Genomic DNA, 57,671 nt, shown 5'->3' with positions numbered 1-57,671 from the left:
TAGTCATCCTTGAGATTGGATCGTCCCGTTTGCACCAAGTGCGTGCCTGAATTCACCGCGACGAGGCACGCCGGAGCCCTGAAATTAGGGGATTTCCCGCGTTTACCCGGTTTTTTTTGATCGATGCTTGTCTCGCCGTTTTTCTTCTTGCATGCTTGTATAGACAAATTCCTGAGGCGGCTTGCTGGCACCGAAGGGATGACGAACTTCAACGCAAGGAGAAATCTCGTGAACGGCAAGCGCATCAACTGGGCAATCAGGACGATCGGCATCATCGCGGCGGCGGCGGCAACGCTTGCCGCACCGGCGCAGGCAAAGGAATGGAAGACGGTGACGGTCGCGCTCGAAGGCGGCTATGCACCGTGGAACCTCACGCTGCCGGGCGGCAAGCTCGGCGGTTTCGAGCCGGAGCTGCTCGCCAACGTGTGCGAACGCATCAAGGTGCAGTGCAACATGGTGGCGCAGGATTGGGACGGCATGATTCCGGGCCTGCAGGCCGGCAAGTTCGATGTCCTGATGGATGCGATCTCGATCACGCCGGAGCGCGAGAAGATCCTGCTGTTCTCGCGCCCGTATGCGGCCACGCCGGCGACCTTCGCCGTCACCGATACGAAGATCCTGCCGAAGGCTGCGCCGGGCGCGCCGATCGTCAAGCTGACCGGCGACGCGAATGCCGACAAGCCGACCGTCGACACGCTGCGCAAGCAGCTGAAGGGCAAGACGATCGGCATCCAGTCGGGCACCGTCTATACGAAGTTCATCAACGACAGCTTCAAGGACATCGCGTCGATCCGCGTGTACAAGACCTCGCCGGAGCGCGATCTCGACCTCGTCGCGGGCCGCATCGACGCGTCGTTCGACGACGTCACGTACTACGCGGCGAACAACGCGAAGAAGGACAACGCATCGATCGTGCTCGCGGGCCCGAAGCTTGGCGGACCGATCTGGGGCCCGGGTGAAGGGCTGGCGTTCCGCAAGCAGGATGCCGACCTGAAGACGAAGTTCGATACGGCGATTGGCGCCGCGCTCGCGGACGGCACCGTGAAGAAACTGGCCGACAAGTGGTTCAAGACCGACGTCACGCCGTAAGCGCGTAACCGGCCGCCGCCGCGCAAGCGGCTCGCACGACGCGCGGCGGCACGCATCCTGCGGATTCATTCAACGCTTGCCGGGAGGCACGCATGGCGATTCTTGAAATGCTCGGCTTCGGAACCGAGGGCTGGGGCGGCGTGCTGTTGCTCGCGGCGCTGATGACGGTCGCGCTGACGCTCGCCGCGCTCGCGGTCGGCGCCGTGATCGGCGCGGCGATCGCGGCGGCGAAGCTGTCGCGCCACCGCGGTGCCCGCCTGCTCGGCGACCTGTACACGACGGTGTTTCGCGGCGTGCCCGAACTGCTCGTCATCTACCTGTTCTATTTCGGCGGCTCGACGCTCGTCACGACCGTCGGCCAGTGGTTCGGCGCGGAAGGCTTCATCGGCGTGCCGCCGTTCGTGATCGGCGCGCTCGCGGTGGGGATGATCTCCGGCGCGTACCAGGCCGAGGTGTATCGCGCGGCCGTGCTCGCGGTATCGAAGGGCGAGCTCGAGGCGGCGCGCTCGATCGGCATGCCGCGCAGCATGGTCCTGCGCCGCATCCTGGTCCCGCAGGTGCTGCGCTTCGCGCTGCCCGGCATCGGCAACGTATGGCAGCTGAGCCTGAAGGATTCGGCGCTGATCTCGGTCACCGGGCTCGCCGAGCTGCTGCGCACGAGCCAGATCGCGGCGAACTCGACGCATCAGTACTTCGTGTTCTTTGTCGCGGGCGGCGCGCTCTACCTGGTCATGACGGGCCTGTCGAACCGCGTGTTCAACCGGGCCGAGGCGATCGTCGGCCGCTCGTTCCGCCGCAATTTCGCGCGCAACTGACGGAGAGCACGCATGTCATTCGATTTCGACTTCCTCCTCGACACGCTGCGCCAGCTGCTCGCGGCCGTGCCGACCACGCTGGGCCTGTTCTTCGCGTCGCTCGCGCTCGGCGGCCTGCTGTCGCTCGTGATCGTCACGATGCGCGTGTCGCCGCACTGGCTGCCGAACCGTTGCGCGCGTGCCTACATCCTCGTGTTTCGCGGCTCGCCGCTGCTGATCCAGATGTTTCTCGTGTACTACGGGCTCGGCCAGTTCGGCGTGATCCGCGAAAGCTTCATGTGGCCGCTGCTGCGCGAGCCGTACGTCTGTGCGGTGCTGTCGCTCGCGCTGTGCACGGCCGGCTACACGGCCGAGATCGTGCGTGGCGGGCTGATGGCCGTGCCGGTCGGGCAGATCGAGGCCGGTTATTCGATCGGCCTGTCGGGCTTCGCGCTGCTGCGCCGCGTGATCGGCCCGATCGCATTGCGCCAGTGCCTGCCCGCGTATTCGACCGAAGCCGTGCTGCTGGTCAAGTCGACCGCGCTCGCCAGCCTCGTGACCGTGTGGGAGGTGACGGGCGTCGCGCAGCAGATCATCCAGCAGACCTACCGCACGACCGAGGTGTTCGTGTGCGCGGCCCTCATTTATCTCGGCCTGAACTTCATCGTCGTGCGCCTGCTCGGCGCGCTCGAATGGCGGCTTTCCGGCCACCTGCGTGCGCCCAAGCCATCCGGTGCACCCGCCGCGGCGACACGCAATTCCCGGCGCGTGGCGTCCTGAGCGTCCCCGTCCTTTCCAGGAGAATCCGATGAACACCGCTGCTCCCGTTGCGCTGTCGGTCAAGAACATCCACAAGTCGTTCGGCGATCACCACGTGCTGAAGGGCATCTCGCTCGACGCGCACGAGGGCGACGTCATTTCGATCCTCGGCGCGAGCGGCTCGGGCAAGAGCACCTTTCTGCGCTGCCTGAACCTGCTCGAAACGCCCGACGACGGCTCCGTCGCGCTGGCCGGCGAGGAACTGAAGATGAAGCGCGCGCGCGACGGCAAGCTGCAGCCGGGCGACCGGCGGCAGGTCGATCGCATCCGCTCGCAGCTCGGGATGGTGTTCCAGAACTTCAACCTGTGGTCGCACATGACCGTGCTGGACAATCTCGTCGAAGGGCCGCTGCGCGTGCTGAAGCGCAGCCGCGCGGAAGCGGTCGAGGAAGCCGAGGCGCTGCTCGCGCGCGTCGGCCTCGCGGACAAGCGCGGCTACTATCCGGCGCACCTGTCGGGCGGCCAGCAGCAGCGCGTCGCGATCGCCCGCGCGCTCGCGATGCATCCGAAGGTGATGCTGTTCGACGAACCGACGTCGGCGCTCGACCCGGAGCTGGTCGGCGAAGTGCTGCGCGTGATGCGCTCGCTCGCGGAGGAAGGGCGCACCATGCTGGTCGTCACGCACGAAATGGGCTTCGCGCGGCACGTGTCGAATCGCGTGATGTTCCTGCATCAGGGCGAGGTCGATTCGGACGGGCCGCCCGACGCGCTGTTCGGCGGCCAGTGTTCCGAGCGCTTCCGCCAGTTCGTGTCGAGCCATCACGGCCGCGCCGCGAACTGAGGACGTCATGACCGTATTCCGTTCTGCACGGCCGCTCGACTGGCGGCAGATTGCGGCCGTCGCGGCCGGCGAACCGCTGGGGTTGACCGACGCCGCGCGCGGTCGGATCGCCGCGGCGCGCGGGCTCGTCGACGAGATCGTCGAGCGCGGGATTCGCGCCTATGGCGTCAATACCGGCGTCGGTGCGCTGTGCGACGTGATCGTGTCGCCGGCGCAGCAGAGCACGCTGTCGCGCAACATCCTGATGAGCCACGCGGTCGGCGTGGGCATGCCGCTCGGCGCGGCGGAAACGCGCGCGATCATCGCGGCCGCGATCAACAACTTTGCGCACGGGCATTCGGGCGTGCATGCCGATGTCGTCGAACAGCTCGTCGCGCTGCTCGAACACGATTGCCTGCCGGAGGTGCCGGCGCACGGTTCGGTCGGCTACCTGACCCACATGGCGCACGTCGCGCTCGTGTGCATCGGGCACGGTCATGCGCGCCATCGCGGCGAGCGCGTGCGCGGCGACGAGGCACTGCGCCGCATTGGCCGCGAACCGCTCGCGCTCGGTGCGAAGGAAGGCTTGAGCCTGGTCAACGGCACGCCGTGCGTCACGGGGCTCGCCGCGCTCGCGCTGGCGCGCGCGGAGCGGCTGCTCGACTGGGCCGACTGGATCGCGGCAGCGAGCTTCGAGAATCTGGGCGGGCAGCTCGCCGCGTTCGACCCGGCGTCGCTCGCGCTGCGGATCTCGCCCGGCATCGCGCATGTCGGCGCGCGCCTGCGGGCGATGCTCGCCGGCAGCCCGATGCTCGCCGCGGCGAGCGGGCGGCATACGCAGGATCCGCTCAGCCTGCGCACGATCCCGCACGTGCACGGCGCGGCGCGCGACGTGTTCGCGGTGACGGCGGAAGTCGTCGACCGCGAACTCGCGTCCGTCACCGACAATCCGATCGTCGCCGGTACGCGCGACGCACCGGTCGTGCATTCGCAGGCGCATGCGGTCGGCGCGGGCATCGCGCTGGCGATGGACAGCCTCGCGGCCGCGATGGCGCAGGTGGCGGCGATCGCCGAGCGGCGTCTGGACCGTCTCGTCAATCCGCTGGTGAGCGGGCTGCCGGCGTTTCTCGCGGCGCCCGGCGGCACGTGTTCGGGGTTCATGATCGCGCAGTACACGGCGGTCGCGCTGGTCGCGCAGAATCAGCGGCTCGCGGCGCCGGCGAGCCTCGACGGCGGCATTACGTCGGGGCTGCAGGAAGATCACCTGTGTCACGCGACGCCTGCCGCGCTGAAGGCGCTCGACATCATCGAGAATACGACGCGCGTGCTCGCGATCGAGCTGCTGGCCGCGGCGCAGGCGTACGATTTGCAGGCGCGCGAAGCGGAGCGGGCGGGGCGGGCCGCGTCGACCGATGCGCTGTGGCGACAGGTGCGCGAACGCGTGCCGCCGTATCACGACGACCGGCCGCTTGCCGACGACATCGCGATCGCGGCCGGGATCGTCGCGGGCGAGCCACCGTCCGTGCTGTAGCGGCGCATCCAACCTTCATTCGGTCGAGGGCGCATGAACGAAACGGAACGATACACACCGGCGCGTCGGGCAGGCACATCGGGCGACGCCGTGCCGGCACGCGCGCTGCCGGCGTACCAGCAGATCAAGCGCTACGTCGTCGAGCGGATCGCGAAGGGCGACTGGAAGCCAGGCGGCGCGATTCCGACCGAGGCCGAGCTGGTCAAGGAATTCGGCGTGGCCCGGATGACGGTGTCGCGTGCGCTGCGCGAGCTGACGGCCGAGCGCGTGCTGACGCGCATCCAGGGCGCCGGCACGTTCGTCGAGCGCCGCCATTACGAATCGACGGTGCTCGAAATCCGCAACATCGCGGACGAGATCGCGGAGCGCGGCCATCGGCACAGTGCACGCGTGCTGCTGATCGAGCGCAGCGTCGACCCGGAAGCGATCGATGCGCTCGGGCTGCGTGCCGGGCCCGTGTTTCATTCACGCATCGTGCATTACGAGGAAGACGAGCCGATCCAGTTCGAGGATCGCTACGTCAACCCGGCCTTGTTTCCCGACTACCTGGAGCAGGATTTCACGATCGAGACGCCGAATCACTACATGGTGCGATTGGCGCCGATCCAGCGCGCGGAGTTTCGCATCTACGCGGAGAAGCCGAATGCGCAGGTGCGTCGGCATCTCGTGATGGAGATCGGCGAACCGTGTCTGGTGTTGAGGCGCCGCACGTGGGTCGGCGAGCACGTCGCCACGTCCGTCAGGCTGTGGCATCCGGCGTCGCGGTTTCATCTGGCCGGGAAGATGTAGGACCTGCGTTGAGCCGCCGGTTCTCGCCGAGGAGGTGCTTCAGTACGCGGACCTGACGCGATGCCAGGCCCGCGTGCTGCTGCTTCCTTCGGTAATGCGTCTGTCCGGATTTCCGCGGTTGCCGAACCGGATCAGCCACCGGCATGCCCGGCTCGCCCGGCGAGCGAGCCCGCTGCGGTTAGTGCAGTTCGCCGAAGCGCGGATCGATATACGCGTCGACGTCCTGCGACTGCTTGTACACGGCGTTACGCACGTTGAACGCATTCGCGTTGCGCGTCGAGCCATAGATCGAGTCGAGCCCGTCGCCCTTGCGGAACGCACGCTGCGCGGCAGCCGCGTCGAGGAGGTGCGTGCCCTTCAGCAGCGGAAGGTACTGCTCCGGCGCGAGCCCGACGCGCGCGGACATGATCCTGACCGCGTCGGCCTGCGTCTTCGGGTCGTTGATGTAAGCGACGCAGCGATACCAGACCTTGACGACCTTCGCCCAGTCGGCCCGGCGCGCGGCGAGGCTCGCCGGCGCGACCGTGATCGCATCGTAGATCAGCCCCGGCGCATCCGCCGACGTGAAGATCGCCCGTGCGCCCGGTGCGCGCTTCAACGCCTCGCCCGCGTTCGGCTGCCAGGCGGCCACCGCGGCGATGTCGGACGACGAACCGAGCACCTGCGGCAGTTCGTTGGTTTTCGCATTCACGAGCGTGACGTCGCTGTTCTTGAGCCCGTGCTTCCGGAGCGCGGTTTCGAGCAGCAGGTGATCGACCAGGCCGAGTTCGACGCCGACCTTCTTGCCCTTCAGCGCCTCGACGGTGCGCAGCGGCGGCTTCGCGACGATCATGTCGTTGCCGGCCGAATAGTCGGTCAGCAGGATCATGACGTTCTTCGCGCCGGCCGCGCCGGTGACGAGCGCATCGCCGTTGGTCGCCGCGACCGCGTCGAGCTTGCCTGCGGAAAACGCGTCGAGCGATGCCGAATAATCGAACCATTCGAAATCGACGTCGACGCCGGCTTCCTTGAACCAGCCCTTGTCGAGCGCGACCTGGAACGCGACCCAGCCCGGCCAGTCGCTGTAACCGATCTTCAGTGGCGCGGCCGCCTGCGCGGCGGGCGCCGCCAACAGCGCGGCCGCCGTGACGGCGGCCCCCAATGCGTGACGGACGGAACGGAGGGACGGCAGGCGGCGGAACGCCAGGGCGGGACGGGTCATCGTTGTTCTCCAGGAGACCGGGATCGGGATCGTCGATTCGGACCGTGCCTGTGCGCGGTCCGGCCGCGTGGCCGGTTCCTGCGGATGCGGAACGTACGAAGCGGCCACGGAGAGGCGCGACGGCCGTTGCCATCGCCAATCTCCCGGGCTTTTGTCCCGCCGTGTAGCACGCGTGCATCCGGTCTCGCGATCGGACGCACCCGCGCCGGGCTGCTCTCGGACCAGACGTTCGATGAACCGGAACCCTAGCACCCCTAAGATGCGACGCCGCCGCACCTCTCGGTGTCATGCCGAGCGAGAAGCGTGCCAATGGCGTGCGGCAATGCGATTCAACGGCGGCGTGCGGCGCGCTGAAGTTCGATGAAGCGGGCAGAGAACAGCGCGCTCAATGCACGCCGGAGCAGGTCGAGCTTGTTCATGAAGGGTGGGGTATCGAGTGACGGTGCATCCGTCCAGCAATGCCCATGCCATCGCGGATCGTGCGGTGCGCGTGCGTGCGATGCGCACTGCGCCGGTGCGCGATCGCGTGCGCATGGTGCGTCGCACGCCCGCTGCGAGGGCAGGCGTCTGCCGCCGATTCGTGGATGCCGCGCCGTCATCGAGCCGCCGTGCCGCGTCGTGCGGTCTTTGCGCGGCGGCTGGCACGCAACTCGCTTAATCGACGCTCGAGAGGTGCGAAGCAATTTGCATCATCTTCAGGATCGCTAGGGTTCCGGTCGTGCGGCGTTCGCGCCGCGCGATGACTGGTCCGAGAGCAATCCGGTCTTGCCTTCGCCTCGATTCGAGGAAACGGCGAGGCTCCACGGAGGGATAAAAGCCCGGGAGGTCGCGATGTCGTTCGGTCGCCCTCTCACGCCTTTTGTCCAACCGACCACGGAGCCGCCATGTCGCCGAGCCCCCAAGCCGTCCCCGTCCTTGTTCCGCCGCCACACGCCGTGTGGGAAACGCTGATTCCCGCAGGAACCCACTGGTCCGGCATCCTGCGCCGCGGTCTCGCGCTGCGCATCGTCGATGTCGACGGCGGCGCGAACCTGTCCGCCGTCTTTCATCGCCAGGAAGATCCGCTCGAACGCTACAACATGGCCGATACGCTGAAGGCGCAGCACACCGCGCATCTCACGCGCGGCCATGCGCTGTACACCGACATGGGGCGCGTGATCGCGTCGATCACGGCCGACACGCTCGGCTGGCACGACCCGCTCGGCGGCGTCGGCGATGCGCGGTTGTTCGCGCACAAGTACGGCACCACGTCGTACCAGGCCGATCGCAACGCGATGATCCGCAACGGCCGCGACAGCCTCGTGCTCGAGCTCGCGAAATACGGCCTGTCGGCGCGCGATCTCGCCGCGAACGTCAACTTCTTCAGCCGGCTCGACGCGCGCGACGACGGCGCGCTCGATTTCGTCGCCGGACATTCGCCGGCCGGCAGCGCGCTCGACCTGCGCTTCGAGATGAACACGCTCGCGGCGTTCTCGACCGCGCCGCATCCGCTCGATCCGCGTGCGGACTACGCACCGAAGCCCGTGAGGCTGATCGCGTACCGCGCGTATCCGGCGGACGGCGCCGCGCCCGAGGACGACCCGTGCCGGCGCGCGTGCGCCGAGAACACGCGCGGCTTCGCCAACACCGACCGTCTGTTCGCGTAAGGAGCCGGACCATGCCGATCATCGAAAGCCGTCTCGACCCGCGCGACGCGATCCACGACACCACGCTGAAAGCGGGCGAACCGTGGCTGCACGACCTGAAGCGCGGACAGGTCTTCCGCATCCTCGACCTAGAGGGCAACCAGGCCGTCGACACGTTGTTCTACCGGTCCGACGACACCGAGGAGCGCTACAGCGCGCAGGACACGATTCGCGCGCAGCGCAACCTGTACCTGAGCGCGGGCAGCGTGCTGCTGTCCAGCCGGGGCAACCCGATGGTGACGATCGTCGCGGACACCTGCGGCCGCCACGACACGCTCGGTGGCGCATGCGCGGCCGAGAGCAATACCGTGCGCTATGCGCTCGACAAGCGCTACATGCACAACTGCCGCGACAGCTTCCTCAACGCGATCGCGCACTGCACGTGCGGCGCGGGTGCGCGGCTCGGCAAGCGCGACCTCGTCGGCAACGTCAACTTCTTCATGAACGTGCCCGTCACGCCGCTCGGCGGGCTCACGTTCGAGGACGGCATTTCCGCGCCCGGCAAGTACGTCGAGATGCGGGCGGAGATGGACGTCACGGTGCTGATCTCGAACTGCCCGCAACTCAACAATCCGTGCAACGGCTACAACCCGACGCCCGTGCGCCTCACGGTTTGGGAGGCTGAATGAACTACCCCCACGCTCACTATCGTTCGCTGCCCCCCAAGGGGGCGGTTGCCTCCCTTGGGGCGGCCCGGCGGGAGGCAACATGAGATTCGCCAAGGTCCTCGTCGCGAACCGCGGCGAAATCGCGTGCCGTGTGATCCGCACGCTGAAGCGGCTCGGCATCGCGTCGGTCGCGATCCATTCGGATGCCGATCGCGACGCGCGTCACGTGGCGCTCGCCGACGAAGCCGTGCGTGTCGGGCCCGCGCCGGCGGCCGACAGCTACCTGAACGTCGCGGCGATCCTCGCCGCCGCGCGCGAGACCGGCGCGCAGGCCGTGCATCCCGGCTACGGTTTCCTGTCCGAGCATGCCGGTTTCGCCGATGCATGCGAAGCGGCGGGACTGCGTTTCATCGGGCCGCGCGGCGATCACATGCGCGCGTTCGGCCTCAAGCACACCGCGCGCGCGCTCGCCGCCGCGCAGGGCGTCGCGCTGCTGCCGGGCACGGGCCTGCTCGACGACGTGGCGATGGCGCTTGCCGAAGCCGGCGCAATCGGTTATCCGGTGATGCTGAAAAGCACCGCCGGCGGCGGCGGGATCGGCATGTCGCTGTGCCGCGATGCCGCGCAGCTCGAGGCGGCCTTCGAATCCGTCGTGCGGCTCGGCAACGCGAACTTCGCGCATGCGGGCGTCTATCTCGAGAAGTTCGTCGAACACGCGCGGCACATCGAAGTGCAGATCTTCGGCGACGGCCGGGGCGGTGCGATCGCGCTCGGCGAACGCGACTGCTCCGTGCAGCGCCGCAACCAGAAGGTGATCGAGGAGACGCCCGCGCCGGACCTGAGCGGCGCCGAGCGCGACGCGCTGCACGCGAGCGCGGTGCGGCTCGCCCGCGCGGTCGGCTACGCGTCGGCCGGCACGGTCGAATTCGTGTTCGACACGCACGCGCGGCGGTTCTATTTCCTCGAGGTGAATACGCGCCTGCAGGTCGAACATTGCGTGACCGAAGCGGTGACGGGTGTCGATCTCGTGGAATGGATGATCCTGCAGGCCGAAGGCGACCTGCCGCCGCTCGACACGCTCGCCGTTGCGCCGCGCGGCGCGAGCATCCAGGTGCGGCTCTATGCGGAGGATCCGCACAAGCAGTTCCTGCCGAGCGCGGGCCTGCTCACGCACGTCGCGTTTCCGGACCACGTGCGTGTCGACGGCTGGATCGACGCGGGCACCGAGATCAGCGCGCATTACGATCCGTTGCTCGCGAAGCTGATCGTGCGCGGCGATACGCGGCGCGACGCGCTGGCCGCATTGCAGGCCGCGCTGGCGCATACCGAACTGTACGGGATCGAGACCAACCTCGACTACCTGCGTGCCGTGGTCGGCTCGGATACGTTCGCGCGCGGCGCGCCGACGACGGCATTCCTGTCGCGCTTCGCGTTCGCGCCGGACACGATCGACGTGCTCGACGGCGGCGTGCAGACCACCGTGCAGCAGGCCCCCGGGCGCGTCGGCTACTGGAGCGTCGGCGTGCCGCCGTCCGGGCCGATGGACGATCGCGCGTTCGACCTCGCGAACGCGCTGCTAGGCAACGCGCGCGACGCGGCCGGGCTGGAATTCACGATGGTCGGCGCGACGCTGCGCTTCAACACGGCGACGCTGTTCGTGCTCGGCGGCGCGCCGCTCGCGGCCACGCTCGACGGCGCGCCCGCGCCGTTCTGGCAGGTGCTGCGCGCACGGCCGGGCACGGTGCTGAAGCTCGGCGGCGTGACGGGCGCGGGTGTGCGCGCATGCCTGGCCGTGAAAGGCGGGCTGCAGGTGCCCGACTATCTCGGCAGCAAGGCGACCTTCACGCTCGGCCAGTTCGGCGGCCACGCGGGGCGCGCGCTGCGCAAGGGCGACGTGCTGCATCTGCACGCCGACGCGGGGCGTGGCGACCCGGGCGCGACGCTGGCCGCGGCCGACATCCCCGCGCTGACGCATGCGTGGACGCTCGGCGTGCTCGACGGTCCGCACGGCGCGCCGGATTTCTTCACGCCCGACGACATCGCGATGCTCTACGGCACGCAGTGGACAGTCCATTACAACTCCAGCCGCACCGGCGTGCGGCTGATCGGCCCGAAGCCGCAATGGGCGCGCGTGGACGGCGGCGAGGCAGGCCTGCATCCGTCGAACATCCACGACAACGCGTATGCGATCGGTGCGGTCGATTTCACCGGCGACATGCCGGTGATCCTGGGCCCCGACGGTCCGAGCCTCGGCGGCTTCGTCTGCCCGGTGACGGTCGTGCGCGACGAGTGGTGGAAGCTCGGGCAACTGCGCCCGGGCGATACCGTGCAGTTCGTGCGCGCCCGCGTGTCGCCCGCGCATGCCGCCGCCGCGGGCGTGCCGGCGGCGCCTGCCGCCGCACCGGACGATTGCGTGCTGCATCGCGACCCGTCGGCCGGCGGCGGCATCGGCGTGGTCTACCGGCGCTCGGGCGATCGCAACGTGCTGGTCGAATACGGGCCGCTCGTGCTCGACCTCAACCTGCGCTTTCGCGTGCACGCGCTGATGTGCTGGCTCGACGCGCACCGGCTGCCCGGCATGCTCGACCTGACGCCGGGGATTCGCTCGCTGCAGGTGCAGTTCGACGCGCGGACGCTGCCGCTTGCCGCGTTGCTCGCGCATCTGCAGGCCGCGGAGCGCGAACTGCCCGACGTGGCCGACATGCGCGTGCCGAACCGCATCGTGCATCTGCCGCTGTCGTGGGACGACCCGTCGACGCGCATCGCGATCGAGCGCTACATGCAGTCGGTGCGGCCCGACGCGCCGTGGTGCCCGAGCAATATCGAGTTCATCCGGCGCATCAACGGCCTGGCGGGCATCGACGACGTCAAGCGCATCGTGTTCGACGCGCGCTATCTGGTGATGGGACTCGGCGACGTCTACCTCGGTGCGCCGGTCGCGACGCCGATCGATCCGCGGCACCGGCTCGTCACGACGAAGTACAACCCCGCGCGCACCTGGACGCCGGAGAACGCGGTCGGCATCGGCGGCGCGTATCTGTGCGTGTACGGGATGGAAGGGCCCGGCGGCTACCAGTTCGTCGGCCGTACCGTGCAGATGTGGAACCGCCACCGCACCACGCGCGAATTCGAGGCCGGCAAGCCCTGGCTGCTGCGCTTCTTCGACGAGATCCGTTTTTACGAAGTCAGCGAGGCCGAGCTGACCGCGCTGCGCGCGGATTTCATCGCGGGCCGTGCTGCGCTGAAGATCGAGGAATCCGTGTTCGATCTGGGTGCCTACAACCGCTTCCTGCGCGACGAGGCGGATTCGATCGCGACGTTCAAGGCCGCGCAGCAAACCGCGTTCGAAGCCGAGCGCGAGCGATGGCGGACGGCCGGGCAGGCGGAATACGTCGGTGAAGCGGAGCAGGGCGACGCGCCGGCGGCACCGGCAGCGGGTGCGCTCGACGACACGCGGCGGGCGATTGCCGCGGACGTGTCGGGCAGCGTGTGGAAGGTGCTGGTCGAAGCCGGCGAGCGCGTGACCGAGGGGCAGGTCGTCGCGATCGTCGAGTCGATGAAGATGGAGGTGGCTGTGACGGCAACGGAAGACGGCACGATCGAGACGATCGATTGCGCGCAGGGCGCGGCGGTGGTGGCCGGCCAGCGGCTGATGGTGATGAAGGCCGGCGCTGCCGAGGAGGTCGCATGAGCACGACGGAACGCTCGATCCTGCCCGGGCTGCGCTCGCTTGCCGCGCTGCGCGCGCGCTATGAAGCGGGCGACCTGACGCCGCATGCGCTCGTCGACGCGATCGCCGCGCATGTCGACGCGGGCGACCCGCATCATGCGTGGATCCGGCCACTGACGCGCACGGAGATGACGCGGTATGCCGACGCGCTCGCCGGGCGCGACATCGCGTCGTTGCCGCTCTACGGCGTGCCGTTCGCGATCAAGGACAACATCGACCTCGCCGGCATCCCGACGACGGCGGCCTGCCCGGCCTATGCGTATACGCCGGGACGCAGCGCGCCCGTCGTCGAGCGGCTGATCGCGGCCGGCGCGATTCCCGTCGGCAAGACCAATCTCGACCAGTTCGCGACCGGGCTCTCGGGACAGCGCTCGCCTTACGGCGCGTGCCGCAATGCGCTCGATCCGCGCTATGCGTCGGGCGGGTCGAGTTCCGGGTCGGCGGTGGCGGTCGCGCTCGGCGTTGCAACGTTCTCGCTCGGCACCGACACGGCCGGTTCCGGGCGCGTGCCGGCCGCGTTCCACGGGCTCGTCGGGCTCAAGCCGACGCGGGGCGTGCTGAGCACGCTCGGCGTGGTGCCGGCCTGCCGGTCGCTCGATTGCGTGTCGGTGTTCGCGCACTCGCCGGCGGATGCACGGGCGGTGTTCGACGTCGCGCATGGCGTGACCGAAGGCGACCCGTACGGGCGCGCATGGCAGCCGCTGCCGGGCGCGGACGGCCTGCGCGCGCATCCGGTGCGGCCGCTCGGGCAGTTGCGGTTCGGCGCGCCGCGTGCCGATCAGCTCGAATTCTTCGGCGACGAATCGTATCGCGCGGCATGGAGCGCGGCGCTCGAACGCCTGCGCGCGACCGGCGCGCGGGTCGTCGAGATCGATTTCAGTCCGCTCCTGGCCGCCGCGCGGCTGCTGTACGAAGGCCCGTGGGTGGCCGAGCGGCTCGCCGCGATCGGCGCATTCGCCGCGCGGGAACCCGATGCGCTGCATCCGGTGATCCGCGAGATCGTCGGCGGTGCGTCGCGCTTCAGCGCGGTCGACGCGTTCGCGGCATTCGACCGGCTCGCGACGCTGCGCGTCGAGGCGGACCGCGCATGGGGCGGGCTCGATGCGCTCGTGATGCCGACCTCGGCGACGACGGCGACCGTCGACGCGCTCGAAGCCGACCCGATCGGCGTCAACTCACGCTTCGGCTACTACACGAATTTCGTCAACCTGCTCGACCTGTCGGCGATCGCGGTGCCTGCCGGCCTATGCGAAACCGGGCGGCATGCGGGCTTGCCGTTCGGGATCACGTTCGTCGGCCGCGCGCACGACGATGCGCGGCTGCTGGATCTCGCACAGGCGTGGGCCGACGGCACCGTCGCCGCGAGCGATGCGGCTGCGGGTGACGCCGGGTCACCTGCACCGGCCGCACCTGCGCCCGATGCGTCGCCCGGCGTGTCGTCCGGCGTCGTGCGCGTGGCCGTCGTCGGCGCGCATCTGCGTGGCGAGCCGTTGAACGGGCAGCTCACGCAGCGGGGCGCGCGTTTCGTCGTCGCGACGACGACGGCGGCCGCCTATCGCCTCTACGCGCTGTCCGCGGCGGCATGCGGCGGCGTCGCCAAGCCGGGCCTCGTGCGCGTGCCGGACGGCGGCGCGCCGATCGCGGTCGAGATCTGGGAGATGCCGGTCGATACCTACGGCAGCTTCGTCGCCGGGATTGCGGCGCCGCTCGGCATCGGCACGCTGACGCTCGCGGACGGCTCGCGGGTGCAGGGTTTCCTGTGTGAAGGCGCGGCGCTCGCCGATGCGCAGGACATCACGCGCTTCGGCGGCTGGCGGGCTTACCGCGCACAGGCCGCCCGCGGCGCATTGCAATGAACGCCCGGTCGCGCGTTGCCCCGGCATCCGCGCGACCGGCACCCGAAACGATACGGAGATTCCCATGTCAATGACCCGCAACACGACCGGATGGCTGGCCGTGCGCCGCGAACTGACGGCGCGCGGCAAGTGGACGCTCGGCCTGGCGTCCTTCCTGCTGCCGTTCGCCGTCTGGTGCCTGATCAGCTATGTGCCGTTCGTCTGGCATCCGCAAATGCGCATCACGAATCCGGGGAGCGTCGACTATTTCCAGACCGGCATGCAGATCGACCGCGACGTGTTCGACGACGAGCTCGCGCAGGCGCGTGCGACGCACGCGGCCGTGCCCGAAGGCGTGCGCGCGAACCCGGTGTACCTGCCCGCGCCGCACCAGGTGCTGCGCGCGTTCCACACGGCGTTCACGACGCCGCCCGCATCGCGCGACGGCGTGTGGCTGCACGAGAGCCTGTGGCACAGCATCCGGATCATCTTCTGGGGCTTCGTGATCTCGTCCGTGATCGGCGTGCCGCTCGGCATCGTCTGCGGCACCTTCAGTGCGCTCGCGCGGCTGCAGGAGCCGTTCCTGGAGTTCTTCCGCTACCTGCCGGCGCCGGCGTTCGGCGCGCTGATGGTCGCGATTCTCGGCATCTACGACGCGCCGAAGATCGCGATCATCGTGATCGGCACGCTGTTCCAGCAGGTGCTGATCATCGCGAACACGACGCGCAAGCTCGAATACGGGCTGTTCGAGGCCGCGATGACGCTCGGCACGAAGAAGCTGAAGCTGCTTACGCACGTCGTGATTCCCGGCGTGCTGCCGGACCTGTATCGCGACCAGCGGATCCTGCTTGGCTGGGCATGGACCTATCTGATCGTCGCCGAACTCGTCGGCACGAGCTCGGGCATCACGTGGTACATCAGCCAGCAGGCACGCTACCAGCATTTCGACAACGTCTACGCGGCGATCCTGATGATCGGGATCATCGGCCTCGGCACCGACATCGCGCTCGGACTGCTCGGCCGCAAGCTGTTTCCGTGGGATCGCACGCTGAAAGCGTGACGCCCGTTGACGCGCGTCCATCGACCGATTTCCGTAGAGGGCATCATGCAGAATCCGCAAGCCGTTCCCGATTACCTGATTCAATCCGACGCGGTGCGCGAGCGCTTCGTGCGACTGAAATCCCGCGACGTGATACTCGACGTGCGCCATGTCGGCAAGCGTTTCGCGACGCCGCAGGGCGAGTGCGTCGCGCTCGATGACATCAGTTTCCGTACCCACCGGCGCGAGTTCGTGTGCGTGATCGGACCGTCCGGCTGCGGCAAGTCGACGCTGATTCGCATCCTGGCGGGGCTCGAGGCGCAGACGAGCGGCGAGGTGCTGCTGGACGGCAAGCCCGTGCAGGGGCCGGGCGCCGATCGCGGGATGGTGTTCCAGGGCTATACGCTGTTTCCGTGGCTCACCGTGAAGAAGAACGTGATGTTCGGTCTGCGGATGAACGGCAGCAGCAGCGGCGAAGCCGAGCGCGAGGCGCTGCAATGGCTCGATCTGGTCGGGCTGACGCGTTTCGCCGACGCGTATCCGCATCAGTTGTCGGGCGGCATGAAGCAGCGCGTGGCGATCGCCCGCGCGCTCGCGAACCGTCCGCGCATCCTGCTGATGGACGAGCCGTTCGGCGCACTCGACGCGCAGACGCGTGCGCGGATGCAGGCACACCTGCTCGACATCTGGCGCAATATCGACGTGACGATCCTGTTCATCACGCACGATCTCGACGAGGCGATTTTCCTGGCGGACCGGATTCTCGTGCTGAAGGCGAACCCGGGGGGCGTGCAGGAACTGATCGAGGTGCCGGTGGCGCGGCCGCGGGATGTCTCGCAGGTCAACACGCCCGAATTCATTGCGACGAAGGCGCGGCTCGAAGCGCTGATCCATCCGAAGGAGGAGGCGGCGGCGGACGACGACGGTGTCAAGCCGCACATGATCCGGATGACGGATGTGTCGGACAACGTCGAGTAGCGGGAGGGCCAGCCGCGCGGATGTGCCCGTGATCTCGTACCGCGGGCCCTCGGTACGGTTGCCGGGAGATCACGCCCCTTTATCGCCCGCCAATTTGAATCCTCGGCTGCGTTGGAGGGGGACAACGTGGCGCGGTCGTGCCGTGCGCCCCGTGGGTCGCGGGTGCGCACCGCGGTTTCCCCGAGTACCGCATCGTTTGCCGTTGAACCAGCGATTCCTTCGCTTGCCGGCCTGATTCCCCGCGGAGAGTGGCGCATAATGTTTCGAGGTCGACCCTTGGCGGGAAGAGGGTTTTATGCGCTGCACACTATGCGGATCCGAGAATCCTCCCGGTGCGAGGTTCTGCCAGGAATGCCAGGCCGTGCTGGCCCGCACATGTCCGCATTGCGGGCATGACGCAGAGCCGGCGGCCCGCTTCTGCAGCAACTGCGGGGCGTTGCTCGCGGCACCTGCCGCTGCGCCGTCAAGTTCCCGACCGTCGGCTCAGGCACCGTCGCCCACCCCGATTCATTACACGCCCGATCATCTCGCCGAGCGGATCCGTGCCGAACATGCGGCCATGGAAGCGCGCGGCGAGCCGGCCGGCGAGCGCAAGACCGTGACCGCGCTGTTTGCCGACATGGCAGGTTCGACCGCGTTGATCCACGATCTCGATCCCGAAGTAGCGCATCGCCTGATCGTGCCCGTGGTCGAGCTGATGATGGAAGCGGTCCATTACTACGAGGGTTACGTCGCAAAATCGCTCGGCGACGGCATCCTCGCGCTGTTCGGCGCACCGATCGCCCACGAAGACCATGCGCAGCGCGCGCTCTTCGCTGCATTGCGCATGCAGCAGGCGATGCGGCAGCACGGCGACCGCATTCGTCTGCAGGAAGGCATTCCGCTGCAGATTCGCGTCGGCGTTCATACCGGCGAGGTCGTCGTCCGTTCGATCCGCACCGACGACTTGCACACCGAATACGATCCGCTCGGGCATACGATCCACATCGCGTCGCGGATCGAGGGCATCGCCGCGCCGACGTCGATTCTCGTCAGCGAGTCCACCCACAAGCTGGCCGAAGGCTATTTCGAGTTCAAGGCGCTGGGGGCGACCCAACTCAAGGGAATTCCCGCGCCGCTGTGCGTATACGAGGTGCTTGGCCTGGGTGCGTTGCGCACGCGCCTGCAGCTGGCGGCGCACCGCGGTCTCGCGCGGTTCGTCGGCCGCGAAACGGAAATGGAACACCTGAACCGGGCCCTGGAGACCATGAGGTCCGGGCACGGGCGCGTGGTCGGTGTCGTGGGGGAGGCCGGCGTCGGAAAGTCTCGCCTGTTCCACGAGTTCAAGGAGCGTTCGCGGCGTGGCGCACTGGTGCTGGAGACGTTTTCGGTATCGCACGGCAAGGCGTTTCCCAATTTGCCGCTCATCGAACTCCTGAAGAACTATTTCCAGATCACGGCGCAGGACGACGAGCGGCGCTGCCGGGAAAAGGTCATCGGCAAGGCGCTCGCGCTCGAGCGCAGTTTCGAGGATCTCGTGCCGTACGTCCTCTATCTGCTTGGAATCGGCGAAGGCGGGGCGGTACTCGTCGAGATGGATCCGCAGATCCGGCGCGACCGCACCTTCGACGCGATCAGGCAGCTTCTCGTGCGAGAGAGCCGGAATCAGCCGGTCCATTTGCTGTTCGAGGATCTGCAATGGCTGGACCGTGAGACGGAAGCCTTTCTCGCCTACTTGATCGACCACGTGCCGGACGCACGCATCCTGCTTCTGGTGAACTACCGGCCGGAGTATCAGCCTGCGTGGGCCGGCGCGGCGCATTGCAGCAGAATCCGGCTCGAACCGCTTGGGCCCTCCGATGCGCAAGGACTGCTCACCGCGCTGCTCGGCGAGGATCGCACGCTCGCGCCCCTCAAGCAGCTGATTCTGGAGAAGACGGAGGGCAACCCGTTCTTCATGGAGGAAGTGGTCCAGACGCTCGTCGAGGAGAAGTCGCTGCTCGGCGATGCCGGGCGCTACCGGATCGTGGAGACCCCGGCCACGCTGCACATTCCGACGACCGTGCAGGGCGTGCTGGCGGCTCGAATCGACCGGCTTCCGATCGACGAAAAGGAACTGCTGCAGGCGCTCGCGGTGATCGGCCACGAGTTCCCGTTCAGCCTGATCCGGCGAATTTGCAGCGAGGCGCCGGCGCGGGACGACGAGTTGCGTCGCCTGCTCGCCCATCTGGAGGCCGCGGAGTTCATCTACGAGCGACCTGCCTTTCCCGAGGTCAATTATTCGTTCAAACACGCGCTGACCCAGGAAGTGGCCGGGCGTTCGTTGCTCATGGAGCGGCGCACCACGCTGCACGAGCGCACTGCGCAGGCGATCGAGATGCTGTTCCCGACGCGCATCGCCGATTACTGCAGCGAACTGGCGCACCACTACAGTCAGAGCGGCAACATTCCCAAGGCGGTCGAATACCTGCATCGCGCGGCGCAGCAGGCCTTGCGCCATGCCGCCCATCCCGATGCGATGAATCACCTCGGCGCGGCGCTTGCGCTGCTGAAGCGCTTGCCGGATACACCCATGAAAGCGCATTGGGAACTGACGCTGCTGCTTTCCCTCGGGCCGGTCCTGATGGATGTCCGCGGGTATGGCTCGACCGAGGTGGGCGCGACCTATCGGCGCGCGCTCGAATTGTGCGAGCGGACGGGTGAGGCATCGCAACGCTTTGCGACGCAGCTGGGATTGCGGATACACCATGTGGTGCGCGGCGAGATTGCAATCGCGACCGATCTGAGCAAGCAGATGCTCGATACGGCCCGGGATGCGAATGACCCGGGTTTGCTCGTGGAGGCATATGGCGCACTGGGCGCGTGCCTGTTTCTGGGGGGCGATTTCGGCGCCGCTCGCGCAAACCTGGAAGAGGCGCTTGCGATCTACGATCCGAAGCAGCATCAGGCGCACGTCTTCGCGCACGGGGTGGATCCTGGCATTCGGGCGCTCAATTACCTCGTATTGACCTTGTGGTTTCAGGGATATCCGGAACAAGCGCTCAAACGCAGCGCGGAAGCGCTCGCGCTTGCCCAGGACTTGGCGTATGGGCCATCTCTCGCGTTCAGTCTTACCTACGCGGCCCACCTGCATCAACTGCGCAGGGAGCCGATGCGGGCCGGCGAACGCGCGGATGCGGTCATTGCCGTATCGACCGAGCACGGACTGCCTTACTGGCTCGCGTGGGGGACGCTTCTGCGCGGCTGGGCGACGAGCGAGCAAGGCAACATCCAGGACGGCATCGCGCAGATGCGGCAGGGCCTCGACGCCCAGCGGGCAGCGGGCGGCGAGGATTTGCGACCGTATTCGCTCGCGCTGCTCGCCGGCAGTTACCGGCGCGCGGGTGACACGCGGGCGGCGCGAGACAGGCTGGCAGAGGCCACGGCGATCGTCGAGCAATCCGGTGAGCATTGCTACGAGGCCGAGCTGTGCCGGCTCGCGGGCATCTGCTCGGCCGCAGGGGCGAGCCGGGACGGCACGGCGCCTGCAGGCGATGACGAAGCCGCGGCCTGTTTTCACCGGGCGATCGCGTGCGCGCGCCGGCAGGGTGCCAGGGCACTGGAGTTGCGGGCAGCGTCGGATCTTGCGCGGCTATTGCAACGGCAGGGGAAGACCGCGGAGGCAAGGCAAGCGCTGTCCGAGGTGGTCGCCTGCTTCACGGAAGGCTTCGACACGCGCGACCTGCGAGAGGCGAAAGCGCTGCTGGATGCATTGGACGCGCGCACCGGATGAATGGAACGACGGCGCACGGCGACGGTTCGCGCGACGACGTGCGTTCGATGACCTGCCGCTGCTCCGCATCAGCGGAGCGCCGAGGAGACGGGCATGGCAACCACGCACACACGACGCCGCAACGATGGCCCGCGCAAACCGATCGCGCTCGCGTTGCAGGGCGGCGGAATGCACGGCGCCTTCACCTGGGGCGTGCTCGACCGGATGCTCGAAGACGGCAGGCTCGAAATCGAAGGCGTCAGTGCCACCAGTGCCGGCGCGATGAACGCCACCGTGCTCGCCTACGGGCTGCAAAAGGGCGGCGAAGACGGTGCGCGTCAGGCACTGCACGACTTCTGGCACGCGGTCGCGCAATCGGCGGAGCGCTACAACCCGCTGCGCTGGATGCCCTGGCTGAAGGGCACGCACAGCTTCGGGCTCGATCATTCGCCGCTTTATGCCTTCGCCGACATGATGCTGCGCGTTTTCTCGCCCTATCAGTTCAATCCGAACAACCTGAATCCGCTGCGCGAGGTGCTCGAGAGCCAGGTCGATTTCGACGCGCTGCGCAAGCACTGTCCAATCCGGCTGTATGTGTGCGCGACCAACGTCGAGACGGGGAAAATACGCCTCTTCACGGGCGAGGATGTCAGTGCCGACGCGGTCCTTGCATCGGCATGCGTGCCGACCCTGTTCCAGGCGGTCTCGATCGATGGCGAGTTCTACTGGGATGGCGGGTACATGGGGAATCCGGCCATCTATCCGCTCATCTACAACTGCGCGACGCGCGACGTCGTGATCGTGCACATCAATCCGCTCGTGCGCCGCGGTGTCCCGATCACGGCCTCGGAGATTCTCAACCGCATCAGCGAGATCAGTTTCAATTCGTCGCTGATGCGCGAGATGCGCGCCATCGCGTTCGTCACCGACCTGATCCAGCAAGGCACGATACAGCGCGGCGAGATGAAGGAAATGCTGATCCACTCCATTCGCGCCGACGACGCGCTGAGCGCGTTGAGCGTATCGAGCAAGTACAACGCGGACTGGGGATTTCTGAGCGAACTGCATGACCACGGGCGACGCGAGGCGGATGCATGGCTCGCGCATTACTACGGCAACATCGGACAGCGGTCGAGTATCGACATTCGCAGGGAATTTCTCTGAGCGCATCGCGGTAATGTCGGCATGGGGCGCTCAGGTATGGCCGTCCCGGGCCAAGGAGCGAACGTGAACCGGACGCAGGCGCGGTTCGTCGCGTTGTGGTCGTGCAGCGGCGGGACACATGCCGAGGATGTCTATCGCATGCTGGCGCGATGCTATACGGAGCCGGCGCGCCATTACCACACGCTCGCGCATGTACGGCGATGCTTGCGTCATCTCGACCTGGCGCGCGGCTCGATTGCCGAACCGGACGCGGTCGAACTCGCGCTCTGGTTCCATGACGTGATCTTCGTTCCGGGCGCGCAAGACAACGAGCAGCGTAGCGCGGACTGGTTCCGGCACCGGGCAGACGGGCGAATCCGCGCATGCGACCAGATCTGCGCGATGATTCTCGCGACGACCCACCGGGGCTTGGCGGCAGAACCGGATACCCGTTTCGTGTGCGACATCGACCTGGCGGTGCTTGGCGCTTCCCGCAGCCGATTTCGCGAAGATGGCCGGCGCCTGCGGGCCGAGCGCCCGGATCTCGACGACCGGGATTACGACCGTCATGAACGGAAGATTCTGCGCGGGCTGCTCGAACGTCCGCGCATCTATCTGACCGATTTCTTCTACACGCGCTGCGAGGCGCGCGCGCGCGGCAATCTGAGCTGGCGGCTGGGTTTGCCGATTCCGGAGTGACGGCGCGTGCCATCGATGAAGTCGTGCGCACGTGCCTGCCTCACGGTGGCCGGCCGGCGTCGCGATTCATCGGTTGCCGGCGCCTTCACGCTCCGGCACGAATCGTACCGTGCGACCCCGATGGGCGCGGCACGCCGGCCGCGCCGGACGCGCCCGCGCCCCGGATTCAGAATAATTCAGGACGCCGCCATGACTTTAAGGCTCATCTTCTCTAGTCTTGCTGACGTACCGCCGCACGGGCCGCGCGCCAGTCGGCAAGCTCAAGGAGAACTCGATGATTGCCCCGAAGTTGCGACAGGTATTGCTGACGACCGCCGTGTTCGGCGCATTGCTGGCGAGCGCGCCGGCCCATGCCGATACGACGCGCCTGGTCGATTCCGCGTCCGGGCGGGTACCGGCCGTCGCGGTCGGCCCGCAATACGATACGACGCACGTCTGCGTCGCCCCGGAAGATTTCGACCGCTTTACCGACAGCTTCGTCGCGACGTTCGGCGGCAAGAAGTCGAAGCAGGGCGTGTTCCAGGTCACGCCGACGCCGAGCCAGACGATGTCGCAGCTCGTGCTCACGCCGGTCGGCACGGTTTCGGTGTTCGGCTTCAAGACGCCGATTCCGTATCCGTTCTGTGACGAGCGCACCGGCTATCTCGTCACCGACATGGACGTCGCCGTGAAATCGGCGCGTGCGCATGGCGCCGACGTGATCGTCGACACGTTCCCGGACCCGATCGGCCGCGACGCGATCGTCCGCTGGCCCGGCGGCGTGAACATGCAACTGTACTGGCATACCGAAGCGCCGCATTACGACGCGCTGCAGACGGTGCCGGAAAACCGCGTGTACGTGTCGCCGGAAAGCGCGAACAAGCTGGTGCACGATTTCGTCGCGTTCTCGCGCGGCAAGGTCGTGTCGGACGTGCGCCGCGCGCCGGGCGTCGAGATTGGCCGGCCGAACGATACGTACCGCCGCATCCGCATCGAATCGGGCTTCGGCAAGATGACCGTGCTCGCGACGGACGGCCATCTGCCTTACCCGTTCGGCCGCGAGATGACGGGCTACGAAGTGTCCGATCTCGCCACGACGCTGAAGCAGGCGCAGGCGGCCGGCGTGACCGTGCTCGTGCCGACCTTCACGTCGGACGGCCGCGACGCCGCGCTCGTGCAGTTCCCGGGCGGCTATGTCGCCGAGATCCACGCGCGGTCGAAGTGATGGGACACCGGTCGAGGCAACGCGCGTGGCGGGGCATGCTGCCGGCCGCCATGCTGGCGGCGGGCGCCGCGACGTATGCCGGTACCGCGGCGGGCGCCGACGCGTCGTCGGCGCCGGCCTCGGCCGACGGCACGGCGTGTACCGCGAAGCGGCCCACCGTGCTGTTCAACCGCTGGCAGGAAGACTGGTCGGTGCTGGCGAATCCGTGCGTGCCGCGCAAGCCGCTCGACGCGCTAAAGTACATCCCGCTGGGCGGCGACCCGTCGACGTACCTGTCGCTCGGCGCGAACCTGCGCGAGCGCTTCGAGCTGAACAACGCACCGCTGTTCGGGCTCGGCGCCGCGCACGACGACAATTACGTGATCCAGCGCGCGAACGTGCACGCGGACCTGCGCGTTGCCGGGCATTTCCAGGCGTTTTTCCAGCTCGAGGATGCGCGGCCGTTCGGCAAGGATACGGTCGGGACGGTCGATCGCAACCGGCTCGACATCGAGCAGGCGTTCGTCGCGTATGTCGACCAGCTGGGCGGCGGCACGTTCAAGACCCGCATCGGCCGGCAGGAGATGGCGTTCGACTTGCAGCGGTTCGTGTCGGTGCGCGACGGGCCCAACGTGCGTCAGGCATTCGACGCACTGTGGGCCGATTACGAAATCGGCAAATGGCGGCTGATCGGCTATGTGACGCGCCCGGTGCAATATCGCAACGACGCGGTGTTCGACGACGTGTCGAACCGTCACCTGAGATTCGACGGCGTGCGCGTCGAGCGATCCGGCACGGGGCCCGGCGACCTGTCGGCCTACTGGTCGCGTTATACGCGCGATAACGCACGCTATCTCGCCGGGGCCGGCACCGAACGGCGCGACGTATTCGACATGCGCTACGCGGGCAAGTCGGGGCGGCTGGACTGGGACGCCGAGGTGATGCTGCAGACGGGGCACATCGGACCGGACACGATCGGTGCATGGGCGTTCGGCACGCTGGGCGGCTACACGTTCACGCAGACGCCGGGCACGCCGCGCATCGGCATTCAGGTCGACGGCGCGTCGGGCGACACGCATCCCGGCGACGGGCGCATGGGCACCTTCAACCCGCTGTTCCCGAACGGCTACTACTTCACGCTTGCCGGCTACACGGGCTACAGCAACCTGATTCACGTGAAGCCGTCGCTGACGTTCAAGCCGGCCAGCAACGTGACGGTGCTGACCGCGGTCGGTTTCCAGTGGCGCGCGACGACGGCCGACGCGATCTACGGACAGGGGATGTCGGTCGTGCCCGGCACGGCAGGCAAGGGCGGCGCGTGGACGGGCATGTATGCGCAGGCGCGCGTGGACTGGCTCGTGAATGCGAACGTGGCGCTGGCCGTCGAGGCCGTGCACTTCCAGATTGCCGACTCGATTCGCGCGCTCGGCGCGCGCAATGCCGACTACGTCGGCATGGAAGCCAAGTTCGGCTGGTAACGCGGCGCGCCGTGCGATTCAGTGCGGCGCGCGAGCCAGCGCTTCGACGAAATCCATGAACGCCGTGACGCGCGTCGAGCCTCGCTGATTCGGCAGGTAGAGCGCGGTGACGACCGAGCGGGCCGTATCGGGCGTGACGTCGTACTGCTCGAAGAGCCTGCGCAAGCGGCCCGACTGAACGTCGGCGCCGACGAGCCAGTCGGGCAGCAGCGCGATGCCGGCGCCGCCGAGTGCGGCCTCGCGCAACACTTCGCTGTGGTTCGATTTGAATCGCCCGGCGACGAGCACCTTCGTCGCGCCGTGCGCATCGGCGAACGACCAGGCCTGCTGGTCGCCGCCGAAATGAAAGCGCAGGCACGCGTGATCGACCAGCTCGCCCGGTGCCGACGGCGTGCCGTGCGCATCGAGATAGTCGTGGCTCGCGACGACGTACCGCTGGAACGTGCCGAGCGGGCGCGCGACGACCTCCGCGGACGGCGCCGCGTCGCCGAGCCGGATCGCGACGTCGATCCGGCCGGCGACGAGATCGACGCGTTCGTCGGTGAGTTGCAGATCCACGTCGAGCTTCGGGTAGCGCGCGAGGAACGCGGCGACGTGCGGTGCGATGCGACGCACCCCGTACGCGACCGGCACGGACACGCGCAGTGGTCCGGACGGCTCGTCACCGCGATCGGCGACGAGTGCGTCGGCCTCCGCGAGTTCCTCCAGCAGCCGCTTCGCCCGTGCGTAGTAGACGGAGCCGGCATCGGATAGCGTGACCTGTCGCGTCGTGCGGTTCAGCAGCACGGTGCCGAGCGACGCCTCGAGCGCGTCCACCGCACGCACCACCGACGAAGCCGCGAGATCGAGGCGCCGCCCCGCGCGGGAGAAGCCGCCGGCTTCCGCTACTTCCACGAACGCGCGCAGCGCGGAGAACTTGTCCATGTCGTCGTCTTGTGCGTGTCGCAACGATGCGTTGCATGCCGTTTGAATTCTATCTCCCGGCCGACGGCATGGATCGCACCGGGCGCCGCCTTCAGAACGATTCATGTGTCGCTCAGGATTATTCCGGATCCTGACGGGCAAGCGCGGCGTCACGGCATGACGTCGATAGGCAAACCGGAATCGGACATGAAGAGCTTCAACTGATGTGCGCGCGCGACGCCTTCGAGCGCGTGGCGGACAGGCGGTATCGGGTTGGGGCCGCGCACATCGCGTTTCCCGGGCTCGGGCACTGGCGAAAAGACGGCGAACGGTACGACCGGGTGCCGGTCAACTACAACGCGACGCCGCTGCAATAGCGGGTGAACAGGCCTTCGGCGCGGCGGTTCAACGCGACATGCCGCGCCGCCATGCGCCGGGCGGATGGCCGACGATGCGCGCGAAGATGCGGTTCAGGTGGCTCTGGTCCGCGAAGCCGCAGACGACCGCGATTTCCGCGAGCGTCATGTCGGTCGTCTCGATCAGCTGGCGGGCGTGGAGCACGCGCTGTTCGAGCAGCCATTGATGCGGTGTGCGCCCGGTCGTCCGCGAGAACGCACGGATGAAATAGCCGCGCGACAGATCGCACTCGTTCGCGACTTCCTCGATCGACACGCCGAGGTTCGCCTTCTCCATCAGCAACTCCTTGGCGAGCGCGACCTTGGCCGGCGACAGGACGCCCTTGCGCTGCAGGTCGCGCGCGCGCGCATTGCCGTAACGGCGGGCCAGATGGGTGCCGATCGCGAGCCCCGTCTGCTCGACGAACAACGCGTTCAGCGCGCCGGGCCCGTCGAGGCTGTCGGCGACCGCGTGCGCGAGGTGGCCCAGCACCGCGTCCTGCACGTCGGGCGCACAGCTCAGGCCGCCGATTTCGATGCCGTCGTGCTCGCGGCCGAGGTCGTCCAGGTAGCGATGCGACAGCTCGACGAGGACGAAATCGAACTTGCCGTACAGATCGGCGCGGAAATTCCGCGAAAAGTCGCGAACATAGATGGAATTGTGCTGAAACCACCGCTCGGATTGGCCGGACCCGCGGTAGATCGTTCGCCGGTGACCGCCATTCAGCGACACGCCGACCAGGAAGCCGCGATCGCTGGCTGCCATCTCGATGCGCTCGAATTGTTCGCCGCGCATGCATTTGCGGTGGAGCGTCAGGCCGCCCGCGGACCTTTCAATATCCTTGGACAGCAGGCTCGAGATGCATCCGAGCGTGTCTTTCGGCGGTGCCGCCGGTGGCGCGGCGAGGGGGTTGGGCATGTCGGAAAATCCTTCGGAGTCGGGCGGCGGGCGAGCATCCTTGCGTCCGGTACTTGAAGCGGGCCAGCCAGGCCGAAGATAACTTGAACAAATGTCCGCAGCTTGACGAAATGCTTGCAGCGGACCGCTGAGCGCGGTGCCGGGGCCCGACCGGCACGCAAACACGCCATGCCGAATGATATCGCCCGATTCGCATTCGCGCTGCGCTTGTCGGGCCGTGGCCGCCGGCGCGGGGCATCAGCGCATTTTCCTTCAAGATTTTTGCCAATGCCGCGTTTACACTCGGCCCACTTTTTCGAGACTTTGAACCCGCCCTGAAGGGCAGGCCGGGTGCGGACTCCCGTCTGGTGATCTGCTGCGTTCACAGGGCGGTCATCGTGGGGAACCTGGAGGCAGCCATGATCCGGATCGGGGCTTTATCGGTGGATTTCGAGCAGCGCGACATTCGCAGTCACGGTGCATCGCTGCGTATCGGCGCGCGCGCGCTCGACATACTTGAGGTACTGCATCGCGCCAACGGTTCCGTCGTGTCGAAGGACGACATCATGGATGCCGTCTGGCCCGGCCTGATCGTCGAGGAAAACCGGCTGCAGGTGCATGTCGCGACGTTGCGCAAGGCGCTCGGCGCGAGCCGCGACCTGATCAAGACCGTCCCGGGCCGCGGGTACCTGCTGATCGCGAATCCGCCGGTCGCGCACGCGGTGGCGCCGCGCCCGGCCGCCGCGGCACCGGACGCCGAGGCGGCACACCCGGCCCCGTTCGTCGGACGCCGGGCCGAGATCGAGCAGATCGTCGACATGATCGACCGTGTGCCGGTCGTCACGCTCGTCGGCGCGGGCGGCATCGGCAAGACGAGCCTGGCCGACCGGGTTGCGCATGCGCTGCGCAGCGGGGCCGGCGAGCGCGTGCTGTTCGTGGAACTGGCGCGCGCCACGTCGCGCGACGACGTGCTGCTCGCGATTGCCGCCGAACTGGGGCTCGAGACGGCCGGCGTGCCGGCCGTCGACCGGATCGGCGAGGCATTCGCCGTTGCGCGCAGCCTGCTCGTGCTCGACAACGCGGAGCACGTCGTCGACCTGGTGGCCGACCTCGTCGAGTCGCTGACGGCGCGTGCCGCGCCGCTGCGGGTGCTCGTGACGAGTCGCGAACCCCTTCATATCTCGATCGAAGCCGTGTTCCGCGTGAGTCCGCTGGCGGTGCCCGACGGCGCTGCAACGGTCGACGAGATCGCGCGTCACGCGGCCGTCGAGCTGTTTCTGGCGCGCATGCGCGCGGCCACGCCCGATTGCGTGGTCGACGCGGCCGGTATCAGGCTGATCGGCGATATCTGCCGGCGGCTCGACGGGCTTCCGCTCGCCATCGAACTGGCTGCCGCGCGCGTGGCGACGCTCGGGCTCGAGGTCGTCGCGTCGCGTCTCGACGACCGGCTGAACCTGCTGACGGGCGGGCTGCGTTCCGCGCTGCCGCGCCATCAGACGCTGCGCGCGACGTTCGACTGGAGCTACGTGTTGCTGGATCCGGCCGCGCGTTCGCTGTTTCGCCGGATGGCGTGCTTCGTCGGCCCGTTCACGTTCGATGCCGCCCGCGAAGTCGCGATGGATCCCGGCATGTCCGCCGCCGACATGACCGCGGTGCTCGGCGAACTGGTCGCCAAGTCGCTGGTGACCGTCGAGTTCAACGGCGCGCAGGCGCGCTACCGCCTGACCGAATCGACGCGCGCGTACGCACTCGAGAAATTGCATGACGAGGGCGAGTTCGAACGCATTGCCGAGCGTCATGCGCGCCATGAACACGCGCAAGCGGAAGCGCGCGCGCAAGCCGCGCGCCTGGCCAGCGCGCCCGAGCCCGCGCCCGCGGCGCTCGAGCCGCGCGTCCCGGAAGCCGACGCATTGGCGCTCGAGGCAATCGACGCCGACGCGCCCGGGGCCGTCGATGCTGCGGCCGAGATGCGATTGCGCGCCGCCTACGCGTCGGCGCTGTTGCATACGGACGGCGATACGCCCACGGTCGCGGCGATGTGGGAGCGCACGCTCGGTCTCGCCGGGCGGGTCGGCGACGACGCATTCGACGCGTGCGCGCTGGCCGGGCTGTGGAACACGATGCTGACGCACGCCGACATTCACGAATCGCTGCGCTATGCGATGCGCTTCGAGCGGGCCGCCGAGCGGCGCGGCGACCGATCGCAACGGGTGCTGGCGAACGCGATGGTCGCGACTTCGCTGCATTACTTCGGCGAGCACGCGCAGGCGCGCGAGCGGCTGGAGGCGGCAACGGCCGAGCTGGCCGAAGCCGGCGAACCGCCTTGCGCGGTAGCGGCGCTCGGCGTCGACGTCGCGACGCTCGGCCGGACGATGCTCGCGCGGCTCGTCTGGATGCAGGGCGATCAGGAGCATGCGATGCGGCTCGGTGCGCAGGCGGTCGAAGCCGCGCGCCGCAGCGGGTCGGCGCTGGCGTTGTGCATCGTGCTCGGCGCCGCGGCGGTGCCGATCGCGTTGCGGTATGGCGATCACGACGTGACCTCCGACTATCTCGCGGCGCTGCGATCGGCCGCCGAGGCGAACGGGTTCGACATCTGGCTCAGCCACGCGGAATGTCTCGCGGGACAGTTCGACATGCAGGCCGGCCATCCCGGCGCCGGATTGGCGCGGCTCGAGCCCGCGCTGCGACGCATCGAGGCGAGCGGATTCCGGCGCCTGCTCGCGCCGCTGGTGGTCGCGTACGCGGAAGGGCTGACGCGCACGGGCCGTGCTGACGAGGCCCGCGCGAAGCTCGACGCGACGCTCGCGTGCTGCCGCGCGCGAGGCGAGCATCTGTTCGTGCCGGAACTGCTGCGTGCCAGGGGGCGGGTGATGCTCGAACGGGCACGCACGGCCGACGCGGAGCGCGCGATCGCGTGCGAAGCGGACGGGCACCGGCATCTGCTGATGGCGATCCAGGCCGCGAACGGGCAGGGCGCGGCCATGTGGGCGCTGCGCGGCACGCTCGATCTCGCCGATCATCTGATCGAGCGCGGGCATATCGGGCAGGCGTCGTCGCTGGTGGCCAACCTGTCCGGGCCCGTCGATCCGCAATCGCGCGCGTTCGACGTGCGCCGCCTGGCGCGGGTGCAGAGCTTCATCCGCCAGGAGACGATGCAGCCGGCGGGCGATGCGCGCACGCGGCACGAGATGGCGGATACGATGCAATCGGCGGCATGACGGCGCGCGCGAACCGCACGGGATACGCCCGCGCACCGCGGCCGGCCGTCCGGTCGTTCAACATTCAAGGGAGGGTGGATGGTCCGTGTAACGTCAAACCGCAGGCATGCCGCGTGCGGCCGCATGCCGGCCTGCGGCGCGAGCGGGGAGGCTGACGGTGCTTAGGGCGACGCAATCCGCGGAGTCGGCGGACCTCATCGTCTACAACGGCAAGATCGCGACGCAGGACGACACGCAGTCGTTCGTGACCGCGCTCGCCGTGAAGGACGGACGGATTCTCGCGGCCGGCAGCGGACACGAGGTCATGCGCCATGCGCGCGACGACACGCTTCACATCGACCTGAACGGCCGCACCGTGATCCCGGGGCTGAACGATTCGCACTTGCACGCGATCCGCGGCGGCCTGAATTTCAACCTGGAGCTGCGCTGGGACGGCGTGTCGACGCTGGCCGAGGCGCTCTGCATGCTGCGTCGCCAGGTGCTGCGCACGCCCGCGCCGCAGTGGGTGCGCGTGGTCGGCGGCTGGACGGAATTCCAGTTCGAGGAAAAGCGCGGGCCGACGGTGGCCGAACTCAACACGATCGCGCCCGACACGCCGGTCTTCGTGATGCACCTGGGCGACAGCGCGCTGCTGAACGCGGCCGCGCTGCGCGCGATCGGCTATGGCCGCGACACGTCCGATCCACCCGGCGGCGAGATCCAGCGCGATCGTGCCGGCAGGCCGACCGGCATGCTGATCGCGCGCCCGGACCTGGCCGTCCTGCATGCGGCGCTCGAGAAGGGCCCCAAGCTCGGCTTCGACGCGCAGATGAACTCGATGCGGCACTTCATGCGCGAACTGAACCGCCTCGGCGTGACCAGCGCGATCGACGCCGGCGGCGATTGCCAGGCCTATCCGGACGATTACGCCGCGATCATGACGCTTGCCGAGCGCGGGGAAATGACGGTGCGCATCGCGTACAGCCTGTTCGTGCAGCATGCGGGGCGCGAAGTCGACGACTACGCGCGCTGGATGACGCTGGCGAAGCCCGGCGACGGCGACGCGTTCCTGCGGATGAACGGCGCCGGCGAACTGCTGGTGTATGCCGCAGCCGATTTCGGCAATTTCCTCGAACCGCGCCCGGACCTGCCCGACGTGCTCGAGGCGGAACTGAGCGCGGTCGTCCGGCTGCTGGTCAGGCACCGCTGGCCGTTCAGGCTGCACGCGACGTACGACGAATCGATCGACCGCTTCCTGAACGTGCTCGAAGCCGTGAACCGCGACGTTCCGTTCGACGGCCTGCGCTGGTTCTTCGATCATTGCGAGACGATTTCGGATGCGAACATCGCGCGCATCGCGGCGCTCGGCGGCGGCGTGACGGTCCAGCACCGGATGGCGTTTCAGGGCGAGTACTTCATCGCGCGCTATGGCGCGCAAGCCGCCACGCGCACGCCGCCGATCCGCGCGATGCTGGCGGCCGGCCTGCCGGTCGGCGCCGGCTCCGATGCGACACGCATCGCGAGCTACAACCCGTTCGTGTCGCTGTACTGGATGGTGTCCGGGCGCACGGTCGGCGGCACCGTGCTTTATCCGGAAGGCAACCGGCTGAGCCGCATGGAGGCGCTGCGCCGCTATACGGTCGGCAGTGCGTGGTTCTCGAACGAAGACGACCGCAAGGGCGCGCTGGTACCCGGCCGGTACGCGGACTTCGCCGTGCTGACGGACGATTACTTCACGATCGACGAGTCGCGCATCAAGCACCTGTCGTCGGTCCTGACGATCGTCGACGGCAAGGTCGTGCACGCGGACGGCGAATTCGCGCCGCTGGCGCCGCCGCCGCTGCCGGTGAGTCCCGCGTGGTCGCCCGTGGCCGAGTTCGGCGGCACCGGCGGGGCGCGTCCGGCCGCGTCGGCACAGCCGCGCGTCGCGGCCGGCGCCGGCCGCGATGCCGGATTCGCGCGGCGCCCGCGTGCAGCCGCAACGGAACGCGTCGAGCCGTGCAACGCGATCGGTTGCCTCGGTGCGGCCTGTTAGGTCATGGATGTCGGCACGTGCGGCGGCCACCTCGACGCGTGCCGAGCGAAGAATAAACAACTTTCCGGCCCCGGCATGGGGCAGAAGGAGACGAAATGAGCTCTGCGCACACGTGCGCACCGGCCGATGACGAAGTCGCGGGCGTCCGCATTCCGAGGACGCCGGTCGCGATCGAGGCCGCCGAAGCAGCGCGCGCGTCATTGCCGCGCGTGATCGCCGATCACGCTTGCCGGGTGTTCGTCCTCGCCTCGCTCGCCGCGCGCCGTGCGCGCGAGACGTGCGATGCCGAGGCGCTGTACGTGGCCGCGATGTACGCGAACATGGGCTTGAGTACCGCGTATTGCCGCTCGAGCGCGCGCTACGAACTCGACAGCGCCGATGCCGCGCACGCGTTCCTGCTGCGGCACCGGTCGCCGCCGCACGTGTGCGACGACGTATGGCGCGCAATCGCGCTGCATACGACGCCCGGCGTCGCCGCACGCGTGTCGCCGCTGGCGCGTGCGCTGTCGTCCGCGGTCTCGACGGACCTGATGGCCGCGGACTTCGACGCGCATTCCGCCGACGAGCGCCGCGCGCTGCTCGCCGCGTACCCGCGCGGTGACGGGTTCGGCGCCGCGTTCCTCGACGCGGTCGCGCGCGGGGTCGCGCACCGGCCGGCGTCGACGTTCGGCACATGGAGCGCCGACGTGCTCGAGCGGGCCGACCCGGATTTTCGTCGCCCGAACTTCTGCGGACGCGTGCTGGGTGCGCGCTGGAACGACGCCTGAGGGAACCGTTGCGAAGCGACGGCCGGCTTCCGCCGCAGCCCGTCTGGCCCGACGGGCATTGCGCCGGGCCGCCGCCTCGCCGCCGGGTTCAGGCGGCCGGTTCCGCCGCGCCGTGCCGCGCGTAGTCGACGTATCCCGCGCGGCCGCCGCCATACCAGCCGATCGACCTCGGCGCGGCGAGCGGCGCGTGCATGGCGATGCGTTCGACGAGATCCGGGTTGGCGATGTAGGCGCGCGCGAATGCGACGAGATCGGCGTCGCCCGCATCGATCAGCGCGTTCGCGGCGTCCGGCGCGATGCCGCCGTTGACGATCAGCGTGCCGCCGAACGTCTTGCGCGTGTGCTCGACGATGCGCGGCAGGTCGGGCTCGCCGCTCCAGCCGTTGGTGTCCGCCGCATGCAGGTAGGCGACACCCGCTTCGTCCAGCATGCGGTTGACGTACGCGTACGTTGCATCCGGATCCGCGTCGCGCACGTTGTTGTATTCCGCGTACGGCGAGATGCGCACGCCCACGCGGCCAAGCGGCATCACGCCGCCGACCGCGTCGACGATCTCCTCGAGGAAGCGCGCGCGGTTCGCGAGCGAGCCGCCGTAGCGGTCGTCGCGGCGGTTCAGTGTCGACGACAGGAACTGGTGCGGCAGGTAGCCGTTGGCCGCGTGGATCTCGACACCGTCGAAGCCGGCCGCCATCGCGCGGGCGGCCGCGCGGCGGAATTCATCGACCGTCGCGGCGACTTCGTCCGTCGTCATCGCGCGCGACGGTGTCGCGTGAATCTTCGTGTAGTAGCCGTTCTGCAACTGCGCCCACACCTGCAGATGCTCGAGGTCGTCGTTGATGCCGGACGGCGACAGCGGCGCGTTGCCGCCGAGCAGCGTCAGCGAGCTGACGCGGCCGCCGTGCCACAGCTGCGCGAAGATGCGGCCGCCGTTCGCATGGACCGCGTCCGTGACCTGCCTCCAGCCGGCCGCCTGCGCGTCGGTGACGAGCCCGGGTGTGAGTTCGAACGCCGCGGACGCGTGGCTGACGTTGGTCGCCTCGGTGACGATCAGGCCGGCGGACGCGCGCTGTGCGTAGTACTCGGCCATGAGCCCGGTCGGCTGGCCGCGCGCCGGTGCGCGCGAACGCGTCATCGGCCCCATCACGACTCGGTTGGGCAGCGGCAGGCCGCGCAGATCGTAGGTGCTGAGCAGGGAAGACATGGTGGATTCCTTGTGCGTGGAGCAGGGTGCAGCCGCCGTCGCCCCGAGGCGAACGGCGGGCCCTGCGGAAAGCCGGGCTGACATGCCGGCAACGTTCCGGCGCGCGAACGACCCGGGCGGCATCCGTGCGCGAACCGGCGGTCGGGATCGGTTCAGGCGCGTGCGTGGCGTTGCGCGTGCGGCCGCCCGATGACGAGGTAGTGCGCGAGCGCGACGATCGGGAACGCACCGGCGAACGCGGCGACCAGCGGCCAGCCGCCGTGCTCGTACAGCGGACTCGCGAGCGCGGAGCCGATGGCGCCGCCGACGAAGATGCTGGTCATGTACAGCGCGTTCAGGCGGTTGCGGCTCGTCGCGTCCAGCGCGTAGATCTCGCGCTGGCCCAGCACCATGTTCATCTGCACCGCGAAATCGAGCACGATGCCCGTGACGACGAGGCCGTACAGGCCAACGCCGTGAATCAGCGCGACCGCGTACGACAGTGCGCCGGCGACCAGCGCGATCAGCGTCGCGCGCACGGTATGGCCGGCATCCGCGAGGCGGCCGGCGACCGGCGCCGACGTCGCGCCGATCGCGCCGACGAGCGCGAACAGCCCGATGGCGGATTGCGACAGGCCGTAGTGACGCGTCAGCTCGACCGGCACGGCCGTCCAGAACAGGCTGAACGACGCGAACATCAGGCCCTGGTACAACGCGCGATGGCGCAGCACCGGCATCGTGCGAACGAGATGCAGCAGCGAGCCGATCAGCGCGAAATACGTCGCGCGATGCTCGGGCCGGCGCGACGGAATCGTCAGCGCGAGCACGGCCGTCACGAGCGTCATCAGCACCGCGGCGGCCGCGAACACGAAGCGCCAGCCGAATGCGTCGGCCACCACGCTCGACAGCGGGCGCGCGAGCAGGATGCCGAGCAGCAGCCCGCTCATGATCGTGCCGACCACCCGGCCGCGCGAATGATCCGGCGCGAGGTGCGCGGCGAGCGGCACCAGGATCTGGACGGCGACCGAACTGAAGCCGATCAGCAGCGAGATCGCGAGGAACAGGCCGGGCGTCCGGGTCACCGCGGCCGCCGCGAGGCTCGCGATCGAGATCACGGCCGTGACGATCATCAGCTTGCGGTTCTCGACCAGGTCGCCGAGCGGCACGATGAAGAACAGGCCGAGCGCGTAGCCGATCTGCGTCAGCGACACGATGAGGCTCGCCGTCGCGCCGGACATGTGCAGCCCGGGCGCGATGAGCTCGGTGATCGGTTGCGCGTAGTACAGGTTCGCGACGATCGCGCCGCAACTGAACGCGAACAGCAGGATGAGGCCCTGCGTGAGCCTGGCCGCCTGCCCGGGGGCCGCGTGCGGGGTGGATTCCGTTGACATGGTCGACTCCTTGAACGAGATGTCGGGCGCCCGCTTGCCGGGCGATGCATTGCGATTCCGCCAGCGGCGAGCGGGGCACGCCGCAATGCCGTCAAGACTATTGATCGATCGACGACAACGGAATACGTCCGCCGCGCAATCGAGCATTGCGTGCCGCGCAAAAGGGCGCATGGCCCGCGCGCAACGACGGCGCCGGCCGGCGGGGCCGGCGGCGCCGCATGCCGACGCTCGCAAGGCCGGCCGGCGGCGCACGCGGTGTCGAGGACGTGAAAACGGTTGGGGCGCGCGGCGCGCGGCGCGCGTCCGGGCAGGGCAGCCGGCGGCAGCGTTCAGCCGCGCTCGCCCTGCAGTGTCGGAATCTGCGCGAACAGGCTCGCGAGCCAGTCGACGAAGATCTTGAGCTTGACGGGCGTATGCCGATTGGGCGGATACAGGATCGAGATCGGCCGGGGCGGGGTGTTGAAATCGGTCAGCACCTCGCGCAACCGTCCCGATTTCAGATACGGCTCGACCAGGTACAGCGACGTCTTGATCAGGCCGATGCCGGCGACGCCGCATTCGATGTAGGTATCGGCGTCGTTGACCGCGACCGTGCCGCACAGCTGCACGATGCGCGTTTCGCCGTCGACGACGTAGTCCCACGGCCGCGGCCGGCCGGTGTCGGCCGAGATGTGACTGACCGCGACATGCTGCGCGAGATCGTCGACCGTCTCGGGCGCGCCGCATCGATCGAGATACGCGGGGGCCGCGCACGTGCAGGTGGTCAGGCTGCCGATCCGTTTCGCGATCATGCCCGAGTCGTCGAGCGCGCCGACGCGCACCACGCAATCGACGCCCTCGCCGACGAGGTCGATCTGGCGATCGGTCACGCCGAGTTCGATCGAGATGTTCGGATGGGCGGCGAGAAACGCGGGCAGCGCCGGCACCATGATCTGCTTGGCCATGGCCGGCGGCAGGTTCACTTTCAGGCGGCCGCGCGGCACGTTGCGCGCCTGCGATACCGCCGCCTCCATGTCGTCGATTTCGCGCAGCACCCCGACGCAGCGTTCGTAGTAAGCCTGCCCGTCCTCGGTCAGCGAGATGCGGCGGGTCGTGCGGTTCAGCAGCCGGCAGCCGAGGTGCTGTTCGAGCGTGCTCAGCAGGGCGGACACGCGCGGTGTGGTGAGCCCGGTCGTATCCGACGCGCGCGTGAAACTGCCCGTTTCGACGATGCGCGTAAACACGCGCATCGAAAGCAAGGTATCCATCGTTCAGCAATCTCCAGCCTGTCGAGTGTCGGCGCCGGTTCGTGCCGGCGCGATCGGTGGTGCGACGACGCTATGCGTCGATGCGTTTCCTGAGCCCTTCACCGGCGAACGGCATTTCACGAGGGCGCTGGCCGGTCGCGTCGAAGATCGCGTTGGCGAGCGCGCCGGCGGTCGGCCCCATGGACGCTTCGGCCGCGCCGAGAAACGGTGCGCCGGGGCGGTTGATCAGGTGCACCTTCACGCTTTGCGGCGCCGCCTGGAAACGCAGGATCGGATAGCTGCTCCAGTCGAAGCTGCGGATGCGCTGCGTGTCGTATTGGAGCGCCTCGTACAGCGTCCAGCTGGCGGCCTGCACGATGCCGCCCTCGATCTGGTTGCGGATGCCGTCCGGCGACACGACCTGGCCCGCGTCGACCGCGACTTCCGCGCGATCGAGCGTCACCTGGCCCGTTTCCGGCACCACCGAAATCTCGACCGCGATCGCGACGTAGGCCATCAGGTTCTTGTACTTGCCGAACGCGAAGCCCACGCCGCGGTTGCGTTCGCGCGGCGGGCGGGGCCAGCCGAATTTGGCCGCGGCGAGCTGGATCACCTGGCGCGCGCGGTGGTCCTGCATGTGGCGCAGCCGGAATTCGACGGGATCGATGCCGGCCGCGTGCGCGAGCTCGTCCATGAAGCTTTCGATCGACCAGACGTTCGTATGGGCGCCGAGCGAGCGCATGGCCGACGTCTGCAGCGGCATCGTCGGCGAGAAGTGGTTGACGATGTGCATGTTCGGGAGGGCATACAGCGGGATCGCATTGCGATCCCCGCCGCCCTCGGGCTGCAGCATCGGCGTCGACGGCGCGGGGACGAACGGCGGCTCGAGCATTCGCGCAGGCAGCAGCCTGCCGGCGTTGACGATGCGTTCGTTGTGCGAGCTGCTCCACAGCGCGTACTGCCAGTCGACGATACGGCCGCCGGCGTCGAGCGACGCGCTGATTTCGGTGACCATGGCCGGCGTGAAGTGGTCCCACGTGTGCTCCTGTTCGCGCATCCACTGGACGCGGATCGGCTTGCCGGGCATCGCGGCCGCGATCAGCGCCGCATGCGCGGCGGCGTCGTCCGCGCCGTTGTGCCCGTAGCAGCCGGCGCCCTCGGTGTGAATGCAGCGGATCGCCGCCTTCGGCATCGACAGCATCTCGGCGAGCGCGTCGCGCAGCGGGTAGACGCCTTGCGAGTGGGTCCACACGGTCAGCGTGCCGTTCTCGAGATGCGCGACCGAACAGGACGGCCCGATCGAGCCGTGCAGCAGGTAGTTCTTGCGGAACGTGGCGCTCAGCGTTTTCGTCGCGGGCGCGGTGGCCGCATGCGTGCTGGCGATCTCGATGTCCTGCGTGGCGATGCGCTTCAGGTCTTCATGGACCGTCGCGCGATCCGGCAACGGGCGGCCCGCCGACCAGCGGCTGCCGGCCGCCAGCGCGCGCTGCGCGACGACCGCCTGCCATTCGCCCTGTGCGACGACGGCAAGCAGGCTGCCGTTGCGCACGATCCGCACGACACCCGGCATCTTCAGGATCGCGGCTTCGTCGAACGACTGCAGCTTCGCGTCGTACACCGGCGGCATCACGACGCGCGCATGCAGCATGCCGGGCAGCGCCATGTCCTGCACGTAGCTGACGCCGCCCGTGACCTTGTTCGGAATGTCGACACGCGGCAGCGACGTGCCGATCACGGCGAACGTCGCTGGGTTCTTCAGCGGCGACGTCGGCGTCGCGTTGCGATGCAGGTCGACGATGCGCACCGCATCGCCATAGCGCATCGTGCGGCCGTCCGGCGCCTTGATGACCGCGTCGGCGACCGTGAGCGTGCGCGGATCGACGCCGAACTGCTTCGCCGCGCCGTCGACCAGCAGCCCGCGCACCTGCGCGGCGGCGTTCAGCAGCGCGGAGCCGCTGTCCGCCATCGTGTGGCTGCCGGCGGTCAGGCCCTCGTCCGGCGATGCGCCGGTGTCGGCGGTCAGGAACGTGATCAGCGCGGGCTTCATGTTCAGCTCCTCGGCCGCCACCTGCAGCAACGCGGTGCGCACGCCGGTGCCGAGCTCGACCTTGCCCGTGAACACGGTGACCTTGCCGTCGGGCGCGATCCTGATCCATGCATCCAGCATCGGATTGGTCTTCAGGCTGCCGGCCAGCGTTTCGGTAGTTTTGGATACATGGACGGCCGCGCCTTCGTCCGCGATCACGACCTCGGCGGCGGCGCGAGCGGCCGGCGCAAGACTGAACGCGACGAACAGCGCGCCGGAAACCATGAAGTGCCGGCGGCCTTCGTCGATGTCGTCGGGTGCATTCATCAGAATTTGCTCCGAGAAACCCCGCCATTTCCCCCAAGGGGACTTCCTTCGGGGCGAATGGCGGGAAGGAAAGGCGTGCTGTTGACAGGCAGCTTCTTCCACGGGTTAGGATCACCAGCATGATCCTTGTCTACCGCTACCGGGTGAAGTCGCTCAACGGACTGCTTAACAAGCAGAGCCGCGCGGTGAACTACGTCTGGAACTTCTGCAACGACACGCAGAAGCACGCTCTCAAGTGGCGCAAGAAATGGCCGACGGGTTTCGACTTGAACGTGCTGACGACCGGCAGCAGCAAGGCGCTCGGCATTCACTCCGGCACGGTCAACGCCACGTGCGAGCAATACGCGAAGTCGCGCAGCCAGCATCGACGCCCTTACCTGCGCTATCGCGGCAGGAAATCGCTTGGCTGGGTGCCGCTGAAGGGCCGAGACCTGAAGCGCGAGGGCGATGCGTTTCGCTTTGCCGGCAACACCTTTCGCGTATTCAATAGCCGACCGCTTCCCGACGGAAAGATCAAGGACGGGACCAGCTTTGCGCAAGACGCACGGGGCAACTGGTTTCTCAACATCGTGATCGAGATGCCCGATGTTCAGGCTCACCCGATCCGTTCGGGTGTCGGTATCGATCTCGGCCTGAAAGACTTCGCCACACTTTCGACGGGCGAGAAGCTGCCTAATGACCAACTCGGCCGACGCGCGGCCGAGAAGCTCGCGAAAGCGCAACGGGCGCGCAAGCACAAGCGACATATCGCGAAGCTGCACGCCAAGGTCGCGAATGCCCGTGCCGATTTCCAACACAAGCTCGCGCTCAATCTGGTCCGTCGCTTCGATTACATCGCGGTCGGCAACGTGTCGGCCGCGAAGCTCGCCAGATCCAGGATGGCGAAGAGCGTCTACGACGCATCCTGGTCGTCCTTTCGGGACAAGCTCCGTTACAAGGCGATCGCGCACGGAGCCACGTTCGAGGAAGTCGACGAAAGCGGTTCCACCCAGTCCTGTTCGGCGTGCGGGTCGAAAGACAGCACGACGCGGCCGAAAGGTATCGCGGGACTGCGAATAAGGGAATGGAAGTGCAGTAGCTGTGGTGTCGTGCATGATCGTGATACCAATGCTGCGCTGAACATTCTCCGATGCGGACGTGCATCGCCAGGTGTGGGAATCCTCCGAATTTAGGCGCGGAGGAGGACGTCAACAGAGCCCCTTGCTGATCGTGACCGGCGCGCCGGCCGGCTGCGGATCCGGCAGGCCCGCGACCTGGCGCACGGCCGCCAGGATCCGCAGGTGGGTGCCGCAACGGCACAGATTCGGTTCCATGTGGGTACGCAGTTCGCGTTCGGTCGGTTTCGGATTGCGTTCGAGCAGCGCTTGCGCGCGCATGATCATGCCCGCGATGCAATAGCCGCACTGCGCCGCCTGGTGATCGATGAACGCCTGCTGAAGCTTGCCCGGCCGCTCGGCGGTGCCGAGGCTCTCGAGGGTTCTGACTCTGCGCGCGCCGACCGCGGAGACCGGGATCAGGCACGAGAACATCGGCTTGTCGTCGACGATCACGGTGCATGCGCCGCATTGTCCGAGGCCGCAGCCGAACTTCGCGCCGTGCAGGTGCAGATCGTTGCGCAGCGCATAGAGGAGCGGCGTGGACGGATCGATGTCGAGCGTGTGCCGCGCGCCATTGACGGTGAGGGTGATCATCGCGTGCTGTCCTCTTTTCTGAGCTGCGCCGCCATGGCTTCGATGCCGTTCCACGCGGGGCGATCCGAGTACGCTTCGCGGATATAGGCGGCGAGGTCCGCGATCTGGCGGTCGTCGTACGGGTCGATGAACGACGGCATGTAGTTCAGCGTGTCCTCGCCATGCCAGCCGATGCCGTTGAACATCATCTGGATCGCATTGCGCGGCGTGTCCGCGGCGACCGCCGTGCTGAACGCGAGTGTCGGCCGCTCGCCGATCGACTGCATCGGCGCCGCCGGCCCGTGGCACTGCGCGCACGATGCCTGGAACAGAACCGCGCCGCGTTGTCCGGCGGGCGTCGCGGGCGCCCGCGCGGCGTCGACCGCGGCGGTCCGCGGGCCGCCCGGTTTCTGGATCGACAGGATGTACGTGGCGATTGCCTCGACGTCGTCCGCGGGCACGGTCGCGAGATCGCGCGTGACGGGCAGCATCGGTCCGGCGGCCGCGCCGTGCTCGCTCGCGCGGCCGGTGCGCAGGTACGTCACCAGTTGCGCCTGCGTCCACGGTCGTGCCGCGTGGCCGAGCGTATTGAGCGGCGGCGCTTCCCAGCCGTCGACGATGCCGCCGTCGAAGGCCTTGCCCGCCTGTTCGCCGCCGATCGCGTTCAGCGGCGAATGACAGGACGCGCAGTGGCCGAGACCGTCGACGAGCGCCTTGCCGCGATTCCACTGCGCGGATTGCGACGGGTCCGGCGCGTACGCCCCCTCGCGCAGGAACAGGACGTTCCAGAACGCGACCAGCGGGCGGAAGTTGAGCGGGAAGATCAGGTCGTTCTTCGGCGTGTTCGCTTGAACCGGCTCGCGCGTCATCAGGTACGCATACGCGGCCGCGATGTCGTCGTCGGACATGCGCGTGAAATGAAGGTACGGGAAGGCCGGGTAGAGCGGATGACCGTCGCGGGCGATCCCGCTGCGCAGCGCGCGCGCGAACGCGTCGCGCGACCAGCGGCCGATGCCGGTATCGGCGTCCGGCGTGATGTTGGTCGCGTAGATCGTGCCGAACGGCGTCGCGAGCGGCAGCCCGCCGGCGAACGGCTTGCCGTCCTTCGCCGTATGGCAGACGACGCAATCGCCGAGCGCGACCACGCGCGCGCCGGCCCGCACGAGTTGCGGATCGAACGACGCGCGCTCGGGCGGGTCGATCGGCGCGATCGACGGCCGGACCATGATCGCGGCCGCGACCGCGAGGCCGACGATCGCGACGCCAGCCAAACCGAACCAGAGTCGTGTGTGCTTCATGCGCGCTCCACGCGAATCGGCCGCTCGTGCTCGATTCGACGCGCGCGACGCCGTGCGGCGGAAATCATGCGTCACTCCAGGATGGGCGCCATGCGCAGGCGAATGCCCGCACGTCGGCTCGTGAAGGCAGTCTACGCGGGCGTCGCCGCCATTTCCTGAAGCTGCGCTGAAACGTTCTGAAGTCAGTGCGTCGTCGACACTGGCAGCCGGAACGTCAGCGCGGTCCCGCCGCCGTCGCGCGGCACGGCCTCGAGCGTGCCGCCGTGCGCCTCGATGATCGAGCGGCAGATCGCGAGGCCCATCCCCATGCCGTGCGGCTTCGTCGTGAAGAAGGGATCGAAGATCCGGCCGGCGATGCCGGCGTCGATGCCGGCGCCGCGATCCGCGATGCAGATGACCACGTGGCCGTCGCCGGCGTGCGACGCGACATCGAGCTCGCGCGACGTGGCCGGGCCGTCCATCGCGTCGAGCGCGTTGGTGACCAGGTTCAGGATCACCTGCTGGAGCTGCGTGCGATCCGCCATCACGCGGATGTCGTTGCAGTGCAGGTCGACGCGCAGTGCGACCTGCTTGGCGTCGATTTCGGGCGCCGTGAGATGCAGCATGTCGCGGATCAGCGCGTCGATCGCGAGCGGGGCGAGCGCGAGCGGCGCCTGGCGTGCGAGCGATCGCAACGCGCGGACGATGTCGGCCGCCCGCACGCCGGACGCGCGAATGTCCTCGAGGCTCGCGAGCGCTTCGTCGAGGTCGGGCTGCGTGCCGCGCAGCCAGCGCATGCCGGCACCCGCGCTCGTCACGATGCTGGTGAGCGGCTGATTGATCTCGTGCGCGATCGACGCGGCCAGCTCGCCCATCACGGTCACGTGCGCGGTGCGCGCGAGCTCGGTCCGGGCATGCCGCAGCGCGGCCTCCGTCTCGAGCCGGCGCGCGTTCTCGTCGATCAGTTCCGCATAGAGCCGTGCGGATTCGAGCGCGTTGGCCGCCTGCGGCGCCAGCACTTCCAGCATCGCGATGCGCCGCGGCGAAAACACGCCGTTGGTCAGCGCATTCTCGAGATAGAGCACGCCGATCAGCGCACCCTGTTTCAGCAACGGCAGGCAGAACAGCGAGCGCGTCGGATGCGCGCGCAGGCTGTCGACGTGATCGGGCACGCCTTCGCGGTGTGCGTTCGCGAGCACGACCGGCTTGCGGGTTCGCGCGACGGTGTTCAGGATCGACAGCGGAACGTCTTCCTCGGTGGGTTCGCCGCGCGCAATGTCGACGACGACGTCGCTGCCGACGATGCGCGCGGTTGCCTCGATCGTCAGCCGGTCGTGCCGTGCGAGCAGCAGCAGGCCGTAGCGCGCGCCCGCATAGACGATCATGTTGCGCATCAGCGTCTGGACCAGGCGCTCCAGCACGATTTCCTCGGACATCGAATGCGCCGCGCGCATCGCGAGCGCGAAATCGAGGTCCTCGCGCGCGGGCACGGCCGGCCCGCCCGGCAACGGATCCATCACGAGGAACGGATGCTGCGCTTCCATTGCCTGCGTCTTGCCGGTCGCGCCCCAGCGCCGGTAGCACGCGTGTGCGAGCCGCAACTGATGGCGGGCCGGGCCGCTCAGCCCGAGCGACGCGGCGTGGCGCGCGGCCAGTTCGTGCGCGAGCGCCTGTTCGTGCACGAAACCGCGCTCCGCCGCGAGGCTGGCGGAGGCCTCGTACTGCTGCATCGCGACGACATGCTCGCCGCGTACGCGGGCGAACTCGGCGTCGATCAGCGCGAGCTTGTTGCGGAACGTCGCCGGATTCCGGTCGCTCCACGCGGCGACGCGCGCGCGCTGCGGCGCGAAGCGTTCGAGCAGCCGGTCGGGCGGCGTGGCGCCGCCGTCGCTCGCGATGCCCGCCAGCACGCCGAACAGCTGGAAGTCGGACTGCATGATGTGCGCGGGCGTCGACCACGCGAACGGTGCGGCCGCATCGAGCGATGCGCGCGCCGCGTCTGCGTCGCCGAAGATGAACGCCGCCTGGCCGGCGAGCACGTCGGTCCAGAACTGCAGCACCGACATCGGCGTCCTGGTCGACGCACGGGTGCGCCAGGTGCCGATCGGCCGATCGAAGCCGAGCTGCAGCGCGTCGACGAATTCCGATTGGGTGGAAACGAGGTCGACGATGTCGTCGTAACGCGCGCCGCGCGCGATTTCCAGCAGCGGATCGATCTCGTCGCGGATCGCGGGCAGCGCCTCGCCCATCGACAGCAGATCGCTGACGATGTGGTTGCAGCTGTAGCACATCCAGCGCAGCTCGGCGCTCGCATTGCCCGCCGCCTTCGCATCGCGCGCGCATTCGAGCGCGTACGACAGCGGCCGGGTCCAGACGCTCACCTGGTCGAGCGCGATCAGCGTCGCGGAACGGTAGCGCTCGAAGCCGTGGCGATCGACCAGCGCGAGCGCGACCTGCGCGAATGCGAAACCGTCGTCGTACGCATCGTGATGCTGGGCAATGCTGACGCCGTACCAGGCGAGGCCCTGCACCGACGCGGCGGTGACGCCGTGCTGCAAGGTCAGCCGGACCATGGTCGCGAAATGCAGCAGCATCAGCCCGCCGCTCGGATAGAACATCGCGGCCTCGAGCGCGGTCAACAGCGCCATCGTGGCTTCCACGCGCGTGTCGGTCATGACGGGCAAGTCGACGAGGGCGTGGATGGCGCGGCCGCCGAGCGCCTCCTGCACCGCGTCGCAGGCTGCCGCGAGATCGGCCTCGACCGGCTCGGCGGGCAGTTCCACGCCGAGCAGGGCCAGCCCGGCCAGCGCGACGTCGACGGCCTGCCGGTAGCGTGACTCCACCGTGAGTTGCGCGGCCTTCAGCCGGTGGGCCTCGGCACGGTCGGCCGGCGTGCGCGTGCGCGCCATGAGCGCGTCGATCGCGATGGCCGCCTGCGCGGTTTCGCCGGTGGCGAGGAGCAGGCCGCTGCGAAGGATGCCGATTCGGCTCGCGAGACCATAGTGCTGCGCCCACGCGTGGGGACCGAGCAGCGATTGCGCGGACGCGAGAAACGACAGTGCGCGATCGCGCGCGGCGGCCGGGGCCGCCGCCTGTGCCGCCGCGACCAGCACATCCGCGAAGGCGAGCGCGAGCGCGCGGTCGAGCGGCGCGGCTTTCGCCTGCTCGATCTGGCTCGCCAGGGCGAGCAGGCATTCGGTCGACGAACGGTCCACGCGGGCGAGCATCGCCGCGGCGATCCGGGTGTGGCGCAGCGCGCGTTCCGCGCGGTCGGTGAGCGCGTAGACAGCCTCGAGGACGCGGTCGTGAACGAAGCGCCAGCGATTGCCGGCGAGCGACACGAGGCCGGCCTGACGCGCGGGGTCCATCCAGAAACTGAGTTCCGCGCGCGTCTTGCCGGCGGCTGCGCACAGCAGCGTATCGTCGGCGTCGATGCCGATGCACGCCAGCAGCGACAGCAGCATTCTCGATTCGTGCGGCAGCCGCTGCATCCGGTTCTCCAGCAGGCTGACGACGTTCTCGCTCGGGAAGCGCGCGTCGATATCGGCCGAAGACCATTGCCATGTTTGCCGTGCCGCGTCGTAGTCGAGCAGCCGCTCGTCGATCAGCGCACGCAGCAGTTGCTGGATGTGGAACGGATTGCCGCCGGTGTTGCGGTGAACGATGGCGCCCAGCCCGGACAGCCGATCCGGCGCGTCGCGGAGCATCCCGGCCAGCATGCGCGGGACGTCGGCGGCGCCCAGCGGCGCGAGCGTCAGGGTCGACACGCGCGTGCGGTCGAGCTGCCGCAGGAAGCGGCGGAAGGCCGGCGCGAGTGTGTGCTGCGGCCCGCTCCGATAACCGGCGACGATACAGAAATGTGCCGGCGGATCGGCCGCGAGCGACGCGAGACACGCGAGCGTCGCGTCGTCGGCCCACTGGATGTCGTCCAGCGTCACGACGAGCGGTTCGGCCGGCGCCGCGAACGCGCGGAAAGCGTTCACGACGATCTGGCATAGCCGAAATTCCGGAATCGCATCGGCGTGGGCGTACGCGACGGGCTCGACATCGAGCAGCCACGTGATTTCCGGGAAGATGCGCGCCAGCAGGCTGGCCTGACGGCCCACGCAGTCGCGCAGCCGCGCGGCAATCGCCGCGATTTCATCGTCGCGCCGGGCCAGCGCACTGCCGAACAGCGTGCGCAACGCCTGCAGCACGGGCGCGTAGGGCCGGGCGGGCTGGAACTGGCCGACCTTCGCCGACGCGCACCACGCGGTGCGCGACGCGGCGCGCACGTCGCGCGTGAAAGCCTCGATCAGCGCGGTCTTGCCGATGCCGGCCGCCCCGTCGATCAGGACGATGGCTGCCTCGCCGGTTCGCGATACGTTCGCGCGTATCGCATCGAGCCGGCGCGACTCGGGCTCGCGGCCGACCAGCAGGTCGGCCGTGTGCAGGCCGCCGAGCGGATCGCTGCCGCCGAGCGTGAACGGCTCGACGGGGCCCGAGGTCCGCCAGTCGCGCAGGATGCGTTCGAGGTCGCGCTGCACCGTTTCGCAGGACGGATAGCGGTCGGCCGGCTCCTTCGCGATCAGCTTCAGGATCAGGTCGTTCAGGATGGCCGGCACGTCGTCGCGAAAGGCCGTGGGCGGCGCCGGTTGCATGGCGACGTGCGCATGAACCCATTCGGAAGCCGACGTGGCCTGGTACGGCAGCGCGCCGGTCAGCAGGCGGAACAGCGTGATGCCGAACGCGTAGAGGTCGGAGCGCTCGTCGACGCACGCGCCCTCCGAGACTTCAGGCGCCGCGAACGCGGCGAAATCCGTGCGGATCGTGCGCTCGGCGATGGGCTCCGTGCGCCGGTCGCGGGCATGCGCAAACGAGCGGAGCATGACCGTGCCGTTCGGCGCGGTGACGAAACTGGCCGGTTGCAGATCGCCGTGCAGCCAGCCGCGCCGATGCAGTTCCCCGAGCGTGCGCGCGGCATGGATCGCGGTGTCGAGAAAGACCTCGAGCGGCAGCGGTTCGTCGGCCAGCGTGTCGAACGCCCGCACCTCGACGCGCGGATAAACGAGCACCGGGCCGTCGGCCGCGCGGATCAGCGCGGCGGGAATCAGCGCCCACCCCGGTTCCAGCACGTCGTTCAATGCGAACTCGCGCTCGAATTGCCGGCAGCGCGAATCGAATTCCCAGCGGGTCTGGCATGCCGACCACACGCGTCCCGTGTCGGCGTCCGTCAGGTCGAACCGCAGGATGTCGCCGGAGCGGACCGCATTCGACACGCTGGCGCGCGCGAACCAGTCGGCGTCCATTCGATTCGCGTTGTCCGGGGCGAGCAAAGCTGGGTTCACGGTGGCGTGGCAGGCGGGTTGAAGCAGGGTGTAAGCGGCTCGTAAAGCGGCATCGGCCGGGCTGAATGCGCGCGTGGCGGCGGGCCCGTGCATTGTCCGTCAGCTCGCGAGAATTTGCAGTACTTGCGGCTGGTTCGACGACCGAGGCCCGCTCGGCACCGGACTAAACCTATGGATAATGGTCTGCGCGCCTGTCGCGCCATACGATCCGTTCACGCTTTCCGACATGCCGCGACGCGGCCGGAAGGGCAGGACAGAGCGTGCCGCCTCGCGAGGCGGCGCACGGTTTCACGCAGCATGGGCGGGTGCGGATCATGTACAGGTTCGGTCGGGTGACGGTCTCCCTTGAGTGCCGCGAAGTCTACGTCGACGGGCAGTCGCGATATATCGGCGCCCGCGCGTTCGAGATCCTCGAGCTGCTGGTGAAGGCAGCCGGCAGGCTCGTATCGAAGGAAGAAATCATGCAGGCCGTGTGGCCGCACACGATCGTGGTCGAGAACAACATCCAGGTGCACGTGTCGACGCTGCGCAAGCTGTTCGGCGGCAAGCACGGCTGGATCCGGACCGAACCGGGCCGCGGATATCGCCTTGCCCCGCCGGTCGACCTGTCCCGCGCCGAGCGTGAGCCGGAGCGGTTCGACGCGGCGGGCGGCGCACGCGCCGGCGGCGTGTCGCGCAAATGCCCGCTGATCGGCCGCGAGCGCGACGCGGCCGAGCTGCACGCGCTGCTCGAGCGCGAGGCGCTCGTCACGCTGGTCGGGCCCGGCGGTGTCGGCAAGACGCATCTCGCGCAGGAGGTCGTCGCGGCCTGGTCGGCGGCATGCGGCATCGAGTCGATCCGGCTCGATCTCGCCGCCCGGCCGGGCGGCGCGACGCTCGAATCCGCGGTGCTGGACGCACTCGGCGCGCCGGGCAGCCCGGCCGCCGAGCCGGCGGATGTCGTGCGCGCGATCGGCGGGCGGCGCGTCATGCTGGTGTTCGACAATGCCGAGCAGCATGTCGATGAACTCGCGGCGCTCTGCGAAGCGATCACGGCGGGAAATACCGGCGCGCTGCTCGTCGTGACGAGTCGCGAACCGTTGCGGGTCGCCAGCGAGCGCGTGTATCGGGTCGGCCCGCTGCCGGTGCCGCCGGCCGGTGCGAACGGCGACGAGATCCTCGCGTGCGGTGCGGTCCGCATGTTTCTGGCGCGCGCGCGCGCGATGGGCACCGACATTCCCGCGGACAGGCAGACGCTTGACGCGATCGCGACCATCTGCCGCCGCCTGAGCGGCCTGCCGCTCGCCCTCGAACTCGGCGCGGCCCGTGTGGCATCGCTCGGGATCCAGGGATTGGCCACCGATCTCGACAAGTCCGTCCTGTCGTTGTCCGGCGGCCTGCGCACGGCCCATCCGCGCCAGCAGACCCTCAGGGCCACCATCGAGTGGAGTTACCAGTTGCTCGACGATGCGGAGCGCATCGTGCTGTGCCGTCTCGCGGTGTTTCCGGATGCATTCCGGCTCGACGCGGCGTGCGCGCTGGGCGCCTGCGACGAACCGGCCGCCGATCAGGTGCTCGACTGCGTCGTCAGCCTCGCGTCGAAATCGCTGCTGGTCGTCCATTCCGTCGGGCTTTCGAAGCGCTACTCGTTGCTCGAGGTCGTGCGCGCCTATGCGCTCGAGAAGCTGGCGGAGTCCGGCGAGGCCGGTCGCGTTCATGCCCGATATGCGTCCTTCGTGGCGGAGGCGCGCGCGGACGGGCTGCCGCCGACGCCGGTCGCGTCCGCGCAACCGGTGCCGGCGCTCAGGCGGTGGGCGTGATACGTCTGTCGATACCGATCGAGCGGTATCGCGATGTTCTGGATTGACACAGATTTCGGGTTCTCATTTCATGGGCATGGTTTGCATCATCGATGACGATGCGTCGGTCCGCAAAAGTCTTGCCAGCCTGTTGAAATCGGCTGGCTATACGGCATTGCCGTTTGCGTCGGGCGAGGAATTCCTCGCGAGCGGCCCGCTGGACGATGCGGTTTGCGTGCTGATCGACCTGAAGATGAAGGGGATGAGCGGCCTCGACGTTCAGCGCCTGCTGGTTCAGCGCAACGCGACGATTCCGGTCATCTTCATGTCGTCGCACGGGGATGACGAGTCGGTTCGTCGCGCACTCGCGCAAGGCGCGGTCGCGTTTCTGCGCAAGCCGTTTTCATCGGACGATATGATCAATCTGATCGATCAGGTCGCATCGGGCGGGGGCCCTGCCTGACGGCCCCCGTCGATCGGCCGGATCGCGGCTGCCTGGCATTTCCGCGGGGCTCCCGGCTCGTTTATCATTTCATGATGAACGGGACGCCTGTACAGGGAAAGCAATGGCAAGCACGCCGGATATGACGTCGATCGTCTATGTGGTCGACGACGATGAAACGCTGCGGCGCGCGTTGAGCGCGCTGTTGCGTTCGGCCGGTTTTCGCGTCGAGACCTTTGCATCGTCGCGGGCGTTTCTCGCGTTCGAGCGGCCCGATGTGGCGAGCTGCCTGATCCTCGATGTGCGTCTTGCCGACGAGAGCGGGCTGGCCGTTCAGGAGGAAGCCGTGCGCACGGGGCTGAACGTGCCCATCCTGTTCATGACGGGCTACGGTGACGTGGCCACGACGGTCAAGGCGATGAAGGGCGGCGCACTCGACTTCCTGACGAAGCCGTTCGACGACGATGCGATGCTCGATGCCGTCGGCCGCGCACTGGCCGGGGACCGCGACCGTCTCGCGCGCGATCGCGCATTGCGTGTGCTGCGTCAGGCCTATGCGTCGTTGACGCCGCGCGAACGCGAAGTAATGAGCCATGTGGTCGCAGGTCTGATGAACAAGCAGATCGCGTCGCGTCTCGGCCTGCAGGAAATCACGGTGAAGGTGCATCGGGCGCAGGTCATGAAGAAGATGCAGGTGCGCACGCTGCCGGACCTCGTGCGGCAAGCCGAAGCGCTGGGCGTGCGCCCGGGCGGCGCGCCCGAATGAGCCGGTGCTGGACCGGCGGCCGTTCCGCGTCGACGCGCGCGGCAATCAGATGGCTGCGCCCTGAAAATTCCTGAAAAAAGCTGAAGGGCGCGCCGGCCGGCGCGCCGGCCGGCGCGCCGTGCGGCGATGTTTACGCCTTCAGGAACGCGAGCAGTTCGGCATTGATCCGCTCCGCGTCGACGACGCACATGCCGTGCGAGCCGCCGGGGATGACCTTGAGTTGCGCATGCTTGACGATCTTCGCGGACAGGCGCGCGGAATCGTCGATCGGCACGATCTGGTCGTCGTCGCCGTGCAGGATCAGCGTCGGGACGTCGATCTTCTTCAGGTCCTCGGTGTAGTCGACCTCGGAGAATTCCTTCACGCACAGATACTGGCCATACACGCCGCCCATCATCCCTTGCGCCCAGAATGCGTCGATCGTGCCCTGCGATACCTTCGCGCCGGGGCGATTGAAGCCGAAGAACGGCACGGCGAGATCCTTGTAGAACTGCGAACGGTTCTCGGCGACGTTCTTGCGGATGCCGTCGAATACGTCCATCGGCAAGCCACCGGGATTGGACGGCGATTTCACCATTTGCGGCGGCACGGCGCCGATCAGCACGGCCTTCGACACGCGCTTCGTGCCGTGACGGCCGATGTAGTGCGCGACTTCGCCGCCGCCGGTGGAGTGGCCGACGAGCGTGGCTTCGCGCAGGTCGAGCGCATTCATCAACGCGGCGAGATCGTCCGCGTAGGTATCCATGTCATTGCCTTGCGACGGCTGGCTCGATCGGCCGTGACCGCGGCGATCGTGCGCGATCACGCGGTAGCCGTGCTGCACCAGGAACAGCATCTGCGCATCCCATGCATCGCCACACAGCGGCCAGCCGTGCGAGAAGACGACCGGGCGGCCGCTGCCCCAGTCCTTGAAATAGATCTGCGTACCGTCTTTCGTGGTGATCGTGTTCATCGCATGGGCTCCTTGATGGGCGGATGAGGCATGTTTGGGGGCGGCAGCGGCGGCGGCCGGCAGCGCGGCGGCTGCAACGGCGGTCGCGCCGGCAAGCAGCATGTCTCGGCGGCGCGCCGAGGGGACGGCGTCGGTGTCTGCGGGGCGCATTGAAGCTCCTTGAACGTGCGGTGGAACGATGCCGCGTGGAATGGAAGGTCCGGATCTGCCCGCATGCGGCAATCTCGCCGGCAGACGGCGTGCGTTCGCGCTCGTGGGCCGGCGGGCGCACGAGGGGAGCGAACGAACGTCGACGGGAGCCTATCGCGGGGCCGGGCGGCCTGTACTGAAATCCGGCTGAATTTTCATGAACCGGTCGTGCCGCGCGCCGCGCGTGCGGGGCGGCCAGAACAATTAAGCCGGGGAATCAAGACTCTTCAGCGGCCGCCCGCTATCGTCAGCATCAAGCCGTCCCGTCGCGGGTCGCTGCCGGTTCGCGCCGGCGGGTGACGACCGTGACGGGCACGGATGCGAAACGTCCGAATCTCTCGCCATTTGCCTGGATATGCCGTCATGGACGCATTCGATCGCTGGGAGCACGTGATGACGCTGCTCGATCCGTCGCCCGGTGCAAGCCGCTGCGCGTCGTCGAATCTTCGCGACCGCGACATCGCGCGCCGCCGTCATCGTGACGATGCACGCGGTGCGTCGAGCGGTGGCGCACGCCGCCGGTGCGCGATCGTCGCGATCGAGCGGCAGACCGATTCGTCGGTACTCGTGTCGTGGAGCGATCCGACGCACTGCCGGTATGACGAGCAGCGCTGGATCAGCGCAAAGTCCCGCTCGCTGGGGCGCTGCGCACTGACCGGCCAGCCGATTCGCACCGGCGACGCGATCTACAAGCCGCAGTGGCGCGGATCGAAGCGTCCCGCGAATTGCTGGGAGGCGATCCTCGCGTCCGAACTGGACCGGTTCATCGTCAGGATGTCCCGTTCGTGACCGGAGACGGTGCATCCCAATCATCGGCCGCGGCGGGCGGCCGAGATTTTTTCCATCTCCAAGGTAGCTTCATGAGCACGTTCACGACACGCGACGGCGTCTCGATTCACTACAAGGACTGGGGCGCGGGGCGCCCTGTCGTGTTCATTCACGGCTGGCCGTTGAACGCGGACATGTGGGACGTCCAGATGCATCATCTCGCATCGCACGGCTTTCGCTGCATCGCGTACGACCGGCGCGGCTTCGGCCGCTCCGGCCAACCGTGGACGGGCTACGACTACGATACGCTGGCGGACGATCTCGCGACGCTGATCGAGACGCTCGGATTGCGCGACGTGACGCTCGTCGGCTTTTCGATGGGCGGCGGCGAGGTTGCCCGATACATCGGCCGGCACGGTACGCACCACGTGGCGAAGGCGGTCCTGATCGGATCGGTGACGCCGCTGGTCGCGCGGCGCGACGATCATCCGGACGGCGTCGACGTCGCGGTGTTCGACGGCATTCGCTCGGCGATCGTGGCGGATCGCGCGGCATTCTTCGAGCACTTCTGGCCGTTGTTCACCGGTTCGAACCGGGCGGATTCGACGATCTCGCGCGCCGCGCTCGACTGGACCTCGTTCATGGCGCTGCAGGCGGGATTGAAGGGCACGCTCGATTGCGTCCGTGCATTTTCCGAAACCGATTTCAGGACGGATCTCGACCGGTTCGACGTACCGACGCGCGTGATTCATGGCGACGACGACCAGACGGCGCCGCTCGCGCTGACGGGGGCCGCCACGGTGGCGCGCGTGCCGCACGCGACGCTGAGCGTGTACGAGGGCGGCCCGCACGCGCTGTATCTGACGCATGCGCAGCGATTGAACGACGAACTGCTGGCGTTCGTCCGCGCGTGACACGGCGGACGGTCCGGGAACCCGTACGTTGAAACACGGGCGCGCAAACGTCGCGCGCCCGGATGTCCGTGTCGGTCGATGCAGGAGAAAAATGGAAGCCGAACCGGTGGTCGTATTTTCGTAAAGCAACGCATTCGTCGGTGCATCACGGCGTCTCGTGTCCCGCATGGATGGCACGGTGTCGCGTCGCGTAGAGCGGGCGCGAGGCGCGCGGATTCCGACAGTTCAAAAAATTTGCTCGTTCCGTTCTAATCATTCGAATCAATATACGCAGCAAATGCCGTAGCATTGGTGTCAGATCGATGTCGTTCTGGACAAGGCATCGATAAATGCCCTCGATTAGAAATTCCCATGATCCGCATTGGAACGCTTCACGTTTTTCTCGACAGACGTGAAATTCGCTCGAACGGCAAACTGTTACGCATCGGCAGCCGTGCATTCGAAATCCTCGAACTCCTGATTCAGGCAAATGGCGCGCTGGTCTCGAAAGACGAGATCATGCAGCGCGTGTGGCCGCACACGATCGTGGAGGAAAACAACCTGCAGGTGCATATCGCGTCGTTGCGCAAGGCGCTGGCCCGGGACCGGAATCTGATCGTCACGGTGCCGGGGCGCGGCTATCGGCTCGTCGGCCGACCCGCCGAAGGCGAAGGCGGAGCCCCCGTGCGTCCCGCGACGCCGCGGCTCGCGCCCGCGCCGACCGCGCTCGTGGGGCGGGAGCAGATGGTTGCCGATGTCCTCGCGGCGCTCGACGCGTCTCGCGTCGTGACGCTGGTCGGTGCGGGCGGCATCGGCAAGACGCGCGTCGCGATCGAAGCCGCGATCCGGGCCGAGACGCGCTTTCCGGATGGGGCGGCGGTCGTATCGCTGGCGACGGTTGCGTGCCCGCAATGCGTCCCCGACGCGCTGGCGGATGGCCTGGACATCGCGCTGCCGGCCCGATCGCGGACGCTCGAAGCGGTGCTGGCGAGCGTCGCGCATCGCAGGATGTTGCTCGTGCTCGACAATTGCGAGCATCTGCTTGACGCGGCGGCGCGGATCGCGGCCGTGTTGACCGAGTCCGACACCGGGCTGCGTGTGCTGGCGACCAGCCGCGAGGCGCTTCGCATCCACGGCGAGCGGCAGTGTCCGGTGCCACCGCTCGATGTCCCCGACGAGCGCGCCGGCGCGGCCGAGACACTGGGCGCAAGCGCGGTGCAACTGTTCGCGGCGCGCGCGCGCGCGGCCGCCCCGCGCTTTCCGCTCGACGAACGCAGCGTGTCCCTGATGGCGTCGGTGTGCCGACGTCTCGACGGTCTGCCGCTGGCCATCGAGCTGGCCGCTGCCCGTGCGGCCGTGCTCGGCATCGACGTACTGGCCGCTCATCTCGACGACCATTTCAGGTTGCTGACTGGCGGTTTTCGCACCGCATTGCCGCGTCACCGGACGCTGCAGGCCATGTACGACTGGAGCTACCGCTTGCTGGGGGACGCGGAACGCGTGCTGCTGCGATGGCTTGGCGTGTTCCGCGACGGCTTTTCGATCGACGCGGTACGGGACGTGGTCGGAACGCGGCTCGGGGTCGATGCGGACCTGCTCGACACGATCGCCGGCCTCGTGTCGAAGTCGCTCGTGAGCGTCGAGAATGCGCACGGCGCGCCGCGCTACCGGTTGCTGACGACGACGCGCGCCTACGCACTGCAGCAGCTCGCGAACAACGGCGAATGCGCGGAGGCCGCGCTTGCGCACGCGCACTATTTCCATGCGTTGTTCACGCTGGCGCCGGGCGGCGGCGACGGTTCGCCGGGCGGATCGCGGCTCGACCGGGTTCGCGGCGAACTCGGCAATCTGCACGCGGCGCTCGACTGGGCATTCTCGCCGGACGGCGACGCGGAGACCGGCATCGCGCTGGCGGCCGTGGCGGTGCCGTGCCTGTTCGACCTGTCTCTCGTCGACGAGGGGCGGGAATGCGCGCGCGCGGCGCTCGAGGCGATGCGGGATCGGGATGCGACGTCGGTCCATGCCGATGCGCGCATGCGCGTGCTGGCCGCGTATGCGGCCGCGCTTGAACGACCCGCCGGATCGAACCGCGGTATACACGATGCGTGGCCGGAAGCGAACGCGCTTGCATGCGAGACCGGCGAGGGCGGGCGGCTGCCGCGCGAACCGTAACGGCGCGCGTGGCCGGCTCGATCACGATGTGTCGGCCGATGCCCGGGCCTGGACGCGTGGCTCGAGAACGCGATGCAGTGCGCGCTCGATGGGTTCCCGCGACACGGCGGGATCACGCAAGCGCGAGGAACCGGTCGACGAGATCGGGGCGATCGAGCTGCTCGACCCACCACCGCAACGCACGGCCGGCTTCGTCGTCGCGCCACGCCAGGTAGCAATGCGTGGTGTCGCGCATGCCGGTCACCTGGCGGGCCACGAGCTTGCCCTGCGCGATCGCGCGGGCCGCGATGCAATCCGGAAGCGTGCCGACGGCGAGCCCTTCGCACTGCGCGGCCAGTTTTGCAGCGAGCGTGGGCAGCGCGAGCGTCGACTGCCCGGCATCGACGGCGACCGAGCGCGGCTGCAGTTCGCGAGACGTATCGGTGATGACGGCGCCGCGATACTCGACGACCGACGCCATCGACAGCGGTTCGGGCATCGCCGCGAGCGGATGGGTCGGGGCGACGGCGAACACGTGCCTGAGCATGCCGATCGGTCGCGCAACGAGGCCCGGCAGTTCAGGCGGCTCGCCCGCCGCGCCGACGACGAGATCCGCGCGGCGCGAAACCAGTGCGTCCCAGGTGCCACCGAGGACTTCGGTGGACAGCCGCAGCCGCGTGTCCATCTCGAGCCCGTAGAACGCATGCACGTAAGGCCATAGCGCGTCGAACGGCAGGATCTCGTCGACACAGATGCGCACCTCGGTTTCCCAGCCTTGCTGCGCGCGCTGCGCCTTGCGCTCGAGCTGTTCCGCCGCATGCAGCAGCCGCCGGCCTTCCTCGACGACGATGCGACCCGCATGGGTGAGCTTCGCACGGCGTCCGCTGCGGTCGAACAGGGCGACGCCGAGGTCGCCCTCGAGCTTTTGCACGAGATAAGTCAAGGCCGACGGTACGCGATGCAGCAGTTCCGCGGCTTCGGCGAACGTGCCGGTGCGGTCGATCGCGTCCAGCGCTTCGAGCGCTTCGAATGACAGCTTCATGTTGGATTTCACAGGCGGGGCGTCGGGCTGCCATGTTAACGCCGGGAACCGCTTTGTCCAGTCAATGACGGTTTGTCATGTCGGCGTCGATTCGCGGTGCTTCGCCGCGGCATTGGCGGGCTGCGCGCCGGGCAGGGCGCCGAACATGTGCTGGCTGCACTTCGCCTCGCTCCATGCGGTCTTCAGGTGGATGCCCGCGAGCATCCGGCGCGCGACCGGCAGGATCTGTTCGCCGGCAAGGATGCCCAGCAGGCCGACCAGCGCGATGGTGGGCGGAGCGGGCGATTGCACGCCGATCAACGCGTAGACGGCGCCGGCGAGAATGCCGGCCAATATCGAGGAAATGTACGGTTTCATAGTACGAATTGAAGTGAATGACAACCGTGTGGAAGGATGCGGAAAAATCCCGGCCGACGAACGGACGTAGTCGAAAAAGAGCCTATCAGGTCATCGCAGGCGCGGCGCGAAAATTCAACTGATTTAAGGTTTTTTCAGGACTTGTTTCGCAAATGTTTTTAAACAGAACGATTAATTGGCAGTGTTGCAGATTTCCGTATTGAATGGCAGGCGTTGGCAGGAAAACCTCCCAGCACAGCGCATCGGGCGCCGCCGCCCCCCGGCTTGCCGGCAAGGCAGGCGCTATTTTTCTCCCCGTCAAAGGACATCACCGCCATGAGCAATCCGAAGCTTGAAGTTCTCACCCCGCAGAACAGCCAGCTGATCTTCATCGACCAGCAACCGCAGATGGCGTTCGGCGTGCAGTCGATCGATCGCCAGGCGCTGAAGAACAACGTCGTCGGCCTCGCGAAGGCTGCGAAGGTATTCAACATCCCGACCACGATCACGACGGTCGAAAGCCTGGGCTTCTCGGGTCATACCTATCCCGAGCTGCTCGACGTGTTCCCGAACCAGAAGACGCTCGAACGCACGTCGATGAACTCGTGGGACGACCAGAAGGTGCGCGACGCGCTGGCCGCGAA

At 68.3% G+C, this 57,671-nt stretch carries 41 protein-coding genes, 2 pseudogenes and 2 riboswitches; of the genes and pseudogenes, 29 read left to right on the top strand and 14 right to left on the bottom strand.

What is annotated here, in order from left to right; all coding sequences use genetic code 11:
- Positions 1 to 228: 228 nt before the first annotated feature.
- The 6 genes from DIE22_RS30870 (at position 229) to hutC (ending at position 5,782) form a co-directional block, all read left to right on the top strand.
- Positions 229 to 1,089: a transporter substrate-binding domain-containing protein gene (locus tag DIE22_RS30870; protein WP_124606805.1), complete on the top strand. Its 861-nt coding sequence runs from the start codon at positions 229 to 231 to the stop codon at positions 1,087 to 1,089.
- Between the two features lie 92 nt (positions 1,090 to 1,181).
- Positions 1,182 to 1,904: an ABC transporter permease gene (locus DIE22_RS30865; RefSeq protein ID WP_124501237.1), complete on the top strand. Its 723-nt coding sequence runs from the start codon at positions 1,182 to 1,184 to the stop codon at positions 1,902 to 1,904.
- 12 nt (positions 1,905 to 1,916) lie between these two features.
- On the top strand, positions 1,917 to 2,663 hold the full coding sequence (locus tag DIE22_RS30860) for an ABC transporter permease (protein WP_124606804.1): 747 nt from the start codon (positions 1,917 to 1,919) through the stop codon (positions 2,661 to 2,663).
- A gap of 28 nt (positions 2,664 to 2,691) precedes the next feature.
- Positions 2,692 to 3,483, top strand: coding sequence for an ABC transporter ATP-binding protein (locus tag DIE22_RS30855; protein ID WP_124606803.1), 792 nt, complete (start codon positions 2,692 to 2,694; stop codon positions 3,481 to 3,483).
- A 7-nt stretch (positions 3,484 to 3,490) separates the two neighbouring features.
- Positions 3,491 to 4,993, top strand: coding sequence for a histidine ammonia-lyase (hutH, locus tag DIE22_RS30850; protein ID WP_124606802.1), 1,503 nt, complete (start codon positions 3,491 to 3,493; stop codon positions 4,991 to 4,993).
- 33 nt (positions 4,994 to 5,026) lie between these two features.
- Entirely contained in the window at positions 5,027 to 5,782 is a 756-nt protein-coding gene (gene hutC / locus DIE22_RS30845) for a histidine utilization repressor (RefSeq protein WP_124606801.1), read from the top strand.
- A gap of 178 nt (positions 5,783 to 5,960) precedes the next feature.
- On the opposite strand, the gene DIE22_RS30840 is transcribed toward hutC, so the two are convergent.
- Positions 5,961 to 6,983: an ABC transporter substrate-binding protein gene (locus DIE22_RS30840; RefSeq protein ID WP_124606800.1), complete on the bottom strand. Its 1,023-nt coding sequence runs from the start codon at positions 6,981 to 6,983 to the stop codon at positions 5,961 to 5,963.
- Positions 6,984 to 7,121: 138 nt separating this feature from the next.
- Positions 7,122 to 7,243, bottom strand: a riboswitch (guanidine-I (ykkC/yxkD leader).
- 433 nt (positions 7,244 to 7,676) lie between these two features.
- Positions 7,677 to 7,810: riboswitch (guanidine-I (ykkC/yxkD leader) on the top strand.
- 57 nt (positions 7,811 to 7,867) lie between these two features.
- Between DIE22_RS30840 and DIE22_RS30830 the strand changes: the two genes are divergently transcribed.
- The 11 genes from DIE22_RS30830 to DIE22_RS30780 all read left to right on the top strand — a co-directional run bounded on the left by DIE22_RS30830 (position 7,868) and on the right by DIE22_RS30780 (position 25,091).
- Positions 7,868 to 8,629 carry an urea amidolyase associated protein UAAP1 gene (locus DIE22_RS30830; protein WP_124501232.1) on the top strand — a complete coding sequence of 254 codons (762 nt, stop codon included), beginning with the start codon at positions 7,868 to 7,870 and terminating at the stop codon, positions 8,627 to 8,629.
- A gap of 11 nt (positions 8,630 to 8,640) precedes the next feature.
- A complete protein-coding gene (locus DIE22_RS30825; RefSeq protein WP_124606799.1) occupies positions 8,641 to 9,297 on the top strand; it encodes an urea amidolyase associated protein UAAP2 in 657 nt (218 codons plus the stop codon).
- Positions 9,298 to 9,376: 79 nt separating this feature from the next.
- Entirely contained in the window at positions 9,377 to 12,967 is a 3,591-nt protein-coding gene (gene uca, locus DIE22_RS30820; protein WP_124606798.1) for an urea carboxylase, read from the top strand.
- Positions 12,964 to 14,862 (top strand): allophanate hydrolase, encoded by a 1,899-nt coding sequence (gene atzF / locus DIE22_RS30815; RefSeq protein ID WP_124606797.1) that lies wholly within the window; start codon positions 12,964 to 12,966, stop codon positions 14,860 to 14,862. The genes uca and atzF overlap by 4 nt, the downstream gene beginning before the upstream one ends.
- A 64-nt stretch (positions 14,863 to 14,926) precedes the next feature.
- Positions 14,927 to 15,901 (top strand): ABC transporter permease, encoded by a 975-nt coding sequence (locus tag DIE22_RS30810; RefSeq protein WP_124606796.1) that lies wholly within the window; start codon positions 14,927 to 14,929, stop codon positions 15,899 to 15,901.
- Positions 15,902 to 15,946: 45 nt separating this feature from the next.
- Complete coding sequence (locus DIE22_RS30805; RefSeq protein WP_124606795.1) at positions 15,947 to 16,858, top strand: ABC transporter ATP-binding protein; 912 nt, start codon at positions 15,947 to 15,949, stop codon at positions 16,856 to 16,858.
- Between the two features lie 295 nt (positions 16,859 to 17,153).
- The gene (locus tag DIE22_RS30800; RefSeq protein ID WP_124606794.1) at positions 17,154 to 20,609 is read left to right on the top strand and encodes an adenylate/guanylate cyclase domain-containing protein; all 3,456 of its coding nucleotides are present in this window, start codon (positions 17,154 to 17,156) and stop codon (positions 20,607 to 20,609) included.
- A 93-nt stretch (positions 20,610 to 20,702) separates the two neighbouring features.
- The gene (locus DIE22_RS30795; RefSeq protein WP_124501225.1) at positions 20,703 to 21,752 is read left to right on the top strand and encodes a patatin-like phospholipase family protein; all 1,050 of its coding nucleotides are present in this window, start codon (positions 20,703 to 20,705) and stop codon (positions 21,750 to 21,752) included.
- Between the two features lie 138 nt (positions 21,753 to 21,890).
- Positions 21,891 to 22,430 carry a hypothetical protein gene (locus DIE22_RS30790; protein ID WP_185640727.1) on the top strand — a complete coding sequence of 180 codons (540 nt, stop codon included), beginning with the start codon at positions 21,891 to 21,893 and terminating at the stop codon, positions 22,428 to 22,430.
- Between the two features lie 274 nt (positions 22,431 to 22,704).
- Complete coding sequence (locus DIE22_RS30785; protein ID WP_124501223.1) at positions 22,705 to 23,634, top strand: glyoxalase; 930 nt, start codon at positions 22,705 to 22,707, stop codon at positions 23,632 to 23,634.
- The gene (locus DIE22_RS30780; protein ID WP_124501222.1) at positions 23,634 to 25,091 is read left to right on the top strand and encodes an alginate export family protein; all 1,458 of its coding nucleotides are present in this window, start codon (positions 23,634 to 23,636) and stop codon (positions 25,089 to 25,091) included. Before DIE22_RS30785 ends, DIE22_RS30780 begins: the two co-directional genes overlap by 1 nt.
- An 18-nt stretch (positions 25,092 to 25,109) precedes the next feature.
- On the opposite strand, the gene DIE22_RS30775 is transcribed toward DIE22_RS30780, so the two are convergent.
- Positions 25,110 to 26,015 carry a LysR family transcriptional regulator gene (locus tag DIE22_RS30775; protein ID WP_124501221.1) on the bottom strand — a complete coding sequence of 302 codons (906 nt, stop codon included), beginning with the start codon at positions 26,013 to 26,015 and terminating at the stop codon, positions 25,110 to 25,112.
- Between the two features lie 212 nt (positions 26,016 to 26,227).
- Here DIE22_RS30775 and DIE22_RS39005 point away from each other — a divergent pair.
- Positions 26,228 to 26,371 (top strand): annotated as a pseudogene (locus tag DIE22_RS39005) (MBL fold metallo-hydrolase); the annotation flags it as partial.
- A 28-nt stretch (positions 26,372 to 26,399) separates the two neighbouring features.
- Here the strand turns inward: DIE22_RS39005 and DIE22_RS30765 are convergent.
- Entirely contained in the window at positions 26,400 to 27,308 is a 909-nt protein-coding gene (locus tag DIE22_RS30765; RefSeq protein ID WP_124606793.1) for an AraC family transcriptional regulator, read from the bottom strand.
- Positions 27,309 to 27,706: 398 nt separating this feature from the next.
- Here DIE22_RS30765 and DIE22_RS30760 point away from each other — a divergent pair, with 398 nt between their 5' ends.
- The 3 genes from DIE22_RS30760 (at position 27,707) to DIE22_RS30750 (ending at position 33,286) form a co-directional block, all read left to right on the top strand.
- On the top strand, positions 27,707 to 30,505 hold the full coding sequence (locus DIE22_RS30760; RefSeq protein WP_124606792.1) for a winged helix-turn-helix domain-containing protein: 2,799 nt from the start codon (positions 27,707 to 27,709) through the stop codon (positions 30,503 to 30,505).
- Between the two features lie 157 nt (positions 30,506 to 30,662).
- Positions 30,663 to 32,519: an amidohydrolase gene (locus tag DIE22_RS30755; RefSeq protein ID WP_124606791.1), complete on the top strand. Its 1,857-nt coding sequence runs from the start codon at positions 30,663 to 30,665 to the stop codon at positions 32,517 to 32,519.
- Positions 32,520 to 32,614: 95 nt separating this feature from the next.
- Positions 32,615 to 33,286, top strand: a complete 672-nt coding sequence (locus tag DIE22_RS30750) for a phosphohydrolase (protein WP_124501217.1) — start codon at positions 32,615 to 32,617, stop codon at positions 33,284 to 33,286.
- Between the two features lie 88 nt (positions 33,287 to 33,374).
- On the opposite strand, the gene DIE22_RS30745 is transcribed toward DIE22_RS30750, so the two are convergent.
- The 4 genes from DIE22_RS30745 to DIE22_RS30730 form a co-directional block, all read right to left on the bottom strand.
- Positions 33,375 to 34,487 carry an alkene reductase gene (locus DIE22_RS30745; RefSeq protein WP_124606790.1) on the bottom strand — a complete coding sequence of 371 codons (1,113 nt, stop codon included), beginning with the start codon at positions 34,485 to 34,487 and terminating at the stop codon, positions 33,375 to 33,377.
- A gap of 152 nt (positions 34,488 to 34,639) precedes the next feature.
- Entirely contained in the window at positions 34,640 to 35,857 is a 1,218-nt protein-coding gene (locus DIE22_RS30740) for an MFS transporter (protein ID WP_124606789.1), read from the bottom strand.
- Between the two features lie 329 nt (positions 35,858 to 36,186).
- Positions 36,187 to 37,104, bottom strand: a complete 918-nt coding sequence (locus DIE22_RS30735) for a LysR family transcriptional regulator (RefSeq protein WP_124606788.1) — start codon at positions 37,102 to 37,104, stop codon at positions 36,187 to 36,189.
- A gap of 70 nt (positions 37,105 to 37,174) precedes the next feature.
- On the bottom strand, positions 37,175 to 39,436 hold the full coding sequence (locus DIE22_RS30730; protein ID WP_124606787.1) for a molybdopterin cofactor-binding domain-containing protein: 2,262 nt from the start codon (positions 39,434 to 39,436) through the stop codon (positions 37,175 to 37,177).
- Between the two features lie 119 nt (positions 39,437 to 39,555).
- Here DIE22_RS30730 and DIE22_RS30725 point away from each other — a divergent pair, with 119 nt between their 5' ends.
- Complete coding sequence (locus DIE22_RS30725) at positions 39,556 to 40,608, top strand: RNA-guided endonuclease TnpB family protein (RefSeq protein WP_124501212.1); 1,053 nt, start codon at positions 39,556 to 39,558, stop codon at positions 40,606 to 40,608.
- A 15-nt stretch (positions 40,609 to 40,623) separates the two neighbouring features.
- Here DIE22_RS30725 and DIE22_RS30720 read toward each other — a convergent pair whose 3' ends face one another.
- The 3 genes from DIE22_RS30720 to DIE22_RS30710 all read right to left on the bottom strand — a co-directional run bounded on the left by DIE22_RS30720 (position 40,624) and on the right by DIE22_RS30710 (position 47,671).
- Entirely contained in the window at positions 40,624 to 41,127 is a 504-nt protein-coding gene (locus tag DIE22_RS30720; protein WP_124501211.1) for a (2Fe-2S)-binding protein, read from the bottom strand.
- Entirely contained in the window at positions 41,124 to 42,404 is a 1,281-nt protein-coding gene (locus DIE22_RS30715) for a cytochrome c (protein ID WP_124606786.1), read from the bottom strand. Before DIE22_RS30715 ends, DIE22_RS30720 begins: the two co-directional genes overlap by 4 nt.
- 182 nt (positions 42,405 to 42,586) lie before the next feature.
- A complete protein-coding gene (locus tag DIE22_RS30710) occupies positions 42,587 to 47,671 on the bottom strand; it encodes an ATP-binding sensor histidine kinase (protein WP_185640725.1) in 5,085 nt (1,694 codons plus the stop codon).
- Between the two features lie 371 nt (positions 47,672 to 48,042).
- Between DIE22_RS30710 and DIE22_RS30705 the strand changes: the two genes are divergently transcribed.
- From DIE22_RS30705 to DIE22_RS30695, 3 genes are all read left to right on the top strand, one after another.
- Positions 48,043 to 49,509 carry a winged helix-turn-helix domain-containing protein gene (locus DIE22_RS30705; protein WP_185640724.1) on the top strand — a complete coding sequence of 489 codons (1,467 nt, stop codon included), beginning with the start codon at positions 48,043 to 48,045 and terminating at the stop codon, positions 49,507 to 49,509.
- Positions 49,406 to 49,951 (top strand): response regulator, encoded by a 546-nt coding sequence (locus DIE22_RS30700; protein WP_311767757.1) that lies wholly within the window; start codon positions 49,406 to 49,408, stop codon positions 49,949 to 49,951. Before DIE22_RS30705 ends, DIE22_RS30700 begins: the two co-directional genes overlap by 104 nt.
- A 103-nt stretch (positions 49,952 to 50,054) precedes the next feature.
- A complete protein-coding gene (locus tag DIE22_RS30695; RefSeq protein WP_124501207.1) occupies positions 50,055 to 50,696 on the top strand; it encodes a response regulator transcription factor in 642 nt (213 codons plus the stop codon).
- 130 nt (positions 50,697 to 50,826) lie between these two features.
- On the opposite strand, the gene DIE22_RS30690 is transcribed toward DIE22_RS30695, so the two are convergent.
- Positions 50,827 to 51,648, bottom strand: a complete 822-nt coding sequence (locus tag DIE22_RS30690) for an alpha/beta fold hydrolase (protein WP_185640723.1) — start codon at positions 51,646 to 51,648, stop codon at positions 50,827 to 50,829.
- Positions 51,649 to 52,200: 552 nt separating this feature from the next.
- Between DIE22_RS30690 and DIE22_RS30685 the strand changes: the two genes are divergently transcribed.
- The 3 genes from DIE22_RS30685 to DIE22_RS30675 all read left to right on the top strand — a co-directional run bounded on the left by DIE22_RS30685 (position 52,201) and on the right by DIE22_RS30675 (position 55,670).
- Positions 52,201 to 52,626 carry a DUF3331 domain-containing protein gene (locus DIE22_RS30685; protein WP_124501205.1) on the top strand — a complete coding sequence of 142 codons (426 nt, stop codon included), beginning with the start codon at positions 52,201 to 52,203 and terminating at the stop codon, positions 52,624 to 52,626.
- Between the two features lie 71 nt (positions 52,627 to 52,697).
- A complete protein-coding gene (locus tag DIE22_RS30680) occupies positions 52,698 to 53,519 on the top strand; it encodes an alpha/beta fold hydrolase (protein ID WP_124501204.1) in 822 nt (273 codons plus the stop codon).
- A 351-nt stretch (positions 53,520 to 53,870) separates the two neighbouring features.
- The gene (locus DIE22_RS30675) at positions 53,871 to 55,670 is read left to right on the top strand and encodes a winged helix-turn-helix domain-containing protein (RefSeq protein WP_124606817.1); all 1,800 of its coding nucleotides are present in this window, start codon (positions 53,871 to 53,873) and stop codon (positions 55,668 to 55,670) included.
- Between the two features lie 112 nt (positions 55,671 to 55,782).
- Here DIE22_RS30675 and DIE22_RS30670 read toward each other — a convergent pair whose 3' ends face one another.
- The 3 genes from DIE22_RS30670 to DIE22_RS38360 form a co-directional block, all read right to left on the bottom strand.
- Entirely contained in the window at positions 55,783 to 56,691 is a 909-nt protein-coding gene (locus tag DIE22_RS30670; RefSeq protein WP_124606783.1) for a LysR family transcriptional regulator, read from the bottom strand.
- A gap of 75 nt (positions 56,692 to 56,766) precedes the next feature.
- Positions 56,767 to 57,048: a XapX domain-containing protein gene (locus DIE22_RS30665; protein WP_124501202.1), complete on the bottom strand. Its 282-nt coding sequence runs from the start codon at positions 57,046 to 57,048 to the stop codon at positions 56,767 to 56,769.
- Positions 57,049 to 57,133: 85 nt separating this feature from the next.
- The gene (locus DIE22_RS38360) at positions 57,134 to 57,349 is read right to left on the bottom strand and encodes a hypothetical protein (RefSeq protein WP_185640722.1); all 216 of its coding nucleotides are present in this window, start codon (positions 57,347 to 57,349) and stop codon (positions 57,134 to 57,136) included.
- Positions 57,350 to 57,363: 14 nt separating this feature from the next.
- On the opposite strand from DIE22_RS38360, the pseudogene DIE22_RS30660 reads away from it, so the two are divergent.
- Positions 57,364 to 57,671, top strand: a pseudogene (locus tag DIE22_RS30660) (isochorismatase family protein); the annotation flags it as partial.

The organism is Burkholderia sp. Bp9142 (genome assembly GCF_003853415.1).
Classification (GTDB): domain Bacteria; phylum Pseudomonadota; class Gammaproteobacteria; order Burkholderiales; family Burkholderiaceae; genus Burkholderia.
Note: the sequence above shows the minus strand (reverse complement) of the source record. Positions and strands in the feature narration are given on the sequence as shown.

Excerpts from the sequence above, each read along its gene's own strand:
- DIE22_RS30860 (WP_124606804.1), top strand. The coding sequence starts at position 1,917 with ATGTCATTCGATTTCGACTTCCTCCTCGACACGCTGCGCCAGCTGCTC.
- DIE22_RS30795 (WP_124501225.1), top strand. The coding sequence starts at position 20,703 with ATGGCAACCACGCACACACGACGCCGCAACGATGGCCCGCGCAAACCG.
- DIE22_RS30750 (WP_124501217.1), top strand. The coding sequence starts at position 32,615 with ATGAGCTCTGCGCACACGTGCGCACCGGCCGATGACGAAGTCGCGGGC.
- DIE22_RS30855 (WP_124606803.1), top strand. The coding sequence starts at position 2,692 with ATGAACACCGCTGCTCCCGTTGCGCTGTCGGTCAAGAACATCCACAAG.
- DIE22_RS30805 (WP_124606795.1), top strand. The coding sequence starts at position 15,947 with ATGCAGAATCCGCAAGCCGTTCCCGATTACCTGATTCAATCCGACGCG.
- uca (WP_124606798.1), top strand. The coding sequence starts at position 9,377 with ATGAGATTCGCCAAGGTCCTCGTCGCGAACCGCGGCGAAATCGCGTGC.
- DIE22_RS30800 (WP_124606794.1), top strand. The coding sequence starts at position 17,154 with ATGCGCTGCACACTATGCGGATCCGAGAATCCTCCCGGTGCGAGGTTC.
- DIE22_RS30825 (WP_124606799.1), top strand. The coding sequence starts at position 8,641 with ATGCCGATCATCGAAAGCCGTCTCGACCCGCGCGACGCGATCCACGAC.
- DIE22_RS30675 (WP_124606817.1), top strand. The coding sequence starts at position 53,871 with ATGATCCGCATTGGAACGCTTCACGTTTTTCTCGACAGACGTGAAATT.
- DIE22_RS30790 (WP_185640727.1), top strand. The coding sequence starts at position 21,891 with ATGCTGGCGCGATGCTATACGGAGCCGGCGCGCCATTACCACACGCTC.
- DIE22_RS30740 (WP_124606789.1), bottom strand. The coding sequence starts at position 35,857 with ATGTCAACGGAATCCACCCCGCACGCGGCCCCCGGGCAGGCGGCCAGG.
- DIE22_RS30725 (WP_124501212.1), top strand. The coding sequence starts at position 39,556 with ATGATCCTTGTCTACCGCTACCGGGTGAAGTCGCTCAACGGACTGCTT.
- DIE22_RS30865 (WP_124501237.1), top strand. The coding sequence starts at position 1,182 with ATGGCGATTCTTGAAATGCTCGGCTTCGGAACCGAGGGCTGGGGCGGC.
- DIE22_RS30840 (WP_124606800.1), bottom strand. The coding sequence starts at position 6,983 with ATGACCCGTCCCGCCCTGGCGTTCCGCCGCCTGCCGTCCCTCCGTTCC.
- DIE22_RS30775 (WP_124501221.1), bottom strand. The coding sequence starts at position 26,015 with ATGGACAAGTTCTCCGCGCTGCGCGCGTTCGTGGAAGTAGCGGAAGCC.
- DIE22_RS30715 (WP_124606786.1), bottom strand. The coding sequence starts at position 42,404 with ATGAAGCACACACGACTCTGGTTCGGTTTGGCTGGCGTCGCGATCGTC.
- DIE22_RS30730 (WP_124606787.1), bottom strand. The coding sequence starts at position 39,436 with ATGAATGCACCCGACGACATCGACGAAGGCCGCCGGCACTTCATGGTT.
- DIE22_RS30665 (WP_124501202.1), bottom strand. The coding sequence starts at position 57,048 with ATGAAACCGTACATTTCCTCGATATTGGCCGGCATTCTCGCCGGCGCC.
- DIE22_RS30785 (WP_124501223.1), top strand. The coding sequence starts at position 22,705 with ATGATTGCCCCGAAGTTGCGACAGGTATTGCTGACGACCGCCGTGTTC.
- DIE22_RS30765 (WP_124606793.1), bottom strand. The coding sequence starts at position 27,308 with ATGCCCAACCCCCTCGCCGCGCCACCGGCGGCACCGCCGAAAGACACG.
- DIE22_RS30710 (WP_185640725.1), bottom strand. The coding sequence starts at position 47,671 with ATGGACGCCGACTGGTTCGCGCGCGCCAGCGTGTCGAATGCGGTCCGC.
- hutH (WP_124606802.1), top strand. The coding sequence starts at position 3,491 with ATGACCGTATTCCGTTCTGCACGGCCGCTCGACTGGCGGCAGATTGCG.
- atzF (WP_124606797.1), top strand. The coding sequence starts at position 12,964 with ATGAGCACGACGGAACGCTCGATCCTGCCCGGGCTGCGCTCGCTTGCC.
- DIE22_RS30685 (WP_124501205.1), top strand. The coding sequence starts at position 52,201 with ATGGACGCATTCGATCGCTGGGAGCACGTGATGACGCTGCTCGATCCG.
- DIE22_RS30760 (WP_124606792.1), top strand. The coding sequence starts at position 27,707 with ATGATCCGGATCGGGGCTTTATCGGTGGATTTCGAGCAGCGCGACATT.
- DIE22_RS30745 (WP_124606790.1), bottom strand. The coding sequence starts at position 34,487 with ATGTCTTCCCTGCTCAGCACCTACGATCTGCGCGGCCTGCCGCTGCCC.
- DIE22_RS30720 (WP_124501211.1), bottom strand. The coding sequence starts at position 41,127 with ATGATCACCCTCACCGTCAATGGCGCGCGGCACACGCTCGACATCGAT.
- DIE22_RS30670 (WP_124606783.1), bottom strand. The coding sequence starts at position 56,691 with ATGAAGCTGTCATTCGAAGCGCTCGAAGCGCTGGACGCGATCGACCGC.
- DIE22_RS30695 (WP_124501207.1), top strand. The coding sequence starts at position 50,055 with ATGGCAAGCACGCCGGATATGACGTCGATCGTCTATGTGGTCGACGAC.
- DIE22_RS30735 (WP_124606788.1), bottom strand. The coding sequence starts at position 37,104 with ATGGATACCTTGCTTTCGATGCGCGTGTTTACGCGCATCGTCGAAACG.
- DIE22_RS30810 (WP_124606796.1), top strand. The coding sequence starts at position 14,927 with ATGTCAATGACCCGCAACACGACCGGATGGCTGGCCGTGCGCCGCGAA.
- hutC (WP_124606801.1), top strand. The coding sequence starts at position 5,027 with ATGAACGAAACGGAACGATACACACCGGCGCGTCGGGCAGGCACATCG.
- DIE22_RS30690 (WP_185640723.1), bottom strand. The coding sequence starts at position 51,648 with ATGAACACGATCACCACGAAAGACGGTACGCAGATCTATTTCAAGGAC.
- DIE22_RS30680 (WP_124501204.1), top strand. The coding sequence starts at position 52,698 with ATGAGCACGTTCACGACACGCGACGGCGTCTCGATTCACTACAAGGAC.
- DIE22_RS30830 (WP_124501232.1), top strand. The coding sequence starts at position 7,868 with ATGTCGCCGAGCCCCCAAGCCGTCCCCGTCCTTGTTCCGCCGCCACAC.
- DIE22_RS30700 (WP_311767757.1), top strand. The coding sequence starts at position 49,406 with ATGCCCGATATGCGTCCTTCGTGGCGGAGGCGCGCGCGGACGGGCTGC.
- DIE22_RS30780 (WP_124501222.1), top strand. The coding sequence starts at position 23,634 with ATGGGACACCGGTCGAGGCAACGCGCGTGGCGGGGCATGCTGCCGGCC.